The organism is Sphingomonas sp. TREG-RG-20F-R18-01, assembly GCF_022662475.1.
Lineage (GTDB): Bacteria > Pseudomonadota > Alphaproteobacteria > Sphingomonadales > Sphingomonadaceae > Sphingomonas.
Genome location: NZ_JAKNQQ010000007.1, coordinates 115,343 through 172,616 on the forward strand (window position 1 = coordinate 115,343; position 57,274 = coordinate 172,616).

At 67.7% G+C, this 57,274-nt stretch carries 50 protein-coding genes (2 of these 50 cut by a window edge); 25 read left to right on the top strand and 25 right to left on the bottom strand.

The genetic code is table 11. The annotated features are described in order from the left end of the window. The 4 genes from L8K25_RS17510 to rimP form a co-directional block, all read right to left on the bottom strand. Positions 1 to 636 carry the 5' portion of a DUF448 domain-containing protein gene (locus tag L8K25_RS17510; RefSeq protein ID WP_242140275.1) on the bottom strand. 111 nt of this gene lie to the left of the window's left edge, so the window shows 636 of its 747 coding nt (coding positions 1–636); the start codon lies at positions 634 to 636; its stop codon lies beyond the left edge, outside the window. 204 nt (positions 637 to 840) lie between these two features. Continuing rightward, entirely contained in the window at positions 841 to 1,071 is a 231-nt protein-coding gene (locus L8K25_RS17515) for a 4-oxalocrotonate tautomerase family protein (RefSeq protein ID WP_242140276.1), read from the bottom strand. Then, complete coding sequence (gene nusA / locus L8K25_RS17520; protein WP_242140277.1) at positions 1,071 to 2,717, bottom strand: transcription termination factor NusA; 1,647 nt, start codon at positions 2,715 to 2,717, stop codon at positions 1,071 to 1,073. The genes L8K25_RS17515 and nusA overlap by 1 nt, the downstream gene beginning before the upstream one ends. Continuing rightward, positions 2,717 to 3,310 carry a ribosome maturation protein RimP gene (gene rimP, locus L8K25_RS17525; protein ID WP_242140278.1) on the bottom strand — a complete coding sequence of 198 codons (594 nt, stop codon included), beginning with the start codon at positions 3,308 to 3,310 and terminating at the stop codon, positions 2,717 to 2,719. Before rimP ends, nusA begins: the two co-directional genes overlap by 1 nt. Before the next feature lie 298 nt (positions 3,311 to 3,608). On the opposite strand from rimP, the gene L8K25_RS17530 reads away from it, so the two are divergent. Beyond that, entirely contained in the window at positions 3,609 to 4,856 is a 1,248-nt protein-coding gene (locus L8K25_RS17530) for a PQQ-dependent sugar dehydrogenase (RefSeq protein ID WP_242140279.1), read from the top strand. Between the two features lie 4 nt (positions 4,857 to 4,860). Here L8K25_RS17530 and L8K25_RS17535 read toward each other — a convergent pair whose 3' ends face one another. From L8K25_RS17535 to L8K25_RS17545, 3 genes are all read right to left on the bottom strand, one after another. Then, positions 4,861 to 5,238, bottom strand: coding sequence for a PaaI family thioesterase (locus L8K25_RS17535; RefSeq protein ID WP_242140280.1), 378 nt, complete (start codon positions 5,236 to 5,238; stop codon positions 4,861 to 4,863). Further along, the gene (locus L8K25_RS17540; protein WP_242140281.1) at positions 5,238 to 5,675 is read right to left on the bottom strand and encodes a PaaI family thioesterase; all 438 of its coding nucleotides are present in this window, start codon (positions 5,673 to 5,675) and stop codon (positions 5,238 to 5,240) included. The genes L8K25_RS17535 and L8K25_RS17540 overlap by 1 nt, the downstream gene beginning before the upstream one ends. Before the next feature lie 250 nt (positions 5,676 to 5,925). Next, positions 5,926 to 6,591, bottom strand: a complete 666-nt coding sequence (locus L8K25_RS17545; protein ID WP_242140282.1) for a nitroreductase — start codon at positions 6,589 to 6,591, stop codon at positions 5,926 to 5,928. A 103-nt stretch (positions 6,592 to 6,694) separates the two neighbouring features. Between L8K25_RS17545 and L8K25_RS17550 the strand changes: the two genes are divergently transcribed. The 6 genes from L8K25_RS17550 to L8K25_RS17575 all read left to right on the top strand — a co-directional run bounded on the left by L8K25_RS17550 (position 6,695) and on the right by L8K25_RS17575 (position 13,811). Next, entirely contained in the window at positions 6,695 to 7,867 is a 1,173-nt protein-coding gene (locus L8K25_RS17550) for an acetyl-CoA C-acetyltransferase (RefSeq protein WP_242140283.1), read from the top strand. A 319-nt stretch (positions 7,868 to 8,186) separates the two neighbouring features. Next, positions 8,187 to 8,969, top strand: a complete 783-nt coding sequence (locus L8K25_RS17555; RefSeq protein WP_242140284.1) for an SDR family NAD(P)-dependent oxidoreductase — start codon at positions 8,187 to 8,189, stop codon at positions 8,967 to 8,969. Next, entirely contained in the window at positions 8,970 to 9,395 is a 426-nt protein-coding gene (locus L8K25_RS17560; RefSeq protein WP_242140285.1) for an acyl-CoA thioesterase, read from the top strand. Between the two features lie 330 nt (positions 9,396 to 9,725). Continuing rightward, complete coding sequence (locus L8K25_RS17565; protein WP_242140286.1) at positions 9,726 to 11,165, top strand: DEAD/DEAH box helicase; 1,440 nt, start codon at positions 9,726 to 9,728, stop codon at positions 11,163 to 11,165. A 310-nt stretch (positions 11,166 to 11,475) separates the two neighbouring features. Further along, the gene (locus tag L8K25_RS17570; protein WP_242140287.1) at positions 11,476 to 13,011 is read left to right on the top strand and encodes an acyl-CoA synthetase; all 1,536 of its coding nucleotides are present in this window, start codon (positions 11,476 to 11,478) and stop codon (positions 13,009 to 13,011) included. A gap of 11 nt (positions 13,012 to 13,022) precedes the next feature. Beyond that, positions 13,023 to 13,811, top strand: a complete 789-nt coding sequence (locus tag L8K25_RS17575) for a crotonase/enoyl-CoA hydratase family protein (RefSeq protein WP_242140288.1) — start codon at positions 13,023 to 13,025, stop codon at positions 13,809 to 13,811. A gap of 137 nt (positions 13,812 to 13,948) precedes the next feature. On the opposite strand, the gene L8K25_RS17580 is transcribed toward L8K25_RS17575, so the two are convergent. Continuing rightward, entirely contained in the window at positions 13,949 to 15,247 is a 1,299-nt protein-coding gene (locus L8K25_RS17580) for an amidohydrolase family protein (RefSeq protein WP_242140289.1), read from the bottom strand. Further along, a complete protein-coding gene (locus tag L8K25_RS17585) occupies positions 15,244 to 16,683 on the bottom strand; it encodes an amidohydrolase (protein ID WP_242140290.1) in 1,440 nt (479 codons plus the stop codon). The genes L8K25_RS17580 and L8K25_RS17585 overlap by 4 nt, the downstream gene beginning before the upstream one ends. Positions 16,684 to 16,981: 298 nt before the next feature. Here L8K25_RS17585 and L8K25_RS17590 point away from each other — a divergent pair, with 298 nt between their 5' ends. Beyond that, the gene (locus L8K25_RS17590) at positions 16,982 to 17,419 is read left to right on the top strand and encodes a c-type cytochrome (protein ID WP_242140327.1); all 438 of its coding nucleotides are present in this window, start codon (positions 16,982 to 16,984) and stop codon (positions 17,417 to 17,419) included. Between the two features lie 51 nt (positions 17,420 to 17,470). Here the strand turns inward: L8K25_RS17590 and L8K25_RS17595 are convergent, their stop codons facing one another. After that, positions 17,471 to 18,625, bottom strand: a complete 1,155-nt coding sequence (locus tag L8K25_RS17595; RefSeq protein ID WP_242140291.1) for an acyl-CoA dehydrogenase family protein — start codon at positions 18,623 to 18,625, stop codon at positions 17,471 to 17,473. A gap of 137 nt (positions 18,626 to 18,762) precedes the next feature. On the opposite strand from L8K25_RS17595, the gene L8K25_RS17600 reads away from it, so the two are divergent. The 4 genes from L8K25_RS17600 (at position 18,763) to L8K25_RS17615 (ending at position 23,924) form a co-directional block, all read left to right on the top strand. Next, on the top strand, positions 18,763 to 19,764 hold the full coding sequence (locus L8K25_RS17600) for a fumarylacetoacetate hydrolase family protein (RefSeq protein WP_242140292.1): 1,002 nt from the start codon (positions 18,763 to 18,765) through the stop codon (positions 19,762 to 19,764). Between the two features lie 305 nt (positions 19,765 to 20,069). After that, a complete protein-coding gene (locus L8K25_RS17605) occupies positions 20,070 to 21,368 on the top strand; it encodes a 3-methyl-2-oxobutanoate dehydrogenase (2-methylpropanoyl-transferring) subunit alpha (protein ID WP_242140293.1) in 1,299 nt (432 codons plus the stop codon). Between the two features lie 163 nt (positions 21,369 to 21,531). After that, a complete protein-coding gene (locus L8K25_RS17610) occupies positions 21,532 to 22,539 on the top strand; it encodes an alpha-ketoacid dehydrogenase subunit beta (RefSeq protein WP_242140328.1) in 1,008 nt (335 codons plus the stop codon). Beyond that, positions 22,539 to 23,924, top strand: coding sequence for a dihydrolipoamide acetyltransferase family protein (locus L8K25_RS17615; RefSeq protein WP_242140294.1), 1,386 nt, complete (start codon positions 22,539 to 22,541; stop codon positions 23,922 to 23,924). Before L8K25_RS17610 ends, L8K25_RS17615 begins: the two co-directional genes overlap by 1 nt. A 230-nt stretch (positions 23,925 to 24,154) precedes the next feature. On the opposite strand, the gene L8K25_RS17620 is transcribed toward L8K25_RS17615, so the two are convergent. Continuing rightward, positions 24,155 to 24,967 (bottom strand): SDR family oxidoreductase, encoded by an 813-nt coding sequence (locus L8K25_RS17620; protein WP_242140295.1) that lies wholly within the window; start codon positions 24,965 to 24,967, stop codon positions 24,155 to 24,157. 53 nt (positions 24,968 to 25,020) lie between these two features. Here L8K25_RS17620 and L8K25_RS22820 point away from each other — a divergent pair, with 53 nt between their 5' ends. After that, the gene (locus L8K25_RS22820; protein ID WP_347341159.1) at positions 25,021 to 25,701 is read left to right on the top strand and encodes an alpha/beta fold hydrolase; all 681 of its coding nucleotides are present in this window, start codon (positions 25,021 to 25,023) and stop codon (positions 25,699 to 25,701) included. After that, complete coding sequence (locus L8K25_RS22825; protein ID WP_347341160.1) at positions 25,620 to 26,219, top strand: OsmC family protein; 600 nt, start codon at positions 25,620 to 25,622, stop codon at positions 26,217 to 26,219. The genes L8K25_RS22820 and L8K25_RS22825 overlap by 82 nt, the downstream gene beginning before the upstream one ends. A 489-nt stretch (positions 26,220 to 26,708) precedes the next feature. Here L8K25_RS22825 and L8K25_RS17630 read toward each other — a convergent pair whose 3' ends face one another. After that, positions 26,709 to 27,905, bottom strand: coding sequence for an acetyl-CoA C-acyltransferase (locus tag L8K25_RS17630; protein WP_242140296.1), 1,197 nt, complete (start codon positions 27,903 to 27,905; stop codon positions 26,709 to 26,711). A gap of 299 nt (positions 27,906 to 28,204) precedes the next feature. Here L8K25_RS17630 and L8K25_RS17635 point away from each other — a divergent pair, with 299 nt between their 5' ends. The 6 genes from L8K25_RS17635 (at position 28,205) to L8K25_RS17660 (ending at position 33,938) form a co-directional block, all read left to right on the top strand. After that, entirely contained in the window at positions 28,205 to 29,401 is a 1,197-nt protein-coding gene (locus L8K25_RS17635) for an NAD(P)/FAD-dependent oxidoreductase (protein ID WP_242140297.1), read from the top strand. A gap of 73 nt (positions 29,402 to 29,474) precedes the next feature. Then, entirely contained in the window at positions 29,475 to 29,654 is a 180-nt protein-coding gene (locus tag L8K25_RS17640; protein WP_242140298.1) for a type II toxin-antitoxin system HicA family toxin, read from the top strand. Between the two features lie 10 nt (positions 29,655 to 29,664). Continuing rightward, positions 29,665 to 30,081 carry a type II toxin-antitoxin system HicB family antitoxin gene (locus tag L8K25_RS17645; protein WP_242140299.1) on the top strand — a complete coding sequence of 139 codons (417 nt, stop codon included), beginning with the start codon at positions 29,665 to 29,667 and terminating at the stop codon, positions 30,079 to 30,081. Positions 30,082 to 30,173: 92 nt separating this feature from the next. Further along, positions 30,174 to 31,913 carry a DEAD/DEAH box helicase gene (locus L8K25_RS17650; protein ID WP_242140300.1) on the top strand — a complete coding sequence of 580 codons (1,740 nt, stop codon included), beginning with the start codon at positions 30,174 to 30,176 and terminating at the stop codon, positions 31,911 to 31,913. Between the two features lie 217 nt (positions 31,914 to 32,130). Beyond that, positions 32,131 to 33,225, top strand: a complete 1,095-nt coding sequence (gene hisC / locus L8K25_RS17655; protein WP_242140301.1) for a histidinol-phosphate transaminase — start codon at positions 32,131 to 32,133, stop codon at positions 33,223 to 33,225. 23 nt (positions 33,226 to 33,248) lie between these two features. Further along, the gene (locus L8K25_RS17660) at positions 33,249 to 33,938 is read left to right on the top strand and encodes a haloacid dehalogenase type II (RefSeq protein ID WP_242140302.1); all 690 of its coding nucleotides are present in this window, start codon (positions 33,249 to 33,251) and stop codon (positions 33,936 to 33,938) included. A 155-nt stretch (positions 33,939 to 34,093) separates the two neighbouring features. Here the strand turns inward: L8K25_RS17660 and L8K25_RS17665 are convergent, their stop codons facing one another. The 8 genes from L8K25_RS17665 to L8K25_RS17700 all read right to left on the bottom strand — a co-directional run bounded on the left by L8K25_RS17665 (position 34,094) and on the right by L8K25_RS17700 (position 45,156). Further along, entirely contained in the window at positions 34,094 to 35,335 is a 1,242-nt protein-coding gene (locus L8K25_RS17665; RefSeq protein ID WP_242140303.1) for an FAD-dependent oxidoreductase, read from the bottom strand. Between the two features lie 74 nt (positions 35,336 to 35,409). After that, entirely contained in the window at positions 35,410 to 36,072 is a 663-nt protein-coding gene (locus L8K25_RS17670) for a PilZ domain-containing protein (protein ID WP_242140304.1), read from the bottom strand. Further along, positions 36,069 to 36,599 (bottom strand): hypothetical protein, encoded by a 531-nt coding sequence (locus L8K25_RS17675; protein WP_242140305.1) that lies wholly within the window; start codon positions 36,597 to 36,599, stop codon positions 36,069 to 36,071. The genes L8K25_RS17670 and L8K25_RS17675 overlap by 4 nt, the downstream gene beginning before the upstream one ends. Then, positions 36,599 to 41,611, bottom strand: a complete 5,013-nt coding sequence (locus L8K25_RS17680; protein ID WP_242140306.1) for a DUF11 domain-containing protein — start codon at positions 41,609 to 41,611, stop codon at positions 36,599 to 36,601. Before L8K25_RS17680 ends, L8K25_RS17675 begins: the two co-directional genes overlap by 1 nt. Before the next feature lie 75 nt (positions 41,612 to 41,686). Beyond that, the gene (locus L8K25_RS17685; RefSeq protein WP_242140307.1) at positions 41,687 to 42,775 is read right to left on the bottom strand and encodes a hypothetical protein; all 1,089 of its coding nucleotides are present in this window, start codon (positions 42,773 to 42,775) and stop codon (positions 41,687 to 41,689) included. Positions 42,776 to 42,812: 37 nt separating this feature from the next. Further along, positions 42,813 to 43,289 carry a hypothetical protein gene (locus tag L8K25_RS17690; RefSeq protein WP_242140308.1) on the bottom strand — a complete coding sequence of 159 codons (477 nt, stop codon included), beginning with the start codon at positions 43,287 to 43,289 and terminating at the stop codon, positions 42,813 to 42,815. Positions 43,290 to 43,300: 11 nt separating this feature from the next. Next, entirely contained in the window at positions 43,301 to 44,194 is an 894-nt protein-coding gene (locus L8K25_RS17695; RefSeq protein WP_242140309.1) for a hypothetical protein, read from the bottom strand. Between the two features lie 266 nt (positions 44,195 to 44,460). Continuing rightward, the gene (locus L8K25_RS17700; RefSeq protein WP_242140310.1) at positions 44,461 to 45,156 is read right to left on the bottom strand and encodes a response regulator; all 696 of its coding nucleotides are present in this window, start codon (positions 45,154 to 45,156) and stop codon (positions 44,461 to 44,463) included. Between the two features lie 121 nt (positions 45,157 to 45,277). Between L8K25_RS17700 and L8K25_RS17705 the strand changes: the two genes are divergently transcribed. From L8K25_RS17705 to L8K25_RS17715, 3 genes are read left to right on the top strand one after another with little or no spacing between them, the layout of a single operon-like run. Beyond that, entirely contained in the window at positions 45,278 to 45,913 is a 636-nt protein-coding gene (locus tag L8K25_RS17705) for a response regulator transcription factor (protein WP_242140311.1), read from the top strand. 32 nt (positions 45,914 to 45,945) lie between these two features. Further along, the gene (locus tag L8K25_RS17710; RefSeq protein ID WP_242140312.1) at positions 45,946 to 48,417 is read left to right on the top strand and encodes an ATP-binding protein; all 2,472 of its coding nucleotides are present in this window, start codon (positions 45,946 to 45,948) and stop codon (positions 48,415 to 48,417) included. Next, positions 48,414 to 48,827 (top strand): response regulator, encoded by a 414-nt coding sequence (locus L8K25_RS17715; RefSeq protein WP_242140313.1) that lies wholly within the window; start codon positions 48,414 to 48,416, stop codon positions 48,825 to 48,827. The genes L8K25_RS17710 and L8K25_RS17715 overlap by 4 nt, the downstream gene beginning before the upstream one ends. On the opposite strand, the gene pncB is transcribed toward L8K25_RS17715, so the two are convergent. The 5 genes from pncB to L8K25_RS17740 form a co-directional block, all read right to left on the bottom strand. Next, a complete protein-coding gene (gene pncB, locus L8K25_RS17720; RefSeq protein ID WP_242140314.1) occupies positions 48,824 to 50,128 on the bottom strand; it encodes a nicotinate phosphoribosyltransferase in 1,305 nt (434 codons plus the stop codon). The genes L8K25_RS17715 and pncB overlap by 4 nt on opposite strands. Positions 50,129 to 50,764: 636 nt before the next feature. After that, entirely contained in the window at positions 50,765 to 51,601 is an 837-nt protein-coding gene (locus L8K25_RS17725; protein ID WP_242140315.1) for an aldo/keto reductase, read from the bottom strand. Then, positions 51,598 to 52,578, bottom strand: coding sequence for an aldo/keto reductase (locus tag L8K25_RS17730; protein WP_242140316.1), 981 nt, complete (start codon positions 52,576 to 52,578; stop codon positions 51,598 to 51,600). The genes L8K25_RS17725 and L8K25_RS17730 overlap by 4 nt, the downstream gene beginning before the upstream one ends. Before the next feature lie 164 nt (positions 52,579 to 52,742). Continuing rightward, positions 52,743 to 54,491, bottom strand: coding sequence for a ubiquinone-dependent pyruvate dehydrogenase (gene poxB / locus L8K25_RS17735; protein WP_242140317.1), 1,749 nt, complete (start codon positions 54,489 to 54,491; stop codon positions 52,743 to 52,745). 31 nt (positions 54,492 to 54,522) lie between these two features. Beyond that, positions 54,523 to 55,041 carry a hemerythrin domain-containing protein gene (locus L8K25_RS17740; RefSeq protein WP_242140318.1) on the bottom strand — a complete coding sequence of 173 codons (519 nt, stop codon included), beginning with the start codon at positions 55,039 to 55,041 and terminating at the stop codon, positions 54,523 to 54,525. Between the two features lie 189 nt (positions 55,042 to 55,230). Between L8K25_RS17740 and L8K25_RS17745 the strand changes: the two genes are divergently transcribed. Continuing rightward, positions 55,231 to 56,694 carry a phospholipase D-like domain-containing protein gene (locus L8K25_RS17745; RefSeq protein ID WP_242140319.1) on the top strand — a complete coding sequence of 488 codons (1,464 nt, stop codon included), beginning with the start codon at positions 55,231 to 55,233 and terminating at the stop codon, positions 56,692 to 56,694. Positions 56,695 to 56,787: 93 nt separating this feature from the next. Continuing rightward, a protein-coding gene (locus tag L8K25_RS17750) for a universal stress protein (protein WP_242140320.1) crosses the window boundary here: on the top strand, positions 56,788 to 57,274 show its 5' portion. Its footprint extends 317 nt past the window's final position; 487 of the gene's 804 nt are visible here — the first part of the coding sequence; its start codon is at positions 56,788 to 56,790; its stop codon lies off the right edge, out of view.

A 57,274-nucleotide genomic window follows, 5' to 3' on the forward strand; every position in this document is an offset into this window, starting at 1 on the left:
GGGAGTTGGGTCAGGGCCGATGAAATGCAGCCAGCGGTGTAGCGAATCGCGTACGCGTCCGGCGGCATCGGGATCAGTCAGGCCTATATGTACCACATTCTGGCGGCCTAGTGCCACGGCCAATATGGTGCGCGGGACCGGCAGAACCAACCCCCTCAAATCACTTCCTTCTTCATCGTTGCCGATGCGCCAGGCCTGATCGAGTTTACGGTTGCCGTCCGCGCCCGCATCGCAGGCGTGGAGCAGCAGGTGAAGGTTGCCGCTGCGCGCGGCAGTCTCGATCTTTTCCGCGCCCGTCAACAGGTTGCCGGTGCGCGCTTCGAGTCCGAGGCGGTCGAGCACGGCGCGTTCGAGCGCAGTGGCGATCTTGCCGGACAGGTCGTCCGGGATCGCGATCGGGCCGGTCTTGAACGCACGCGCGAGCGCTGCCTTGAGTTTGCCCTTGGTAATCGCGGTGTCGAGCTCCGCGCGGGTCACGCCGATCCACGCGCCACGGCCGGGGGCCTTGGCGCGCACGTCGGGGTGGACCGCGCCGTCGGGGGACAGCGCGAGGCGGACCAGCGTTTCGCGCGGGGCGCGCTCGCCGAGGAGGATGCAGCGACGGATTGCGCCGGTTTCGTCGGGGGTGTCGTTCATTACTTAAGCCCCTCCCCTTCAGGAGCGGCGGGTGAACAGCGCCCCGCGCTGTTCAGGTCATGCTGGGAGCATGACCGACCCGACGCTGGGTTGGGGGTGGGGCGGGCCTCGCAGAGACCTGCGCCTGATACAGCCCCACCCCAACCCCTCCCCTGAAGGGGAGGGGCTAAGGTTGCACCCAGGACTGCGTGAGTCGCTAGCGAGTCATTGCGAGGATTCCGCATGTGCGTCCTCCTGCAACTTAGGGACATCCCGGTCGGCGATCAGAAGCCCGCCCGCGCCGTAATTCTCGGTCGACACTTCCTCGATCACGATCTGCACCGCAGCCGGGTTCTTGCCCAGCCGCTCGACCAGCGACCGGGTGACATCCGCGACGATCCCGGACTTCTGGTCCCTGGTCGCGGTGCCCGAAATGCGGATGCTGACGAACGGCATCAGGCGTCCTTTTCCTCCGAGGCGTCCGCAGCCGGTGCTTCTTCAGCCTCTACCTCGGCTTCCTCGTCCTCGAACCAGTGTGCGCGGGCGGCCATGATGATCTCATTGCCCTGCGCTTCGCTCAGGCCATATTCGCCGAGCACGCCACCCTTGTCCTCGACGCGCTTGGGCGCATCCTCGGCGCGGCGGCGCTGTTCCTGGCGCTTCTTCTGGATCAACTCGTCGGTCGCCAGATCAGCGAGGTCGTCAAGCGTCTTGATCCCGGCCTTGCCGAGCGTGACCAGCATCGCTTCGTTGAGGTGCGGCAGCGCGGCAAGCGCGTCATCGACACCCAGACCACGACGCTCGTCGCGGTTGGTCGATTCGCGGCGATCGAGCGCCTCGGTCGCACGGCTCTGCAGCTCGGCGGCGAGATCGTCGTCAAAGCCTTCGATCGATGCGATTTCGTCGACGCCGACATACGCGACTTCCTCGAGGCTGCCGAAGCCTTCGGCGACCAGCAGCTGCGCGAGCGTCTCGTCGACGTCGAGTTCCTTCTCGAACAGCGCCGAGCGCTCGACGAATTCCTTCTGGCGCTTCTCGGAGGCATCCGCCTCGGTCAGGATGTCGATCGCCTTGGCGGTCAGCTGCGACGCGAGCCGCACGTTCTGGCCACGACGACCGATCGCGAGCGACAGCTGATCGTCGGGAACGACGACCTCGATGCGATCCTCTTCCTCGTCGATCACCACGCGCGACACGGAGGCCGGCTGGAGCGCGTTGACGACGAAGGTCGCGGTGTCGGGCGACCACGGGATGATGTCGATCTTCTCGCCCTGCATTTCCTGGACGACCGCCTGGACGCGACTGCCCTTCATGCCGACGCACGCGCCGACCGGATCGATGCTCGAGTCATGCGAAATGACGCCGATCTTGGCGCGCGAGCCCGGGTCGCGCGCAGCGGCCTTGATCTCGATGATGCCGTCGTAGATTTCCGGCACTTCCTGCGCGAACAGCTTCTTCATGAAGTCGGGGTGCGCGCGGCTCAAGAAAATCTGCGGCCCGCGGTTTTCGCGGCGGACGTTGAGGATCAGCGAGCGGATCCGGTCGTTGACGCGGACGACTTCGCGCGGGATCTGCTGGTCGCGACGGATCACGCCCTCGGCGCGGCCGAGGTCGACGACGACGTGGCCGAACTCGACGCGCTTGACGACGCCGGTGATGATCTCGCCCATCCGGTCCTTGAATTCTTCATACTGGCGCTCGCGCTCGGCGTCGCGGACCTTCTGGAAGATGACCTGCTTGGCGGCCTGCGCGGCGATGCGGCCGAACTCGATCGGGGGGAGCGGATCGACGATATAGTCGCCGACGACCGCACCCTTCTGGAGCTTCTCGGCTTCCTTCAAATTGACCTGCTTGAAATAGTCATCGACCGCCTCGACCACTTCGACGACGCGCCATAGGCGGAGATCGCCGGTATTGGGGTCGAGTTTCGCACGGATGTCGTTCTCGGCACCGTAGCGTGCGCGGGCGGCGCGCTGGATCGCGTCTTCCATCGCCTCGATGACGATGCCCTTGTCGATCATCTTCTCGGTGGCGACCGCGTTCGCAATCGCGATCAGCTCGGCGCGGTTGGCGGTGACGCCGGAGGTTGCTGGGGTGGCCATCAGTTATGTCCTTCTTCGCGGTCGGCACCCTCGGGCGCATCTACAGCTTCGTCGTCGTGTTCGATTTCTTCTTCGTCCGCGCCGTCCATCGACAGCGGGCGAGTCGCGGCGATCAGCGCATCGGTCAGCACCAGCTTGGCGGTGTTGACCTGCGCGAACGGCACGTCGAGCTCGCCATGCTTGGCGAGGTAGATCGCGATGCGGTCGTCGGTCACGCCCTTGAGCGTGCCGGTCAGCACCTTGCGGCCCTCGAGCGGTGCGAGCAGCACGATGCGCGCCTCATGCCCTGCCCAGTCGCTGAAATCCTTGAGCCGGGTGAGCGGCCGGTCGATCCCGGGGGACGAAACCTCGAGGCGATATTCGTCCTCGATCGGATCCTTTCCCTCGAGCTCGAGCGCATCGAGCACGTCCGAGATGCGGCGCGACAGTTCGGCGCAATCGTCGATCGTCAGCTGGCGCGTGTCGGGGCGCTCCGCCATCACCTGGAGCGTGAGATCACCCTTGCCGCCGAACAGCTTGACGCGCACGAGATCGAATCCGAGCGCTTCGGCTTCGGGGGCGACGAGCGCGGTCAGGTCGGGCGTTTCGGTCAAGCGTGCGACTTCCTTGGCAATGGGCTTGGCAATGGTCAAAGCGGTTCGGCGCCGGAACCGGGGGGCTCCAGCCTCTTCATCCAATGATGTAGAGAATAGCGGCGATATAGTCGGATTGCGGGGGGCTGGCAAGCGGCTGTGATGCGCGATCGTGCGCGGAGCGGTTAGCGTTTCGGGGAGCCACGCACGGGATTTCGATCGACCCGTCCCGGCAGTCCCGTGTAGCAAGACCCTGTACAGGCGTGGAACCACTCCGCGGCGACGACAGTATGTGTCTAAGACCCCAGGAGAATCGCCGATGCTGACGTCCCGTGCACCGCTTGCCCTGCTGCTGGCGGCCACCGCCTGTTCGGGGTCGCCGCAGCAATCCACCGCCGCACCCGCCGCGACCCAGTCTTCGCCGACGTCGCCCGCATCGTCCGCACCGGCACCGGCATCGACCATGGCCCCCGTCACGAGCCTGCCCGACGACGCGCCCGACGCGACGGTCAAGAATGTCGCGGCCACGACAGGCCACGCCAATACCAAGGAAACCGCACCACCATTCGCGATGCAGACACTTGGCCAGTTCGAGGATCCGTTCGCGATCGCGTTCTTGCCCGACGGGTCGGCGTTCGTCACCGAGAAGGCGGGCAAGATCAAGCTGCGCCGCCCGGACGGATCGATCGTCGACATCACGGGGGCGCCCAAGGTGCTGTTCGACAATCAGGGCGGATTGCTCGACATCGCGCCCGCCCCTGATTTCGCGACGAGCAAGCTGGTCTATATCAGCTATTCCGAACCGCGCCCGGGCGGGAGTAGCCTGGCGCTCGCACGCGGGCTGTTTACCGGGACCGCGCTGGTCAACCTGCAGGTGCTGTGGCGCGCGGGGAGCGACGGGGTCGGTGGCCAGTTCGGTGCCAACATCCTGTTCGCGCCCGACGGCAAGTCGCTCTACCTTTCCTCGGGCGAGCGTCAGCGTTTCACGCCGGCGCAGGACCCGGACCAGGCGATCGGCAAGATCCTCCACCTGACGCTCGACGGCAAGCCGGCGCCCGGCAACCCGATGGCATCGGCGGGCGGGGTCCGTGCACAGACATGGAGCAGCGGGCATCGCAACCCGTACGGGATGGTCTTCGCGCAGGACGGTACGCTGTGGGAAGTCGAGATGGGGCCCCGCGGCGGCGACGAGCTCAACCTGATCCTGCCGGGGAAGAATTACGGCTGGCCGATCGTGTCGAACGGCGACAATTATTCGGGCAAGCCGATTCCCGATCACCCCAGCCGCCCCGATCTCGAGGCCCCCAAGCTGTGGTGGAACCCGTCGATCTCGCCGGGCGGGATGCTCTATTATACCGGCGCGATGTTCCCCGAGTTCCGCGGCAATTTGTTCATCGGCGCGCTGTCGGGCGAGGCGCTGATCCGCGTGACGCTGGCGGGCAATACCGCGAAGGTCGCGAACCAGTATAAGATCGGCGAGCGTGTCCGCGATGTCGCGCAGGCCCCCGATGGCGCAATCTGGCTGCTCGAGGATGGCGGCAAGCTGGTACGGCTGGCGAAGAAGTGAGGCGTCAGGCGCGCGCGATCAGATAGTTCATCCGAGCCGCGGCGATCGGCTTGGCGGGATCGTCCTGCCAGGCGGTCGCCTCGACATTGGCGACGCGTCCGCCGAGCCGAGTCACGACCCCGCGCGCATAGGTCGGCTTGTCGCGCCCGCCGCGCATGTAATCGACCGTCACGTTGATCGGCTTGATCTGCCCGCCGCCATCGTCGGCGAGCGCCTGGCGTACCGCGACGATCGCCGCCATCTCGAGCAACCCGCCGATCGCGCCACCGTGGAGCCAGCCGGGGCGTCCGGTCAGCGCCTGTCCGAATGGCATCGTCAGCAGGATCGCATCGTCGCCGGGCGCGATTTCGATTCCGAGCGTCTGGGCATAAGGCGGGAGCATCAGGCGGCGTCCGTGAACATGAAGGTGCCCGCGACATGCGCGAGCGGATCGGCCGGATCGCCGTCATGCGCCTGCCCGCGCACGAACGAGATCGAGCGCGTGATGCGATAGCATTCGCCGTGGCCGATCACGGTCTTGCCCGGGGTGGCGGGGCGCAGATAATCGATCCGGAGATCCAGCGTCGCGTGCGGGCGGAAGGTGCCGAGCCGGGTCCACACCGCGAGGCTGGTCGCCATGTCCATCATTGTCAGGATCGGGCCGGACGCGAGCACGCCGCTGTCGGGATCACCGATCAGGTCCGCGCGATACGGGAGCTGCAGCTCGCACCAGTCGGGACCGTGCGCAAGATAGCTGAGGCCCAGCAACCCGCCATGGCCGCCGACACCGAGGCGGCTGAAACGGGCGGGGTCGAAGGCGGGGAGGGGGTCGGGCGGCATGGGCGCGCGCTGTATCGCAATGCGGGACGGGTGCAAACCAACATCCGTCCTTCCCCGCGCGGGCGGGACCTCTGCGAAAGTCGGCTTACGCACCCGTCATTTGCCGCTTTTCCGCGAAGGCGGGAATCCAGAGCCAAGCAGAACAACGACTTACAGTTCTCGCGACGCTTGGACTCCCGCATTCGCGGGAGAACATCGACGGTTTCGCAGAGGCCATGCCTGAGGGGGGATGACGGACGCGGCGGGGACCTTAGCCATGCACCGTCAGCCATTCCGCCGGGTCCGCGCGCTGTGTACGCAGCGCATTCGCCGGATCGGCGATGTCCTCCACCCCGATCGCCATGCCGCAGAACAGCATCCGCTCCGGCGGCAGGTCGATCGCCGTGCCGACCGTCTCCGGAAACATCGCCCAGCATTCCTGCGCGCACGTCGCCAGTCCGGCCTCGACCGCGAGCAGCATGACATTCTGGAGGTACATGCCGAGGTCGGCCCATTGCGGCGGCCCCATCCGTCGATCGACGCTGCAGAAAAGCGCAGCAGGCGCGCCGAAGAACTGGAAGTTGCGCGCGAACCACAAGCGCCGCGCCGCCTTGTCCTCGCGCGGGATGCCGAGTTCGCCGTACAATGCCTCGCCGACCGCAAAACGCCGGTCGCGGTATGGCGCGACAAGGTCGGGCGGGTAGATGGCGTAGGCGGGCTCCTCGGTCTCGCCGCGCCACAGCTTCGCGGCGATCGTCTGCTTCAACGCGGCGAGCGGCGCGCCCGTCAGCAGGTCGACGTGCCAGGGCTGGAGATTGCCCCCGGTCGCCGCGCGCGCGGCCTTGGTGACGATGCCGGACAGCACCGCCGGATCGACCGGCGTCGGCAGGAACCCGCGCACCGATCGCCGCGCCGCGATCGCTTCGCTGAGCGTCATGGAATGTCCTTTCGAGCCTCGGGTATGCAACCGCACTCTTGCCCGTCGCCGCCATTCGGGGCAAGACAGTTGCAAAATACAACCTTCATTAGGGGAGTCGAGCATGGCCGAGGCCTATATCGTGGACGCGGTGCGCACCGCTGGCGGCAAGCGCGGCGGAAAGCTCGCCGGCTGGCATCCGGTCGACTTGGCAGCATCCGTACTCGACGCGATCGTCGCACGCACCGGGATCGACGGCGCGGCGGTCGACGACGTGATCATGGGCTGCGTGATGCAGGGCGGGCAGCAGGCGGGGCAGGTCGGGCGCAACGCGGTGCTCGCGGCGAAGAACCTGCCCGACAGCGTCCCCGCCGTCTCGATCGACCGGCAGTGCGGTTCCTCGCAACAGGCGATGCAGTTCGCCGCGCAGGCGGTGATGTCGGGAACGCAGGACATCGTCATCGCGGCAGGCGTCGAGAGCATGACGCGCGTGCCGATGGGCACCACCGCGACGCTGTTCATGAAAGAGGGGCTGGGCAACTACAAGTCGCCGCTCCTTGAAGAGAAATATCCCGGCGTCATGTTCAGCCAGTTCATGGGCGCGGAGATGATCGTCAAGAAGCACGGCTTCACCCGCGAGCAGCTCGACACTTTCGCGGTCGAAAGTCACCGCCGCGCCGCCGCCGCGACCGAGCGGGGCGCGTTCGACAAGGAGATCCTCGCGCTCGACGTCGAGACGCCCGACGGTGTGATTAGTCACCGCACCGACGAGGGCATCCGCGCGGATGCGACGCTGGAGAGCATCGGCGCGGTCAAATTGCTGCAGGAAGGCGGCAACATCAGCGCGGCCAACGCCAGCCAGATCTGCGATGGCGCGTCGGCGGTGATGATCGTCAGCGAGCGCGCGTTGAAGGAGCATGGGCTCACCCCGCTCGCGCGGATCGTCAACCTGACCGTGACCGGGGGCGACCCGGTGATCATGCTCGAGGAACCGCTGTTCGCGACCGACCGCGCGTTGCAGCGTTCGGGGATGAAGATCGAAGATATCGACCTGTACGAGGTCAACGAAGCGTTTGCGCCGGTGCCGCTCGCGTGGCTCAAGCATAGCGGCGCGGATCACGCGCGGTTGAACGTCAATGGCGGCGCGATTGCTTTGGGGCATCCGCTCGGCGCTTCGGGCACGAAGCTGATGGCGACCTTGGTTCACGCTTTGCACGCCTCGGGCGGCCGCTACGGGTTGCAGACGATGTGCGAGGGCGGCGGGATCGCCAACGTCACGATCATCGAACGGCTTTGATTATTCTTAGCCCCTCCCCTTCAGGGGAGGGGTTGGGGTGGGGCTGTACCGGGCGCAGGTCTCTGCGAGGCACACCCCACCCCCATCCCCTCCCCTGAAGGGGAGGGGCGTTCTCGTTGCAATGGAGGGACTTCGCGATGAACTTGGACCTTGCCAAAACCGCGATCACCAGGCGGCGCTGATCTCACTTAGCCCCTCCCCTTCAGGGGAGGGGTTGGGGTGGGGCAGTCCAGCAGAGCGCGTTCTCTGCGAGGCACACCCCACCCCCATCCCCTCCCCTGAAGGGGAGGGACGTGCTCATTCCAAGGGAGGAAACACCATGAACCTAGATTCCACCACCGCCGCCGTCGTCACCGGCGGCGCCTCCGGCCTCGGCGCCGCCACCGCCCGCGCGCTCGCCGCCAAGGGCGTCAAGGTCGCGATCTTCGACATGCAGACCGAGAAGGGCGAAGCGATCGCCGCGGAGATCGGCGGCACCTTCTGCGAAGTCAACGTCACGTCCGAGGACTCGGTCGACGCGGGCTTCGCCAAGGCGCGCGCGGCGCATGGGCAGGAAGCGATCCTCGTCTGCTGCGCAGGCACCGGCAATGCGATAAAGACCGCGAGCCGCTCCAAGGAAGACGGCAGCATCAAGCATTTCAGCCTCGCCGCGTTCGACTGGCTCATCCAGATCAACCTCGTCGGCACGTTCCGCTGCGTCGCCAAGTCGGCCGCAGGAATGCTGACGCGTTCGCCCGGCGAGGACGGCGAACGCGGCGCGATCGTAATGACCGCGAGCGTCGCCGCCGAGGACGGGCAGATCGGCCAGGCCGCCTATTCCGCGTCCAAGGGCGGGGTCGTCGGCATGACCCTCCCCATCGCGCGCGACCTGATGGGCGAAGGAATTCGCGTCAACACGATCCTCCCTGGCATTTTCGAGACCCCGTTGATGCAGGGCGCGCCACAGCAGGTGAAGGACAATCTCGCCGCTTCGGTCCCCTTTCCCAAGCGGCTGGGGAAACCCGAGGAATATGCCAAGCTCGCGCTTGCGATGGTCGAGAACAGCTATTTCAACGGCGAGGACGTGCGGCTCGACGGCGCGATCCGGATGGCGCCGCGCTGAATGGCGCGGCCCGATCCGGCGCGGCAGGACTCCGCGCACTATCCGCACACCACGACGATCCAGACGCGGTTCCAGGACCTCGATGTCCTCGGCCATATTAACAACGTCGCGATGGCGGCACTATTCGAGAGCGCGCGCGTGCGGTTCAACCGCGCCCTCGGGCTGGCGGGCTGGTCGGGGCATCGCTGGCTCGTCGCGCGCGTCGAGGTCAATTATCTCGCCGAGGCGTATTTCCCCGATGACGTCGCGGTCGCGACCGGGATCGGCGAGGTCGGCAATCGCAGCTGGCAGATCCTGTCGGCGGCGTTCCAGAACGGCACATGCGTCGCGACCTGCGACGTCGTGATCGTGATGAGTGCGAGTGGCGGGCTGACGACGCTGCCGGATGATTTCCGCGCGGGGCTGGAGGCGAACCGGGTCGGGTGATCGATACGCCGCTCGTGCTCCCGCGAAGGCGAGAGTCCAGGAGTCGCGAACGCAACGAGGCGTTGTTCTGCAAAACGCTGGATTCCCGCCTGCGCGGGAAAACGGATAGCGCCTGCGCGCCCGCGCCACGCCCAACCTTGACTTCCGCCCCCGCCTCGGCCATATGGCGGCCATCGAAGCGTCATGCAGCGTGATCGGACTTTATCGTCCCAGCTCCGCCTCGGTCGTTACCAAACGGACTTCCCTTTTCACGCGGGGTGTCAAATCCTCCCCCCGCCATCCGCGCGTCGAGAACGTGCGTCCATGGCATATGCAATGGAATACACTTTCATGTCTTTCGCACATCTCGGCCTTGCCGAGCCGCTCGTCCGCGCGCTCGAAGCAAAGGGCTATACCACCCCCACCCCGATCCAGGCGCAGTCGATCCCGATGCTGCTCGAAGGCCGCGATCTGCTCGGCATCGCGCAGACCGGCACCGGCAAGACCGCCGCGTTCGTGCTACCGTCGATCCAGCGCCTCGTCGCCGCCGACAAGCGCGTCCTGCCGACGCATTGCCGCATGCTGGTGCTCGCGCCGACGCGCGAACTTGCCAGCCAGATCGCCGATAGCGCGCGCGATTACGCCAAGTTCTCGAAGATGACCGTCGCGACGGTGTTCGGCGGGACCAGCATCAACAAGAACCGTCAGGACATGAGCCGCGGCGTCGACATCCTCGTCGCCACGCCGGGCCGTCTGCTCGACCTGATCGAGCAGCGCATGGTCAGCCTCGCGATGCTCGAGATCCTCGTGCTCGACGAAGCCGACCAGATGCTCGACCTCGGCTTCATCCACGCGCTGCGCAAGATCGTGAAGATGCTGCCGCGCGTGCGCCAGACGCTGTTCTTCTCGGCCACCATGCCGAACGCGATCCGCGAGCTCGCCGACCAGTTCCTCACCGATCCCGCGACCGTCAAGGTCGCGCCGGTGTCGAGCACGGCCGAGCGCGTCGAGCAGTATGTGTACTTCGTCAACCAAGGCGAGAAGCAGGCGCTGCTGACGATGCTGCTGGCCGACGGGTCGATCGAGCGTTGCCTCGTCTTCACGCGGACCAAGCATGGCGCGGACCGCGTCGTGAAGCTGCTCGGCGCGAATGGCATCCCGGCGAACGCGATCCACGGCAACAAGAGCCAGCCGCAGCGCGAGCGCGCGCTTGGCGAGTTCAAGACCGGCAAGGTCAAGGTGCTGGTCGCGACCGACATCGCGGCGCGCGGGATCGACGTCTCGGGCGTCAGCCACGTGTTCAACTTCGAGCTGCCCAACGTGGCGGAGCAGTACGTCCACCGCATCGGCCGCACCGCGCGCGCCGGCGCATCGGGCATCGCGATCAGCTTCTGCGCGGATGACGAGCGGAGCTACCTGCGCGACATCGAGAAGCTGACGCGCGTCAAGCCCGACATGGTCAAGCTCCCCGAGGGCTTCATGGCCGAAGCGGCGCGCATCAAGGCGGCGCGCCCGGCGGGTTCCGACGTCAGCGATCGTCCGCGCGACGAGAGCGGCCGTCACCGTGCGCCGCCGCGCGCAACCCACGCCGCGCGACCGACCGGCGAGCGTCCTGCCGGTGGCAGCCGTCCCTACAGCGCCGGTGGCGCGCGTCCGGCGGGGGGCGCTGGTCGTCCTGCGGGCGGTGGTCGCCCGGCCGGTGGTGGTCGTCCGGGTGGCAGCGGCCGTCCGGCGGGCGGTGGTCGCCCGGCTGGCGGCGGCGGTGGACGGCGGTCGCCTGCGGCTGGCTGAGGCTTTCCGGTTTCTGGCTAATGCACGAGCGGCCGGTCCTTCGGGATCGGCCGTTTGCGTGTGTGCAGAGATCTTTGCGGCCACGCCCAACCAAGCCACTTCCCCGGCGAAGGCCGGGGCCCAGTAGAGATGGCCGGGGTAACGAAGCGCAGCGCTCAAGGCTCTTCTGTCTCCCTACTGGGCCCCGGCCTTCGCCGGGGAAGCAATGAAGGGCCGGGCACCCCCGGAAAACGCCCCGTTGCCGCGCGCTTCGTCTCGCGCTAGCTTCCCGTTGCAAAAGAAAACGAATCTACAGGGGAGAGGCCGGCGAATGTCGCACCCATGCGTCCATGCGCGGAGCGATCCGGGCAAGCCCGCGCTGATCGTCGCCGAAACCGGCGAGACGATCAGCTTCGCCGAGCTCGACCAGCGCTCCAACCGCGCCGCGCGGCTCTTTCGAGCGCATGGCCTGGAAGCGGGCGACACGATCGCGCTGTTTTGCGAGAACACCCCCCAATTCTACGACATTGCCTGGGGCGCGCAGCGCAGCGGGCTGTTCTTCGTCTGCATATCGACCAAGCTGACCGCGCCCGAGGTCGGCTATATCCTCGCGGACTCGGGCGCGAAGCTGGTGGTCGCGTCGGCGGGGCTCGCGGCGGTTGCGGAACAGGTTGCGCCCGAGCTTCAGCGGTTCGCGGTCGGCGGCGTCATCCCCGGCTGGCAGGACTGGGACGCGGCAGTCGCCGCCATGCCCGCCGACCCGATCTCCGACGAACGCGCCGGGGTCGACATGCTCTACTCCTCGGGCACCACCGGCCGCCCCAAGGGGGTCCGCGTCGCACTTCCCGAAGACCCCGACATCGCCGCGACGACCGTGCTCGAAATGCTCGCGCGCGGGCTGTACGGGCTTGGCCCTGACAGCATCTATCTCAGCCCCGCGCCGCTTTATCATGCCGCGCCGTTGCGCTGGTCGATGACGGTCCAGCGGCTTGGCGGGACGGTCGTGATGATGGAGCATTTCGAGCCCGAAGCCGCGCTGGCGGCGATCGAACGCTATCGCATCACCGCGAGCCAATGGGTGCCGACGCATTTCGTCCGGCTGCTCAAGCTCGATCCCGCGGCGCGCGCGCGGCACGATCTGTCGAGCCTCAAGGTCGCGATCCATGCCGCCGCGCCGTGCCCGGTGCCGGTGAAGGAAGCGATGATCGACTGGTGGGGGCCGGTATTGTTCGAATATTACGCCGGGTCGGAGGGGAATGGCCTCACCACGATCGCCTCGACCGAATGGCTCGCGCATCGCGGGTCGGTCGGCAAGGCGGCGTATGGCGTGTTGCATGTCTGCGGCGAGGATGGCGCGGAGGTTGCGGCGGGCGAGGAGGGGCTGATCTATTTCGAGGGCGGCGGCGCGTTCGAATATCACAATGATCCCGAGAAGACCGCCGAGGCACGCAACGCGTTCGGCTGGTCGACGCTCGGCGATATCGGGCGGATCGATGCGGACGGCTATCTGTACCTCACCGACCGCAAGAGCTTCATGATCATCTCAGGGGGCGTCAACATCTACCCCCAGGAGATCGAGAACCGCTTGATCACGCATCCGCGCGTCGCCGACGTCGCGGTGATCGGCGCGCCCGATGCGGAGATGGGCGAGCGCGTCGTCGCGGTGGTCCAGCCGGTCGACATGGACGAAGCGGGGCCGGAGCTTGCCGCTGAGCTGATCGCCTGGTGCCGCGCCGAACTGTCGGGGGTGAAGACCCCGCGGCAGATCGATTTCACCGCGGAATTGCCACGCCATGCGACGGGCAAATTGTACAAACGGCTGCTGCGAGACCACTATTGGGGCGAGACGGGCAGCCGGATCGTCTGATGGAGAAGAGCATGAACGACCGGGTTTCGATCACCGTCACCGATCACGTCGCCGACGTGCGGCTGACGCGCGCGGACAAGATGAATGCGATCGACCCCGCGATGTTCGAGGGGATCGGCGCGGCGATCGACTCGCTCCACACGCGCAAGGACGTCCGCTGCGTCGTGCTGTCGGGCGAGGGCAAGGCGTTCTGCGCGGGGCTCGACATGACGAGCATGGCGGGGGGCGGATCGGGGCTGAGCACGGTCGACCGCAACGCGCAGGGCAGCATCCTGCCGCAGCATGTCACCTGGGGGTGGCGCAACCTGCCGATGCCGGTAATCGCGGCGGTGCACGGGGTCGCGTTCGGCGGCGGGTTCCAGATCATGTCGGGCGCGGACATCCGGATCGCCGCGCCGGGGACGCGTTTCGCGATCCGAGAGAGTTATTGGGGGCTGGTCCCCGACATGGCGGGCTTCCCGATCTGGCGCGGGCTGGTGCGCGACGACGTGCTGCGCGAGCTGGTCTATACGTCGCGCGAGTTCGATGCCGACGAGGCGCTCCACCACGGGTTCGTCACGCGGATCGCCCATGCGCCGCATGCGGCGGCGCTTGAGCTTGCGCATCTGATCGCGGCGAAAAGCCCCAATGCGATCCGCGGGGCGAAGCGGTTGTGCAACCTGGCGTTCGATGCGGATGCGCGGTCGTTGCTGGAGGCAGAGACCGCCGAGCAGGTCGCGGTGATCGGCAAGCCCGCGATGATGGAGCAGGTCGCCGCGAACATCCAGAAACGGCCTGCGGTGTTTCACGACGCGGATTGAACCGGTCGGCCTTCTTCCCCGGCGAAGGCCGGGGCCCAGTCGCGGGCCGCGGGTAGCTCCGTAGCTGCCCTCTCCATCGACCATCACGACTGGGCCCCGGCCTCCGCCGGGGAAGTGCCCGTGTTCGATCGGTCGCTCTACCGCTCATACGCCTTCGGCAAAGCACCCTCCTGCGGCACCATATACCGATCCCGCAGCGCATCCTGCCGCGTCCGAAGCGGCTGTTTCACCCCGTCGATATAGACCGCAGCCACCCCGGTCCCCAGTTCCAGCGGATCGCCATCCCACACCACGACATCGCCGCGCCGCCCCGCCTTGAGCGAGCCGATCTCGTCACCCATCCCGATCGCTTCCGCCGGCACCGAGGTGATCGCCGCGAACGCCGCATTCCAGTCGAGCCCGGTCGCGCCCGGCAGCTTGGTCAACGCGACCAGATTGCCCGCATATTGCTTTTCGAGCCGCGCCTGGCGCGCGTCATTGTCGTTGATCGTGCCCAGTCCGACGAGCACCCCCGCCGCCTTCATCCGCCCGACGTTCGACTGGGTCGAGCCCAGTTGATCGAACGAATTGGGCAGATCGGTCAGCGCCGACGCAATCACCGGGATGCGCGCCGCGACGAGTTGCGGCGCGACCATCCAGCCCTCCGCCGCGCCGACGAAGACCATCTTCACCGCGGGGAAATCCCGCTTGAGGTCGATCAGCGCGAGCATGTCCGACGCGCGCTCGACATGAACGAGCAGCGGCATCCTGCCGTTCGCCACAGGAACAAGAGCCTCGGCATCGGCGCGAGTCAGCAGCGCGCCCTTGCCCTGGTCGGCATAGTGATTGGGGTCGCGCGCGAAGTCCTTCGCCTGCGCCATCGCGTTGCGGAACATCGCGATCGCGGCGGGCCGGCTCCCCCCGGCGGCGCGCCCGCCGTCCACGCCATATTCCATGAACTGGAACGCGCGCGGCCGGGTGACCGGCGAACGGTCCGCCCCGAGATCAATCACCGCGCCCATCCCCGCGAAGATCGACCCGGCGTTGTCGGGCGCGACGATCGCGCGTGTCACCCCCTCGGCGCGGTTGAGCGGGATCGCGCTGGTGCTCGAATTGACCGCCGACGCGATGTCGATCGCGGCGTGGAACGGGCTGGTCTTCGCGCCAGCATCCGCGGTCTCGTCGACGCCGTCGACTTCGATGATCCCCATCCGTGTAAAGCCGGCGACGATCCCGGGGGTGACCCAGCGCCCGCCCGCATCGACCGTTTCGACCCCGCCGGGAACCGCGACCCCGCGCCCAGCCGCGACCACGCGACCGTCGCGCACGATCACGGTGCCACCCTCGATCGGCGCGGAGCCGTCACCGATGACGAGCTTGGCGTTGGTGATCGCGACGGTCTGCGCCGCCACGGGGGTTGCCAGCAGCGCGGCGGAGAGGAGGAGCAGGCGCTTCACTTCACATCTCCCGAGCCGGGCTGGCCAAGTTCGAAATCAGAAACCGGTCGGCGTTTCGGGTCGTTCGCGTCGTAAAGCAAAGCGCCGTCGATCCACACCTTCTCGGGCCGGGTATAGACGCTGAACGGGTTGCCGTTCCACAGCACGACGTCGGCCATCTTGCCGGGCTTGAGGCTGCCGGTCTTGTCGGCGATGTGGAGTGCCTTGGCGGGGTTGTAGGTCAGCCATTCCCACGCGACCGCGTCCGAGATCTGGATCCCCGCGCGCCGCCCGGCGGCGAGCGCCTTGGCGACTTCCTGGTTCAAGCGCTGGATTCCGTTCTCGTCATCCGAGTGGATCATCGCGCACGCGCCGTTCTTCTGGAGCAGCGCGAGATTCTCGCCGATCGCGTCGTACGACTCCATCTTGAAGCCCCACCAGTCCGCCCAGACCGCGGCGCAGGTCCCGTTCTGCTTCAACAAATCGGCGATCTTGTACGCCTCGACCGCGTGGTGGAACGCGCTGACGTGGTAGCCGAACTCCTTCGCCATATCCATGACGATGGCCATTTCGTCCGCGCGGTAGCAATGGTTCTGGACGAGGATCTCGCCCGACAGCACGCCTGCGAGCGTGTCCATCGCGATGTCGCGGCCGGGGACCTCGCCGCCGTCCTTCTCGTATTTGTCCCATTTGCGCTTATACTCGACCGCCTTCGCCCAGGTCTGGCGGTCGACCGCGATGTTGCCCATCCGGGTCGAGGGCTCGCGTCCCTTGCTGCCATAGACGCGCTTGGGGTTCTCGCCGCACGCCATCTTGAGACCGTAAGGCGCGCCGGGGAACTTCATCCCCTGCTCGGTGCGCGCATAGACGTTCTTGATGACGACCGAGCGGCCGCCCATCAGGTTCGCCGAACCGGGGAGGATCTGCAGCGTCGTCACCCCGCCATTGACGAGCGCACGGCTGAAGCCGGGGTCCTGCGGCCATACGCTGTGCTCGGCCCAGACTTCGGGGGTGGTCGGGCTGGTCGCCTCGTTACCGTCCGAATTGGCCTCGACCGCGGGCGTCGGATAGTCGCCGAGATGGCTGTGAATATCGATGATCCCGGGCGTGAGCGTCTTGCCGGTGCCGTCGATCACGGTCGCGCCGGCCGGCGCATCGATGCTCTGGCCGAGCGCGACGATCTTGCCGTCGGCGAACAGCACCGACCCATTGTCGATCCTGCCGCCTTCGCCGTCGAAGATGGTGACGTGCGTGACGAGCGTCGGGGTGCCCGGATAGCGCTTGTAGGTCGATGGGAAGGGATCATGGCTGAACCCCTTGCCGACGCCGGGACCCTTGCCCGAGCCCTTGGCGGCATCCGCCTTGGTCGAAACGCTTGCCGGATGGCCACCCCCATCGCTCGCGCAGCCCGCCAGCAGGGCGGCGAGCGCCACCGTGGCCAAACCGATATGCTTCATGCCCAACCCCCTTCGCGCGTTTCGCGCTGTATTGGTGGAGTAATCCGGCAGGATGGGGAGGCTGTCAACAGCCTTGCCGATCGCGTGTGGCGGTTCGATATCCCGTGCGCGCTACCGTCGGTCGGACTTGGAAGGTTAGGGGAAAGTTAGGCGAAAACGATCGCGAAGCGGCGCTTCTTTCCTGCCCCTTCCAGACTTTTACAGGCGGACGGTGGCATGCAATGCTGTCAAAGAGCGAAGCGGGATCCTAGCAGCAATCCGGTTTGTAGGACAGGATGCCGCCCTGTACGGTGGCATGATGGTGTCCCGATCGATGATCCTTGCGCTCGCCGCCGCGCTGGTGCTCGCCGCCTGTTCGCCCGACGACAGGGAAGCGCGCCGTCGTGCGGCGGGGCCGATGCCGTCGGTGGCGGCGCTCGCGCGGGTGGCCAGCGCCGCTGCGGGCGCCAGGCTCTTCACCCGGTGCTCCGCCTGCCATTCGATCGGCCGGGGCGCACCCGATCTCGGGGGACCCAACCTGTACGGGGTAATGGGACAGGAGATCGGCCAGAACAGTCCGCGCTTCGCCTATACGGCCGCATTGCAGGCGGTCGGCGGACGCTGGACGCGCGCGCGGATGGATGCCTGGCTCGCCAACCCCCGGCGCTTTGCGCCCGGCACGGCGATGGGGTTCGCGGGACTGGCCGATCCGCTCGATCGCGCGGATGTCATCGCCTATCTGGAGACGCAGCGGTGATGACGCCCTGGTGCGGCTAGGGGCGGCGCTCCCGCTCCGTCGCGTCGCGCGCTACAGCGAGCGCCCGATCAGCTCCTTCATGATCTCGTTCGTCCCCCCGAAGATCCGCGTCACCCGCGCAGCGCGCCACGCGCGCGCGATCGGATATTCGTTCATATAGCCAGCGCCGCCGTGGAGCTGGAGGCAGGCGTCCATTACCTCCCATTGCAGATCGGTGTGCCACAGCTTGGCGGCGGCGCCTTCCTCGTTGGTCAGTTCGCCCTTCAGATGCCGCGTGATCGCCCAGTCGAGATGCGCCCAGCCGACCTGCAGCTTGGCTTTCAGGTCCGCGAGCACGAAGCGCGTGTTCTGGAAATCGAACACCATCCCCGCAAAGGCCTTGCGCGTCTTGGTGAACTCGACCGTCTCGTCGAACGCCTTTTGCGCCGACGCGTGGACCGACACCGCGATCGACAGGCGTTCCTGCGGCAGCTGGCTCATCAGATAGATGAAACCCTTGCCCTCTTCGCCGAGGCAATTGGTCATCGGCACGCGGACATCCTCGAAGAACAGCTCGGACGTGTCGGCGGCGTCTTGCCCGATCTTGTCGAGCTTGCGGCCCTTGCTGAACCCCTCGCGGTCGCTTTCGACCAGGATGATCGACATGCCTTTCCACGCGGGCTTGGCATCGGGGTCGGTCTTGGCGACGACCAGGGTCAGGTCGGTGTTCTGGCCGTTGGTGATGTAAGTCTTGGACCCATTGATGACATAGTGATTGCCATCCTTTTTCGCGGTCGTGCGGATCGCCTGGAGATCGGATCCAGTGCCCGGCTCGGTCATCGCGATCGCGGTGATCACCTCGCCCGAGACGAGCTTGGGGAGCCACTGCCCCTTCTGCTCTTCCGACCCATAGGTTTCGAGATAACCGCAGACGATGTCGGACTGGAGCGAGAAGCCCGCGGGCACGCCATTATACGCCATCTCCTCGTCGACGATCGCATTATAGCCAAAGTCGAGCCCCAGCCCGCCGTAAGCCTCGGGCACGGTCGGGCAGAGCATCCCGATCTCGCCCGCCTTGCGCCAGAAATCCTTGGGGACGAGCCGGTCTTCCTCCCAGCGATTGACGTGCGGGACGCCTTCCTTCTGCAGGAAGCTCCGCACCGTCTGGCGGAATGCCTCGTGATCTTCGGTATACGCAAAGCGGCCGGCGACGGAGTCGAGCGTCATCAGATCAGTCCTCTCTTGCAACCTTCTTTTGTCGAGATGTGCGGGGGGATGACGCGAACGTCAATCACTATCGCGACAGCCCGCGCTCGACACGCCCGGGCAGGGGGGTATGCTAGGGGAAAATCGCAGGAGAGTTCATGAAACTGGCAAGCCTCAAGTCCGGCCGCGACGGTGCCCTCGTCGTCGTGTCGAACGATCTCGCCTGGTATGCCGACGCCAGCCACATCGCGCCGACGCTGCAGGCGGCGCTCGATGACTGGGACCGGCTCGCCCCCGATCTCGCGAATCTCAGCACCGATCTCGAGCATGAGATGATCCCGATGCGGCGGTTCCACGAACATGCCGCCGCCGCGCCGCTGCCGCGCGCGTATCAGTGGGCGGACGGCTCGGCCTATGTGAACCACGTCGCCCTGGTGCGGCAGGCGCGCGCGGCGGAGATGCCCGACAGCTTCTGGCACGATCCGCTGATGTATCAGGGCGGGTCCGACGGGTTCCTCGGCCCGCGCGATGCGATCCCGCTTGCGGACGAAAGCTGGGGCTGCGATTTCGAGGGCGAAGTCGTCGTCGTGACGGGCGACGTGCCGCAGGGCGCGAGCCGCGAGGACGCGCTGGCGGCGGTGCGGCTGGTCGGGCTGACCAACGACGTCTCGCTCCGCAATCTGATCCCGGGCGAGCTCGCCAAGGGCTTCGGTTTCTTCCAGTCCAAGCCAGCGAGCGCCTTCTCGCCGGTGTTCGTCACGCCCGACTCGCTCGGCGACTGGTGGCAGGACGGCAAGCTCCACCGCACGCTGATGATCGACCTCAACGGCCAGCCGTTCGGGCGAGTCGCGGCGGGCGAGGACATGACCTTCGATTTCGGCACGCTGATCGCGCATGCCGCCAAGACGCGCGCGCTGGGGGCAGGGACGATCGTCGGGTCGGGGACGGTCTCCAACCGCGATTCGGATGGCGGACCGGGCAAGCCGATCGCGGCGGGCGGCGTCGGCTATGCGTGCCTCGCCGAGGTGCGGACGGTGGAGACGATCCTCGAGGGGGGCGCGAAGACGCCGTTCCTCAAGGCGGGCGATACCGTGCGGATCTGGGCCGAGGACGACAAGCGGCACCCGATCTTCGGGGTGATCGAACAGACGGTGGGGTAAGGGGGCGAGGCGCTACCTTTTCTTCCCTCATCTCATCCCTCATTTCTTCCCCGGCGAAGGCCGGGGCCCAGTAGCGCAGGTTGCTGTAATCTTGCGCAGCGTCAGACAACAACGCGCCCTCGACTGGGCCCCGGCCTTCGCTGGGGAAGGAATAAAGAAGACCGGAAAAGCGACGGAACCCACGGAATTTGCGTCACCCGGCGCAGACCCCCTCGCCAAGCCCCGCGAAATTTTATAACAACGCCGCGCATAGAACGAATCTGCCCGCTGGCCATCGGCCGGAGAGGCGTCCGCTTGGAGAGTATATGGCACGCGACCCGGTCCCGGCCCATCTGAAGAAGAACCTGCCACCGCTGTCGCTCTATGTGCCCGAGCCCAAGTTCCGGCCCGGCGACGCGGTCGACTTCACGCAGGTTCCGATTCCCGCAGCGGGCGAAACCCGCCGCCCCGACATTGGCGATGCGGCGCAGAGCTTTACCGATCTGGCGTATCAACTCGTCCGCGTGCTCGACGAGGATGGCCAGGCGGTCGGCCCGTGGAACCCGCGGCTCTCCCCCGATACGCTGCGCGCGATGCTGCGCAGCATGGCGCAGGTCCGCGCGTTCGACGAACGCATGTTCCGCGCGCAGCGGCAGGGCAAGACGAGCTTCTACATGAAGTGCACCGGCGAAGAGGCGGTCGCGGTCGCGGCGGCCTATGCGCTCGATTACGAGGACATGTGCTTCCCGTCCTATCGCCAGCAGGGCCTGCTCATCGCGCGCAACTGGTCGATGGTCGACATGATGAACCAGATCTATTCGAACAGCGCGGATCGGTTGCAGGGCAAGCAGTTGCCGATCATGTATTCGGTCAAGGAAGCCGGCTTCTTCTCGATCTCGGGCAATCTCACCACGCAATACCCCCAAGCGGTCGGCTGGGCGATGGCGAGCGCGGCCAAGGGCGACACGCGGATCGCGGCGACCTGGTGCGGCGAGGGTTCGACCGCCGAGGGCGACTTCCACTCCGCCTGCACCTTCGCGAGTGTCTATCGCGCGCCGGTGATCTTCAACGTCGTCAACAACCAGTGGGCGATCTCGTCCTTCTCAGGCTTTGCGGGCGCCGAATCGACGACCTTCGCGGCACGTGCGGTCGGCTACGGGATCGCAGGGCTGCGGGTCGACGGCAATGACGCGCTCGCGGTCTATGCCGCGACCGCCTGGGCGGCGGAGCGCGCACGGACCAATCAGGGGCCGACGCTGATCGAGCATTTCACCTATCGCGCCGAAGGTCATTCGACCTCGGACGATCCGGGGCAATATCGCTCGGCGGGCGAGCCGACCGCATGGCCGCTCGGCGACCCGATCGCGCGGTTGAAGGCGCATCTGATCGCGCTCGGCGAATGGGACGAGGAGCGCCACGCGACGCAGGACAAGGAGTTGGCCGAAATGGTCAAGGCCGCGCAGAAGCAGGCCGAAGCCAACGGCGTGCTCGGCCACGGCCTGCACCAGCCGCTCGACTCGCTGTTCGACGGCGTGTTCGAGGAGATGCCGTGGCATCTCAAGGAACAGCAGGCGCAAATGATCGCCGAGGAAACCGCCAGCGGCCGCCCATGGGCGCGCAAGTGATGGGTGCCCGGCCCAGCGGCGCAGCCACCATGTCCTCCTTCTTTCTTCGTGGCTTAGTGTCTTCGTGCGAGTCAAAATTTCTCGCACAAAGCCACAAAGCCACGAAGAAGGTTTTCAGAGCCGCAGTCGCGGCGGGTGCAGCAGCATGACTGAATCGACTCGCATGAACATGATCCAGGCGATCAACTCCGCCATGGACGTGATGATGGACCGTGACCCCGACATCGTCGTGATGGGCGAGGACGTCGGCTACTTCGGCGGCGTGTTCCGCGCGACCGCTGGGCTCCAGAGCAAATACGGCAAGACCCGCGTGTTCGACACGCCGATCACCGAGTGCGGCATCATCGGCGTCGCGGTCGGCATGGGCGCGTACGGCCTGCGCCCGGTCCCCGAGATCCAGTTCGCGGATTACATCTACCCCGCGCTCGACCAGTTGGTCAGCGAAGCGGCACGGTTGCGTTATCGTTCGGCGGGGGAATTCACCGCGCCGATCACGGTGCGCTCGCCGTTCGGTGGCGGCATCTTCGGCGGGCAGACCCACAGCCAGAGCCCCGAGGGGATCTTCACGCATATCTCGGGCGTCAAGACGGTGATTCCCTCGACCCCCTATGACGCCAAGGGCCTGCTGATCGCGGCGATCGAGGACAATGATCCGACGATCTTCTTCGAACCCAAGCGGATCTACAACGGTCCATTCGACGGCCATTGGGACCGCCCGACGCAAAACTGGTCGCAGCATCCCGCGGGCGAGGTGCCGACCGGCTATTACAAGATCGAGCTCGGCAAGGCGAAGGTGGTCCGTCCCGGCGAGGCGCTGACGATCCTGGCGTACGGCACGATGGTCCACGTCGCGCTGGCGGTGATCGCGGAGGCCGGCGTCGACGCCGAGGTGATCGACCTGCGCACGCTGGTGCCGCTCGACATCGAGACGATCGCGGCATCGGTGGAGAAGACCGGGCGCTGCATGATCATCCACGAGGCGACGCGGACCAGCGGGTTCGGCGCGGAACTGTCTGCACAGGTGCAGGAGCGTTGCTTCTACCACCTCGAAGCCCCAATCGAGCGCGTCACCGGGTTCGACACGCCCTATCCGCACAGCCTTGAATGGGCGTATTTCCCGGGTCCGGTCCGGATCGGCGAGGCGCTCAAGAAGATTATGAAGGACGCATAATGGCACGCTTTACCTTCAAGCTCCCCGACATCGGCGAAGGCATTTCCGAGGCGGAGATCGTCGCCTGGCACGTAAAGGTCGGCGAACGCGTCGAGGAGGACCAGCAGGTCGCCGACATGATGACCGACAAGGCCACGGTCGAGATGGAATCGCCCGTCTCGGGCGTGGTGGTCGAACTCGCGGGCGAAGTCGGCGACCAGGTGTCGATCGGCGCGGCGCTGGTGGTGATCGAGACCGATGCCGACGTTTCCGCCGAGGAAGCGCCTGCGTTGCGGAGCGACGAACCGGCGGAGCTGAAGGCCGCACCGGCGAGCGCGGAGCAGGTCGAGGTCGCGCAGCAATATGAGGCGGAGAATCCGGGGGTGGAGGAGGTCACTTCTTCTCCCTCGTCCGCTTCCTCTTCTTCTTCCCCGGCGGAGGCCGGGGCCCAGTCGCGGCCGGCTGGTAACGAAGCGCCGTCCTCACCAACCTCGACCTCCGCGACTGGGCCCCGGCCTTCGCCGGGGAAGGAAGATCACGAGAAGAAGAGCGTTCTCGCGTCCCCCGCGGTCCGCGCGCGCGCGGCGGATCTCGGCGTCGACCTCTCGCAGATCAAGGCCGAGGGCGACCGCATCCGCCACAGCGATCTCGACGCGTTCCTCCGCTACGGCGGCGCGCAAGGCTATCACGCCCCGCACGCCTCCAATGCCCGCGCGGACGAGGCGATCAAGGTCATCGGCATGCGCCGCCGCATCGCCGAGAACATGGCCGCGTCGAAGCGTGCGATCCCGCACTTCACCTATGTCGACGAGATCGACGTCACCGCGCTGGAGGCAATGCGCGCGGACCTCAACGCTAACCGCGGCGGACGCCCCAAGCTGACGCTGCTCCCGCTGCTGATCGTCGCAATCTGCAAGACGATCCCGGCGTTCCCGATGCTCAACGCGCGCTATGACGACGAGGCGGGCGTGGTCACGCGGCACGGCAGCGTGCACCTGGGCATGGCGACGCAGACCGACGCGGGCCTCACCGTCCCCGTCATCCGCGACGCGCAGGACCGCAACGTCTGGCAGCTCGCGACCGAGATCGTGCGCCTCGCCGAAGCCGCCCGCGCGAACAAGCTCGCGCCCAGCGAGATGGGCGGCGGCACGCTCACCGTCACCTCGCTCGGCCCGCTCGGCGGGATCGCGACGACGCCGGTCATCAACCGCCCCGAAGTCGCGATCATCGGCCCGAACAAGATCGTCGAACGGCCCATATTTGTCGGCGACGAGATCGTGCGCGCGAAGCTGATGAACCTGTCGATCAGCTGCGACCACCGCGTGGTCGACGGCTGGGATGCCGCGAGCTTCGTCCAGGCGCTGCGCAAGTATCTGGAAACGCCGGTCCTGCTCTTCGCGAACTGAGGGGCGCGGGCGGGGCAGGGCGCAGGCGCGCCTTGCCCTCGCCAAATTCCGTCATCCCCGCGGAGGCACAAGTGTTCTCCCGCGAAGGCGGGAGCCCAGGAGTCTCGAGAGCTGTAAGATGGCGTTTTGCTTAGCCCTGGATTCCCGCCTTCGCGGGAAAACAGCAAGTGGGGGCATAAACTGACTTTCGCGGGGGTCTCGCCTGCGCGGGAGAGGTAGGGGAGGAACCCCTACTTCCCCCGCGTCTTCTGCAACGACCCCGCCATCGATCGCGCCACCCCGCGCGGCGTGAAGCGGATCGCGCCCGCCATCACGCTGTTAAGCAGCCCCGAAACCGCGACCGCGCGGTTCGCCGCCAGCGCGCGCAGCCCGTCGCGGACCACCACGTCGGGCTCGGTCGCGAACCGCTTGAACAGCTCGCTATCCCCCATGTCCGCCACCTCGGCGAATTCGGTCCGCGTCGGCCCGGGGCACAGGGCCGACACGCGCACGCCGCCCGCCTTCACTTCCTCGTGCAATCCTTCGGAAAAGCTCAGCACGAACGCCTTGGTCGCATAATAGACGCTCATCCACGGCCCCGGCTGAAAGGCCGCGGTCGAGGCGACGTTGAGGATTGCGCCGTCGCGCCGCTGGAGCATCCCCGGCAGCACCGCATGGCACAATTCCACCAGCGCGCGGCAGTTGAGGTCGATCATCCGCGCCTGCATCGCGCCATCCAGTTCGGCGAACGCGCCGCGCGCGCCATAGCCCGCGTTGTTGATCAGCGTGGTGACCGCAAGCCCGCGCCGCGCGACTTCGGCGATCAGCGCTTCGGGCGCGCCCGGCGCGGCGAGGTCGCTCGCGATGACGTCGGCGGCGACCTGATGGTCGACCCGGATCCGCTGCGCGAGCGCCTCGAGCCGGTCGGTGCGGCGCGCGACCAGAATGACGTTCTCCCCCGTCGCCGCGACCGCGAGCGCAAAGCGTTCGCCAAGGCCGGCGGACGCGCCGGTGATCAACGTCGTGCCGTGCGCCATGCGATTTCCCCCGATGTGTCCGCGCATGGTAGAGCGCGTGCCGGGTGCGGGCAATCGTCCCGCCGGCACGGAGACAGACGATGAAGCGCGAGGTTCGGTTCCCCAATGCGGAAGGCGTGATGCTGGCGGGATCGCTCGAGCGCCCGCCGGGCCGGGTGCGTGCGGTCGCGCTGTTCGCGCATTGCTTCACCTGCACCGCGCAGAGCCACGCTGCGCGCCGCGTCAGCCTCGCGCTCGCCGAACAGGGGATCGCGACGCTGCGGTTCGATTTCACCGGGCTGGGCGCGAGCGAGGGTACGTTCGCCGACAGCCACTTCAGCGCGAACGTCGCGGATCTGGTCGCGGCGGCGGATTTCCTCGCGGGCGACATCGGCGCACCCGACATCCTGATTGGCCATTCGCTCGGCGGCGCTGCGGTGATCGCGGCGGCGGAGCATATCCCGGCGGCGCGCGCGGTGGTGACGATCGCCGCACCGTTCGATCCGCGCCACGTGCTCCATCTCATCAAGGGGGCGGACGACCTCGCCGACGAACCGCGCGAGGTGTCGATCGGCGGCGGCCGTTCCGGATCGGGCGCGAGTTCCTCGCCTCGGTCGAGGGGCAGGACCAGGCGAACCGGCTCGCGCATCTCAAGCGCGCGCTGCTCGTGCTGCATTCGGCGACCGATGCGACCGTCGGGGTGGAGAATGCGCGCGCGATCTTCGAGGCGGCGAAACACCCCAAGAGCTTCGTCGCGCTGGATGGCGCGGACCATCTGCTGACCGATCCGGCGCAGGCGAGCTATGCCGCGCAGCTCATCGCCGCCTGGGTCCAGCCGTTCCTCGGCGCGGCGATGCCGGTGGGAGAGGTGCCCGAGGGCCATGTCCGCGTGACCTCGACCGAGGCGAAATTCGTCCAGATCGTCGAATCGGCGGGGCACAGCTTCCTTGCGGACGAGCCGCTCAGGATGGGCGGGAGCGATCTCGGGCCGACGCCGTACGACCTGCTGCTCGCCGCGCTGGGGACATGCACCGCGATGACGCTCCGGCTGGTCGCGGCGAACGAGGGGATCCCGCTCGACGGTGTCGCGGTGACGTTGCACCACCGCCGCCATCACGCCGATGATTGCGCCGCGGCGGCGGGCGGGCGGCCGCAGATCGAAGTGCTCGAGCGGGTGGTGACGCTGCAAGGCGCGCTGACCGACGCACAGCGCGCACGAATGCTGGCGATCGCGGACAAATGCCCGGTGCATCGCACGCTCGCAGGCGACCCGCGGATCGAGACGCGGCTGGCGGAGTGAGGGAGCCTGGGGTAGCTGAACGCGTTACCCCGGCGAAGGCAAGACCTTTGCGAAAGTCGCTCGATCCCACATCCGTTACCCCGGCGAAGGCCGGGGCCGTGTAATTATCCGGGCGCCGCGAGGCGGCTGGGTGCGGTATCGCCGGTTTTGCCCCCTGACATGGCGGCCCCAGCCTGCGCCGGGGTGACGGGAAGGGCCAACAAAGCGACTTTCGCAGAGGTCTCGCGAAGGCCGGGGCCGCCATGTCCGGCGCCCGCGACCGGCGATACGGCACTCCGTCGCGCCCGATAACCACACGGCCCCGGCCTTCGCGAGACCATAGGTGTTCTCCCGCGAAGGCGGGAGTCCAGGAGTCACGAGAACTGTAATCGTTGTTCTGCTTGGCTCTGGATTCCCGCCTTCGCGGGAAAACAGGAGATGACCGGTCGGTAACCCAAGTTTCGCAGACGTCCCGTCTTCGTCGGGGTGGTCGCGGGTCAGCCTGGCGCGCTACACGATCTCGAACAACCCCGCTGCGCCCATCCCGCCCGCGGTGCACATCGACACAACCACCCAGCGCACCCCGCGCTTGCGCCCCTCGATCAGCGCGTGGCCGACGAGGCGCGACCCGGTCATTCCGAATGGATGCCCGATCGCGATCGCGCCGCCGTTGACGTTATACTTCTCCGGATCGATCCCGAGCGTGTCGCGGCAATAGAGGCATTGCGATGCGAACGCCTCGTTGAGTTCCCACAAGCCGATATCCGCGACGCTCAGCCCCGCGCGCGCGAGCAATTTGGGGATCGCGAAGACCGGGCCGATCCCCATCTCGTCGGGCGCGCACCCCGCCGCCTGGAACCCGCGGTACAGCCCGAGCACGTCGCGGCCCTCGGCCTTGGCGGTGGCGTGATCCATCACGATCTGCGCCGATGCGCCGTCCGACAGCTGGCTCGCATTGCCCGCGGTGATCGTCTCGCCCGGACCGGTGAATGCGCCCCCCGGCCACACCGTCTTGAGCCCCGACAGCGCTTCCAGCGTCGTCCCCGGGCGAATGCCCTCGTCCTGCGCGAGCGTCACCGTCTCGCTGCCGGTGCGCGCGCCCGCCTTGTCGAACAGCGCCTTCTCGACCGTGATCGGCGCGATCTCCTCGACGAACGCGCCCGTCTCCAGCCCGCGCGCGGCGCGTTGCTGGCTCTGCGCCCCATAGGCGTCCTGCGCCGCGCGGGTGATCCCGTAGCGTTGCGCGACGATCTCGGCGGTCTCGATCATCGGGATGTAAGCGGCTGGCTCGCGGTCGGTGACCGAGCTGTTGACGAAACGCGGCGCATCCTTGGTGACGGTCAGGCTCACCGATTCCATCCCGCCCGCAAGCGCGACGTCGATCTCGTCGCACAGGATCGACCGCGCGGCGAGCGCGATCGCGGTCAGCCCCGAGCCGCATTTGCGATCGAGCGTGAAGGCGGGAACGGTCTGCGGCAGCCCCGCGGCGAAGGTCGCCATCCGCCCCGCGTTGCCGCCCTGGCTGCCCCATTGGTTGCCGACGCCCCAGAAGATCTCGTCGATCCGCGCGGGGTCGATCCCGGCGCGGGTCACAGCGGCGTTCATCACGTGCGCGGCGAGCACCGGCGCCTCGGTCACGTTGAACGCACCGCGATACGCCTTGCCGATCGGCGTCCGGGCGGTGGAAACGATCGCGGCTTCACGCATGATGGGGGACCTTTCGAGGATCGGGTATGGTGGGTTGTAGAGGGGGAGGCGTCGTGGCGTAAAGAGCTTCCGTTTGTTTGTGCGAGGGCGAGCGTATTTCCGAAGGGGCGGGAGGGCACTCCAAAGCCGGCGTCACCCTGAACTTGTTTCAGGGTCCACCGTGCCACAATGGCTGGCTGCCCGAGAGGAAAGGTGGATGCTGAAACAAGTTCAGCATGACGGCGTTGGTGGGTGGGGCTGGCGCACGTCCCAAATGCACCGGGTTCTGTTTCCAGCCCGCCGGCTCTATGGCAGCCCACATGACCTCTCCCCAAACCTATGATGCCATCATCCTCGGCGCCGGCGCGGCCGGGCTGATGACCGCCGCCATCGCGGGCCAGCGCGGGCGGCGCGTGCTGTTGATCGACCATGCCGACCAGATCGGCAAAAAGATCCTGATCTCGGGCGGCGGGCGGTGCAATTTCACGAACGTCAACACTGCGCCCGACCGCTACATCTCCGCCAACAAGCATTTCGCCAAGTCCGCGCTCGGGCGCTACACCGCCGCCGATTTCATCGCGCTGGTCGATCGCCACGGGATCGCGTGGCATGAGAAGACGCTCGGGCAATTGTTCTGTGATGGCTCGGCCAGGCAGATCGTCGCGATGCTCCAGGACGAATGCGATGCAGCCGCGCGGGGCGGGGGCGCGGTCGAGATCGCGCTTGGCGGCGCGGTGCGGGACGTCGAGCATGCCGATGGGCAGTATCGCGTCAGTGTCGGCGCACGCACGGCGACCGCGCCCGCGCTGGTGATCGCCACCGGCGGCCCGTCGATCCCGCAAATGGGCGCGACCGGCTTTGCCTATGATCTCGGCCGCCGCTTCGGGATGAAGATCGTCGAACCGCGCCCCGCGCTGGTGCCGCTCACGCTCGGCGGCGAGGAAACGCTGTTCCGCTCGCTCTCGGGAGTCGCCGCCGAAGTGGTCGCCAAGGTCGGCAAGACGCACTTCCGCGAGGCGGCCTTGTTCACGCACAAGGGGCTGAGCGGGCCGGCGATCCTGCAGGTGTCGTCCTATTGGCGGCACGGCGAGCCGGTCGGGATCGACTTCCTGCCTGCGCTCAAGCCGGGCTGGCTGGTCGCGGCGAAACATGCGCGCCCGCGCGTGTCGCTGGCGTCGGCCTTGTCGAACCATTTGCCCGGGCGGCTGGCGGAGACGCTCGCGGACCGGCTCGGGGTCGAGGGGGAGATGGGGGCGTCGACCGACAAGGCGATCGACGCGGCCGCGCGACAGCTCGCGGACTGGCGCTTCACGCCGAATGGCACCGAGGGGTTCGCCAAGGCCGAGGTGACGGCTGGCGGGATTTCCACGGCGGAGCTTTCCTCGCAGACGATGGAGTCGCGCAAGGTGCCGGGGTTGTATGCGATCGGCGAAGCGGTCGACGTGACCGGGTGGCTCGGCGGGTATAACTTCCAATGGGCGTGGGCGAGCGGCTGGGCGGCGGGGATGGCGGTCTAGGCCACGAACCGCCGCAGCTGGCGAGCCTGCCAAAACGTTTGCTCCAGACACCTCGATGTGTATGATGCGCACGATGAAAAGCGCCGATCTCATTCGTGAGTTGAAATCGGCGGGATGGATGCTCGATCGCGTGCGCGGATCGCACCACGTGTTCACCCATCCGGATCGCGGCGGCCATATCGTCGTGCCGCACCCCAAGAAGGATCTGGGGGCGGGACTGGTCGCGGCGATCCGCAAGCAGGCGAAGATCTGAGGAGGCTCCTGTGCGCTACCCCATCGCGATCGAACCCGGCACCGAAACCACCGCATTCGGCGTGGTGGTGCCAGACCTCCCCGGCTGTTTCTCCGCCGGGGATACGTTGGACGAGGCGCTGCGTGGCGCCGAAGAAGCCGCTGCCGCCTGGATCGACGCGGCCCTCGATTCCGGCAACGGCGTACCCCTGGCGCGAAGCCTGGATACGGTGCGGCTCGACCCGGCCTTTGCGGGATGGGGTTTCGGCGTGATCACGCTCGACCCGGCGCTGTTCGAGGACACGATCGAGCGCGTCAACGTGACCCTGCCGCGACGCGTGCTGAAGCGGCTCGATGCGATGGCGCGGGCGGCGGGAATCAGCCGGTCGAGCTACATCGCGCAGATGACGCTCGACCCGTCGCAATCGGATGCGGAACGCGCGGCTTAGTCGTTTTCCACACCCCCCCGTGCATTTTCCGCACGCCCGTGCTAGAGGCATGATTTGGCGCGCGCCCCCGCCGCCCCCATATTCGGAATACCATGCCCTTTACACATCTCCCCACGCTTCTTGCCGAAGCGCTCTCCGCCCGTGGCTATGCCGCCCCCACCCCCGTCCAGGCGTCGGTCATCGAACCGCAGGCCGAGGGCCGCGATCTGATCGTGTCCGCGCAGACCGGGTCGGGCAAGACCGTCGCCTTCGGCCTCGCGATCGCCCCGCAATTGCTGACCGAAGACGAAGGTCGCTTGCCCCCGCCGCGCGCGCCGCTTGCGCTCGCGATCGCACCGACGCGCGAGCTTGCGCTCCAGGTCAGCCGCGAGCTCGAATGGCTCTACGCCAAGGCGGGCGCCCGCATCTCGACCTGCGTCGGCGGGATGGACGCCAGCCGCGAGCGCCGGTCGCTCAGCCACGGCGCGCATATCGTCGTCGGCACGCCGGGCCGTCTGCGCGATCACATCGAGCGCGGCGCGCTCGACCTGTCCAACATCAAGGCGGTCATCCTCGACGAAGCCGACGAGATGCTCGACATGGGCTTCCGCGAGGATCTCGAGCTGATCCTCGACGCCTCGCCCGAGGGACGGCGCACGCTGCTCTTCTCGGCGACGATGCCCAAGTCGATCGTCGCGCTGGCGAAACGCTACCAGAAGGATGCATTGCGCATCTCGACCGTCGGCGAAGACCGTGGACACGGCGACATCAGCTATCAGGCGGTCACCGTCGCGCCCGCGGATATCGAGAACGCGGTCGTCAATTTGCTCCGTCTCCACGAAGCCGAGACCGCGATCCTGTTCTGCGCGACGCGCGACAATGTCCGCCATCTCCATGCCGGGCTGATCGAGCGCGGGTTCGCCGCGGTCGCTTTGTCGGGCGAGCATAGCCAGAACGAGCGCAACAGCGCGATGCAGGCGCTGCGGGACAAGCGCGCGCGTGTCTGCGTCGCGACCGACGTCGCCGCACGCGGGCTCGATCTGCCGTCGCTCAGCCTCGTCATTCACGTCGAGCTGCCGCGCGACGCCGAGACGCTCCAGCATCGCTCGGGCCGGACCGGTCGTGCGGGCAAGAAGGGCACCGCGATCCTGATCGTACCGTATCAGCGCAAGCGCCGCGTCGAGATGATGCTGCGCGGCGCGCGGATCGCGGTCGAATGGATGAACGCGCCGACCGTCGACGACATCCGCCAGGCCGACAAGTCGCGCTTGATGACGATGCTGATGGAAGACGTCGAGATCGACGAGGACGATCGCGCGCTGGGTGCACAGCTGCTCGAGAAGAAGACCCCCGAGGAGATCGCCGCCGCGCTCGTTCGCAGCTATCGCGCGCGGATGCCCGCGCCCGAGGAAATGATCGAGGCGAGCGGCTCGGGTGCCGGTGCCGGTGGCGTGTCGCGGGAAGCGGGCAAGGAGCATCACCGCGACGGCTTCGACGACGTCGTCTGGTTCCGCATGGACATCGGCCGCCGCCAGAACGCCGATCCGCGCTGGATCCTGCCGCTGATTTGCCGTCGCGGGCACATCACCAAGAACGAGGTCGGTGCAATCCGCATCGCCGCGAACGAGACGATGTTCCAGGTGCCGAGCGCGATCGCGAGCAAGTTCATGTCCGCGGTCAAGCGCACCGAAGGCCAGGAAGCCGAAGGCGCGGTCCAGTTCGAGGCGGTCCAGGGGGGCCCCGAACAGGCCGAACGCGCCCCACGTCGCGCGAACGGCCCCGCGCCGGTCCGCCATGCACCACGCCCGACGCTGCGTCCGGCGGGGGGCGCGACGCGGCGTCCGCGGTCGTAAGGTCGGTTCGCTCCAAAAGCACTTCCCCGGCGGAGGCCGGGGCCCAGTCGCGAAGATCGCCGTAACGAAGCGCAGCATGCGCCGATCGACGGCCCGCGACGGGGCCCCGGCCTTCGCCGGGGCGCCACCTGTTTCGGTAAGGGCGATCTAACGTATCCGTCTCCGTGCGACCGCCCAACCCTTCCCATCCCGCGCGCCAAACGCTAACGCGCTTCCCATGAACGCACCGCTCCCCAAGGCCTGGGTCATGGCCATCGCTCCCTATGTCCCGGGTCGCTCGACCACGGATGGCGATGCCCCCGTGATCAAGCTATCGTCGAACGAGAACCCGCTCGGCACCAGCGCGCAGGCGGTTGCCGCCTTCTCGCGCCACGCGGGCGACCTCGCGCGCTATCCCGATGCGGGCGCGATCGCGCTGCGCGAGGCGATTGCGGCGCATCACGATCTCGACCCCGCGCGCGTCATCTACGGCACCGGGTCGGACGAAGTGCTCCACCTGATCGCGGGCGCCTATGCTGGCCCCGGCGACGAGGTGATCCAGGTCCGCTACGGTTTCGCGGTCTATGAGATCGCGACCCGCCGCGTCGGCGCGACGCTCGTCACCGCCGACGACGGGGACCACGCGACCGACGTCGATGCGATCCTCGCCTGCGTCACCGACCGGACGCGCGTCGTTTTCGTCGCCAACCCCAACAACCCGACCGGCACCTTCGCGCGCAAGGAAGAGATCGCGCGGCTGCATGCGGCGCTCCCGAGCCACGTGATGCTGGTGCTCGACCAGGCCTATGCCGAATATCTCGCGCCCGAGGACGACGATGGCGGGCTCGAGCTCGCGCGCACTCAGCCGAACGTGATCGTCACGCGCACCTTCTCCAAGATCCACGGCCTCGCCGCCGAGCGGATCGGCTGGGGTTATGGCTCGGAAGAGGCGATCGCCGCGATGCATCGCATCCGCGCGCCGTTCTGCTGCACCACCGCAGGGCAGGAGGCGGCGATCGCCGCACTCGGCGCGGCGGACTTCATCGCCCAGTCGCGCGAGCATAATCGCGTGTGGCGTGCGTGGTTCACCGACGAGATGGCGAAGCTCGGCAACGCCGGCCTGCGCTCCGTTCCGAGCGAGGCGAATTTCGTGCTCGTCCTGTTCGAGGGCAGCGTCACCGCCGAGACCGCCTACAAGGCGTTGCTGGAGCGCGGCTATATCGTGCGCTGGTTGCCGGGGCAGGGGCTCGCCAACGGGCTCCGCATGACGATCGGCACCGAGACCGAGACGCGCGGGCTTGCCGCCGCGTTGCGTGAGATCGTCGCGGGGTGATCCGCGCGCCCCGGATACGGGCCTTGGCCTTCGACGTGTTCGGGACCGTCGTCGACTGGCGGACGAGTATCGCGCGCGAGGCGAGCGCGTTCTTCGCGGCGGCGGGGGTTGCGGGGATCGACCCGCACGCCTTCGCCGACCAGTGGCGCGGGCTGTATCAACCCGCGATGGAGGCATGCCGCTCGGGTGGGCGACCCTATACCCGGCTCGACGTGCTCAACCGCGAGACGCTCGAGACGCTGCTCACGGATCACGGGATCGTCGCCGATCCCGAACGCGTCGCCGACTTCGCGCTGGCGTGGCGGCGACTAGATCCGTGGCCGGATTCGGTCGCGGGGCTGACGCGGCTGAAGGCGCGCTTTCCGATCGTCACGCTGTCGAACGGCAATGTCGCGCTGATGCTCCACCTCGCGCGTTTCGGCGGCTTGCCGTGGGATGCGATCCTCGGCGCGGAGGCGACCGGGGTCTACAAGCCGTTGCCGCAGGCGTATCTCGGCACCGCCGACATCCTCGGCATCGCACCGGAGGACCTTTGCCTGGTCGCGGCGCATCACAGCGATCTCGCGGCGGCGCGCGGGTGCGGATTGCGGACCGCTTACGTCGACCGGCCGCTTGAACTGGGCGGCACGCCCAAGCCGGATCGTCGGGCGGCGCAGGACTGGGACTTTGCGGCCGACTCATTGACCGAACTGGCGGACAAGCTCGAGAGCTGACGCCCGTCACCCCGGCGGAGGCCGGGGCCGGCACGTTGGTCGCGGAACCGCCGATACGCAGAATACGATCGCGGCCCCGGCCTGCGCCGGGGTGACGGGAGGGGGGGTATAGCGACTCTCGCAGAAGCCCCGGCCTGCGCTGGGGTGACGGGCGTTCACGCCGCCAGCATCTCCTTCAACGGCACACCCGCATCCGCCAGCAGCGCAGGATCCACCACCGCGCGTGCCACCACCAGGGCGCGGCCCTGGACGTAATCGCGCGTCGCATTGACGCAATCGAGCGCGATCACCGCGCAGTCGCGCAGATACACCACCGATAAGCTCCGCGTCGCCGGATCGCCGCGCACGACGGTCGCGTCATAGCCGGTCGACAGCCCGACGGTCTGGAGCTTCAGATCATATTGGTTCGACCAGAACCAGGGCACGGCATCATAGGGCGCCGCCTCGCCGCTCAGCAGTCGCGCGACCGTGGTCGCCTGGTCGTTGGCGTTCTGGACCGATTCCACCCGGATCACCGCACCGTCGGCGAACCCGTTCGCATGCGCGGCGCAATCGCCGATCGCGAACACGTCGGGGAGCGAACTGCGGCAGAACGCATCGACCGTGACCCCGTTGCCGCCCTCCGCGCCCGCCGCAAGCAGCGGCGCGACCGCGGGAACGATCCCGATCCCGACCACGACCATCTCGCCCGGCACGACCGTCCCGTCGTCGAGCCGAACCCCGGTCGCCGCGCCATCCCGCCCTTCGATCGCGGTCACCGTCACACCCGTCCGCAGGTCGACGCCGTGGGCACGATGCTCGGCCTCGTAAAAGGCCGACAGCGGTTCACCCGCGACGCGCGCCAGCACGCGCGGGGCCGCCTCCAGCACGGTGACCTGCTTGCCGAGCTTGGTCAGCACCGCCGCCGCCTCCAGCCCGATATAGCCGCCGCCGACCACGACCACCCGCGACACGGAGGGAAGCTCCGCGATCATCCGGTCGACGTCGGCGCGCGTGCGGACGCCGTGGACACCGCGCAGATCGTGCCCGGCACAGCTCAACCGGCGGGGCGCGCCGCCCGTCGCCCAGATCAGCGAGCGATATCCGATCGTCGCGCCGTCCGCGGTCGTGACACAGTGCGCCGCCGGATCGACCGCGACCACCGTGCGCCCCGGCAACAGCGTGATCGCGCGATCGGCCCAGAAGGCGGCGGGCCGGATCAGGATCCGCTCGAACGGCTTGTCCCCGGCGAGATAGTCCTTCGACAGCGGCGGGCGTTCATAGGGCAGCTCGGGCTCGTCGCCGAGCAGCGCGATCGTCCCGTCGACCTTGCGCTGGCGCAGCGCGATCGCCGCCTGCGCGCCACCATGGCCCGCGCCCACGATCAGCACGTCGAACGGGGCGGTGGCTTCGGTCATGCTACGGCTCTCCTCGGGACAGGGTTCGCCACCGCATGCCCCGCTCCGCGCCATCGATCAATCCGCGCCGCGCATCAGGTCAGGATCTGCATCAAGGTCGGCAGGTCGAGGATCGGCGTGAACTTGAACCCGACATCGCCGTCCCGCGCCCAGCGGATATAGCCGGCGCGGGGCGCGATGCCGTCGAGGATCAGGCAGGCCGCCGTATCGACCTTCAACACGCCCGCGCCCCGCAACCGCGCGCCGCCCGCGCTGAGGTCGATCAGCTCGATCGCGACGGTCGCCCCAGCGACCCGCAATTGCGCGAGACGGTTGGTCGCGAAGCGGGGCGCGCGCGCGCAATAGCCCTGCCGTGTTCCCCGGTCGGCGACTTTCGCCAGATCCTGCGGCTCATCGAACGCGAGCCCAACCAGAAACCCGCGGTTCCACACGACGCGCGCGAAACAGGGACCGAGCCCGCGCATCTCGAACGTCAGGCGTTGGCCGATCATGGGAACGGTCAGCGTCTCGATCTTGGCACCGCCGACCGACAGGTCGCGGACGAAACAGAACATCTCGCAATCGTCGAGCATCAGCTTGCCGGTCGCCAGCACGCGGCGATACCGCTCGTCCTCGCGCCGTTCGGTGACGACGCGGGGGGCGGCGGGGGCGGCGACGGGGGGCGAGACGGGGGAAGCGGCGAGGGGCGTGGTGAAAGAGGTAGGGAGAGGGGTGGAGACAGGCGCCAGATAGGTCATCGGATCTTTACCCTGTAGCGGATCTGGAACGAGCCGCTGGTTGCGAAAGTGGTGGTCGGCTTGAGGCGGATCGCGCGGACCCGCGAGTCGAAGCCGTCCGCGTCGGGAGTCGGCACGTAGCCCCAGCTCGTCCCGTCGAAGAAATCGACGCAATCGGTGGCGCTGGCGAGCGACGTGAAGGTGCAGCTGAGGTTGCTGCTCCCGAGGCCCAGGCCGAGCAGGCTGCCGTCGAGGAATTCGACCGGTCCCTTGCCCGTCCCCGCGAGATCCGCGACGCGCAGGATGACGCGGGCGGGGAGCACGTCGTCCACCGTGATGTTGCGGACCGGGAGCAGCGCGTTGGTCGCCGGGTTGGTGAACAGCAAGCGGTAATCGACGATCGCGCCGGGAATCGCCTTGGGTGCGATCGTGTTGACCGGGTCGGACACGACGCTCGCGGTCTTGGTCACGCTGAGCTGGTCGGCCGCCGCCATGCCGGGAAGCAGCATCGCCGCGAGGCCGGCGAGCAGGATGGTCGCGCGCCGCATCACTTCGCCCCTCCGAAGATCGCGCGGCCGGCGCGGCCGAGCGACCATTGGTCGAACTTGAGCCGCGCGGTGACATAGAAGCCCGAGCGGGTGTAGCGATCCGCCTCGAAATCGCGGTCGCGGTAGCCGGCGATGTTGTAGCCGACCGAGATCCACACGTTCTGCGCGGGCGACACCCCCGCCGCCGGCCCGCCGCTGAACGCGATGCTGCCGCGGTCCCACGCGTGCTGGACCGAACCCTGCACCCCGACGTCGAAGCGGCGGCCGAGATCACGGCGCAGGTCGAACCCGAGCACGTCGATATAGCCGGTATAGTCGTCGGTGCCGAAGCTGCCGCGGACCCACTTCGCGCCGTAATAGACCGTCGCCTCGAACCCGTGGCCAGCGCCTTCCGGCCCGCTGCGGTAATTGACCGCGAGATTGTTGATCAGCCGCAGCGTCGCCTGGAAGCCAGCGCCATATGCGGGGACGCCGATGACGTTGCCGTCGGTAATCCCGGCATCGGCGTGTTCGTTCCGCGCCCGGAGCCGCTCGAGCAGCGACCAGTGGCTGTCCTGCGGGCGGAGCGCGAGCGCCAGGTCGGCGGTGCCGAACGATGCCCGCGCGCCCTTCTTGTCGGTCAGGTCGGAATAACGGACGCTGGCGGCGAGCGTGCGGCCCGCGCCGAGCGCGCGAAGCACGTCGCTGTTGATCGTCCAGCGGTTGCTCTGGTCCGACCGGCGATATTCGAGGCGGCCGTTCCACGACCAGCGCTCGGCGCGGTATCCGCCGCCGACGGTTGCCGCGACATAATCCCCGTCATTGCCATATTGCCCGGCGATCGGCGTGTTTGCGGTGCTGGCGAAGGCGTTGACCAGCGCGCCGCTCGGCACCTTGCCACGAAGCGTCGAATTGGCGTCGAGCGTCAGGTCGAGGTTCCAGCGCTTGCTCAGCTGAAGCGACTGGTTGAGGCCATATTGCGCATAGGTGCGCTGGCCGTTCTCGCCGCCGGTGGTCGCGGTGTTGCCGATCTGGTTCGCCGCCTGCTGGTTGATCGTGCTCATCAGCTTGGCACCCGACCAGGGGGCGACGTCGAAGCCGACGCGCGCGGTGTTGGCGGTGAAGGCCTTGCCCTGCGAGATCTCGTAGCCCGCGAGCAGCCGCACGCTCTTGCTGATGCGGAGTGCGGCGGTGACCTGTTGGCGCAGCGGGAAGTCGACGCTTTCCTTGTCGCCGCCGGGCGCGACCTGCGCCTGCGCGCCGATCGTGAGCTTGCCGCCGAGCAGGTCCTGCGTGCCGCCGAGCGTGAGCAACCGCGAGTGGCGCGCCTTGCCGTCGATCCCTGTGTCATCGGCATAGGTGCCGCCGACGAACAGCGTGCCGCGCACGCGGCGATATTCGAGCCGCGTCTCGGCCGCGTTGCGCGATCCGGGCGCGTCGAGCTGGGTCGCGTTCCAGGCGGTGAGCGTCAGCGCGAGCCGGTCGGCGAGTGCGACGCGCCCGTCGATCCCCACCTTGCGCGTGCCCGCGTCGACCACATTCTGCTGGCCGAGCCCGAAGCTGCGATCCTGGCTGCGCGCATAGACGAGGAGGTCGGCGCGGCGGGTGTGGATCTCGCCCTCGCCGAGCCATGCCTTGCCGGTGCCGATCCCGAGCTTGCCGCCGGTGGCATATTCCGCGCGGATCTCGGTGTTGCCGGTCGGCTTGGCCTTGAGGTCGAGCCCGGCGACCGTCGCGCGGCCGATCGTCTCGTCGCGCAGCAGGCTCGCGCCGAGCTGCGCACGGCCACGGGCGAGGCGGACGGCGGCGCGGCCACCCGCGGCGAGCTTGCGCGTGGCGCCCTCGGTCTCATAATCGACGACAATGAACACCGGGTTGTTGCTCGCATCGCGCCCGAGCACGGGTTCGCGGAAGCGGATCGTGCCCGCGCTGGTGTCGATGTCGTAATCGATGTGGCGGGTCAGCTGCCGGGTCGACAGGATCAGCTCGGGCCGCAGGCGGTCGCGCGTCTCGATCCGGAGCTTGTCACTGTTCGGCACGATGTCGCGGCCCGACAGGCGATACGGGCCGGACAGGCCGTTGCCCTGGATCTCGTCGCGGCCATACAGCTGGTCGGTATCCGCCGCGAACGCGCTGAACAGGATGCGATTGCCCTGATACTCCGCCTTCACCCCGTTGAGCGTGCGGCTGTAGCGGGTGAGCTGCGTGTCGGTCAGCCCGGTCTCGAAATCACCGAGCAGCGCATACAGGTTGCGGCGCTCCAGCCGCAGATACAGCTTGCGCTGGGTGGCGGCATCATAGGCCTGCTGCGACCCGTCGCCGTACACGGTGTAATAGCGGTCGGGATCGATCGTGCCGAGCAACCCGCGGGTGCGGTCGATCGTGCGGGCGCTGTCATAGGCGATCGTGGCCAGCCACGAGCCCTTGATCCGCCCCTTGGCATAGAAGGCGATCTGCCCGTCCTGGACCATCCCGCCGCGCATCCCGCGGGGCAGGGTGCTGGTGTGGGTCCTGAGCGTATCGTAGCCGAGCGTGCCCGCGCCGAAGCCGACGATCATCCAGTCGCGTGCCGCCCCCGACAGCCAGGCGCGAATGTCGCTGGTGCGCATCTGCTTGTCCTCGGCGAGCGCGACCGAGAGGTGCACCGCGCCCGCCTGCGTCGTCGGTTCGAGCGCGATGAACGCGAGGCCGTCGTCACCGGTGACACGCGCGGTGGCCGAGGCGCGGCCCCGCCCTTCGAGCGGGCGGCGCTGCGCGAGTTCGGCATCGACCGCGGCGGTATAGGGCTGGTCGACCGTGAACGGGATGACCGTCCCGTCGCGCACCGGGCGACCGGCGGCATCGGTGACGCGCACCGCGATCAGCGGGCGGGTCAGGCCGTCGGCGGTGAGGCGGCTCTTGTCGGCGGCATAGGTCGCGCGGACCGCTGCGGTCGAGGAATGGACGATCCGCTCCAGCGTGGTGACGACCGCGCCATTGGCGTCGAGCACGCGCGCGACGATCCGGTTGTCGCCGTCCTTGAGTCCGATCCCCGACCAGCGCGACAGCGCGATCGTCCTGGCGGGGTTGGTCTCGGTGGTGTCGAAGGCGAGCGCTTCCGCGAGCTGCCCGTTGACGCTGAGCGCGACGCGCTGACCGGGGGCATGCTTGACGACGACGCGGGTGACGGGCGCGCGCGGGTTGGTGTCGGCGGCGGGGAACAGGATCTCGGTGCCCGCGGTCTGCCCGGCGAACCAGTCGCGGTCGCCCGCCGCGATGCTGTCGCTCGCGACCGCGATCGGCAGCGCGTCGGCGGCGGCGGCCTTGACCCCCGTCGGGCGGAGCTGGAAGTCGACGCGCTTGAGCAGCCCGCCCTGCGCCTCGACGAAGCGCGAGATCGCGCTGCCCGCGGTCCGCGTATCGCTGTCGCAGGCGACCGGCTGGTGCGAGGCGGGAAGGCTGTTGGTGTCGAGCTGGACGACGTGGCGACCCGGGCGAATGCCCTCGACGTGATAATAGCCGTCCTTGTCGGTGACGACGAAGGTGCCGTCCTCGAGCATCAGGCGGATGCCGCGGAGGCCGATGCGTCCGCTGTCGGGATCGCCGCACCCGCCCTCGGTCACGCGGCCGATCAGGGTGAAGCCGCTGGTGAACAGCAGCGGGGTGATTCGCACCGAAGCCGCCGCCTCGTTGCTCGTCGCACCTGCGCTGCCCGCCGCGAGCACGCGGTTGAGCGCCTCCCCGGTCGGCGCGCCGGGCGCGACCGAGACGACGTAGCGGATGTCGACACGCTGGCCGACCGGGATCGCCGGCACCGCGAAATCGAGGTTGCGGCCGTCCGCCGAGGGTACCGCCTCGCTCGCGCCGCGCGTCGATCCGCGTTCGTAGCGCAGGCCGTTGGGGAGGATGTCGGTGAGGTGGACGTTGCGCGCGGTATCGCTGCCGCGGTTGGTGACGCTCACCAGATATTGCACGAAATCCCCCGGCGACGCCTCGCGCACCGAGGCGGTCTTGGCGATCAGCAGCGCGCTCTGGCCCGCGCGATCGAGCGGAATGTCCGAGAAAAACGGCTTGGGCGTGTCGATCGTGAAGCGTTTGCCAAAGGACGCGTCGTTGAGGATGAACGGCAGCCCGGTCGGGTCGCGCAGCGCGGTCAGGTCCGCCAGCGACCGCGTGCTCGGCGCGGTATAGGCGCCGGGCGGGGTGATGCGCAGGTGGTAATTCCCCTGCGCGACGAACGGGAAGCGATAATTGCCCTGCGTGAACGTGTAATTCCGTCCGCTCGCGTCGGTCGCCTGCGTCCCGCTGACGACGGTCGAGGGGTAGCGGCTGGTGCCGTCGTCGCCGTACACGACCGCGGGCTGGTCGGCGTCGTCGAGCAGCGCGACGGTCGCGCCGTCGACCAGCGCGCCGGTGCCCGAATCGAACACATAGCCGGCCGGATCGACCAGGACCGACGCGCTCGACGCCAGGCTGAAGTCGTCTTCCTGGAACGACAGCGTGAAATTGGCGCCGCGCCCGCGCGTCACGTCGCAGGGGGCGATCTCCGGGCTGCCGCCGCCCTTTTCCGGAACGCCGCCGGCGAACACGCCGGTGTCTGGCCCCGTTTCGAGCAGCTCGATCGTTCCGGTCGTGGTCGGCGTCGTCACCGTGATGTGCGACAGCTCGCGGACGTTGGGATCGTGATTGCCGCCGGCATTGTCGAGCACGAGGATCAACGGCTCGCTGGTATCGAGCGCGGCGAGCCTGGGGGCGGTGGCCAGTGCCGCGGCGTCGATCGGCGCCGGCGTGAACTTCTGCGGCGACGTCTCGCACTTCAGTCCCGTCAACTGATACCCGACGGGCAGCAGGCGGAAACTGAGCGTCGTCGGGCGCTTGGTCCGGTTGACGTCGAGCGTCACCGTATTGGAGGATATCGATTGCCGGCCGCTCGAGGCATCGAAGCCGAGCGTCGCCGTATTGGCAATGCGCGTCACATCGGCCGCCATTCCGGGAATGGCGGCGGCAAGCCCGAGGAGGGCGCCAAAGTGCGCGAGGTGCCTGAATCTGGACATGGCGGGGCGTTCCCCGGCGCGCGGGTTTCGCGCGCCGGAGGGACACTTCTCCTGTAATGTTGGGCGGTACGGCGGCTAGTTGATCGTCACCTTGAACGCGACCGCGGTCGACGCGCCGCCGGCGACCGTGCCGACGGTGACGCTCACATTCTTGGTCGTGCTGTTGAAGCCGGTCGAATCGCTGACCGGCGCCCCGGACAGCGCGCAGGTTCCGCCCGGCAGCCCGACGACGATCGATCCCGGGACGTAGGTGGTGTTGGCGGGGATCGTATCGTTCAGGATGACGCCATTCGCCGCGGTCGATAGCGTGGCGTTGCGGACGAGCAGGCAATATTGCACCGTCGCGCCGGGCAGGGCCTTGGGATTGAGCGTATTCACGCCGTCCGACAGGACGAGCGCCGATTTCGTCACGGTCAGCGCGACGTTGCGCGTGCCGATCTCGAACGACGCATAGGCGCGGCCCTGGCCGTTGCGCAGGATATCGACGCCGATGCCGTCGTCGTCGTCGTCGGCGAACACGATGTCGACGGTATTGTCGGCGTTGGCGAGGTTGAGGTCGGTCGCGACCAGCGCGGTGCCCTGCAAGCCGGTCTGGCCACCGGCGGCGACCGTCACGTGCAGGTCGACGTTCGCCTGGCTGATCGTCCCCGCCGCCGGCACGTTGCCGACGATGAACACCTCGACCGAGGCATCCGGCGCTAGCTCGTCGATGAAGGTCGCGGTATCGACGCCGGGATCATACACGCCGTTGTTGTTTGAATCGACATAGGCCTTGACGTTCAGCATGTCGAAATCGTCGATCCCGGCGACCAGTCCGTTGGCGATCTGCGACTGGTCCGGATCGAGCAGGAAGTCCTGCGTCCCGTTGGTCGTGTTGGTCACCTTGAACTTGGTATAGACCTGCGTGTCGCCCAGATTGACCTGGGTCTTGGTCGTCTGGTCGACGACCACGGTGAAATTGACCTTGCGATCGACGACGAAGGTCGCGGTCGTCGAATTGGTCGTCTGCGCGGTGCCGTTCACCGTATAGGCGACCGATGCGGTGTTGCTGATGCTGGTGCCGGCGGCCGTGCTTTGCGAGGCGGTCTGCGCCTGCGCCGTTCCGATGCTGGCGACCGCTGCCGATCCGGACAGCAGCAGGGTTCTTACGCGATTACTCAACATTACTGGTCACTCCCTGTTGTACACGATGCTTGGTGGGTCACTTGAGAATGGCGTTGAAGGCGAGCTGCCCTTGCCCGCCCGGGCTGATCGGACGGGCGAGCCGCCACCGGACGTGGGTGACATCGTCGGGCGTCGCGGCGCGCAGCGTCCCGATCGGGTTCATCACGCTCAGCGCCGCGAGCGAGGCGCCGTAGGTCTTGCCGTCGATCGACAGTTCGGGCGCGGCGGAGGCGGCGGCAGGGCCGCGGTACGCCATCCCCTTGGGCACCGGATTATCCAGCACGATGTTGGCGATCGGCTGGGTGCCCGTGTTGCGATAGGCAAGCACGAAGGTGACGCGGTCGCCCGGCACGACCTTGCGCGGCGGACCGAGCACGACCCGCACGGTGCCGTCCGCGGCGCGGATCTTCTGTTCGACCAGGACCTTGGATTCGACTTGCAACGGTCCTGCCGCAAGGGCTGGCGTCGCCATCGCCGCGGCCAGCACGACCGCAGCGCAGACAGGTTTGAACATCGACTTGCTCCTCATTGGATCTTCACGCTGAACTGGATGGTGCGACTGCCCGCGCCCGGCATGTCGCCGAGCGCGACGCGGATCGCGGCGGCGGTCGCGGTGCCGGCGTCGCCGTCGCTGGCGTCGGACAGCGTCGCCTCGTCGAGCCGCAGGCTGCCGGGGACATACAGGGTGCCCGCAGGGATCGGATCGTCGATCACCACGCCGCGCGTCGCGCCGACGAAGCCGGCGACCAGGCGATAGGTGACGATCGCACCGGGGATCGCACGCTGGCTGCCGTCGGGGGCGAACACGCTCTGCGTCTTGACGAGCGACGGCAGCCCGCCGGTCGGGACGAGCTGCGTCGTGGCGCTGGCGGTTGCTCCGGTCGCGCCGACGATCGCGTCGCTGCCGCCGTCGCCGGCCCCGGGGAATGCGGTGGCGGGGGCGCCGCTGCCGGTGCGGGCGGTGACGCCGCCACGGACTTCGAGCGCCGTGCCGACCTGGCTGCCGTCCACCAGGACGAAGACGCGAACCGTCTCGCCGGGGGCGAGCGCCAGCGCTGCGCCAGGCGCGAGCGGCGTGTCGACCGCGGCGGAATAGGCACCGTCCCGGTCACGGTCGATCGCGAGCCGATCGACCGTGACCGGGGCTGTGCCGCTGGTGACCGCCAGCGCATAGTCTTCCTGGCCATTGCCGGTATTGGTCACGACGAAGCCGACCGCGACCGTTTCGGTGCCGCGCGTGGCGATCGTCGGGCGATCGGCGGTGATCGTGACGTTGAGCAGTTCCGCGGCCTTGAGCGTGACCGTATTCGACGGAATCGCCTGTGCGGCCCCGCTTCCGTCCCCGGCAACGGTCAGCGTGGCGGTGTTGACGATTGCGGTTCCGGCCTGGGTCGACGCCAGCGCCGGCGCGGTCGCCACCAGCGAACAGGCCGCCAGAACGCACCGCGATGCGCCCCGCCCGATCCTCCCGTTGCTGTTACGCTCACCTTGCACGTCGAATGCCCGCCCGTTGCTGTGGGAGCACTCAAGCCGGCTGCGGTTAACGCGATCCTACTTCTGGATGTGGCGGATATCCAACTGCGACCAAAGTCTAACAGGCGGGATCGATTTGATATTTTTATCATCCAGCGCAGCGGCGCGCGGTGTAATAAAACTGCCGGCGCGCGCGGCGACAGGGTTAAGCGTCAGGGATGGCGCCGGACGTGCCCGGCCCGGTCGATCGCATGCAGCGCCACCCGGGCATCCCGCCGCACGGCATCGCGTACCGTTTCCTGACCTTCCGACAGGGCCAGCCAGCTGGCGCCGACCCGCTCGAAGCCGAGCGTGCCGGCAAGGCCGGCGATGCGATGCGCGACGTCCCGGTCGGTCGCGATGTCCAACCCCTGCACCGCCTCGGCGAGCTGCGACCGGAACCGCGCCACCAGCGCGGTCATGTCCGGGGCGCCGAAGATCGCGGTCAGTCGCTCGACCCCCGCGAGGGTGTCCACAGGGTTCCACGGTGCGATCGTCGCCAGCACCAGCGCACTATCGTCCGCCAACGGCAGATCGCCGTCGAACCCGGCGGCGTACAGCGCCTCTGCCCCGTGGCGCTGCGCGGCGCAGGCGAGCACCGGGACCCGCCCGGCGGGGGGCGGTAGCGCGCGCAGCTGTCGTATCGCGTCCCCGCCGCCGCGCACGGATGCGTCCGCGGCCAGGATGATCAGGTCGGGCAGATCGTCCCGCGCGTGGATCAGTGCATCCGCGACCCCGGTGGACCAGCATATCCGATACTCTTCCGCCGCGAGCTGACGGCCGATCGCCGTGCAGTTCGCAGAACCGTCCGAGACGACCAGAATAGTAAAGCCCGGAGCCTGAATTTTGTCACCTTTCGACATGAACATGTTGATCGCGATGTGAAATCTTCATACGCTGAAAAGAGCGTAAGTTAAAGGCACACAGGCGCGAGACCTGGCCGCGGGAGCAACAGTTCACATGGTGTCGGGACAAATGGTATCGGGCCACGTGTTGATCACGGACGACCATCCGCTGACACGCGAAGGACTGGGTCTGGCAATAAAGAGCGCGATCCCCGGGGTTGCGATCGATGTTGCTGGATCGATCGGCGAGGCCGAGCAGGCCATTTCACTGCGGAAAAAAGACTATCGGCTGGTTCTGCTCGACTTTGTTTTGCCGGATTCCCGCGGATTTTCGGGATTGTTGCGGTTGCAGCACCTGTTGGGGGCGACCCCGATCGCCTTTGTCTCGTCCAATCGCGATCCCGCGGTGATCGAGGCGGCGCAGGTGCTCGGCGCCGTCGCCTTTCTGTCGAAGAGCCTGCCGCTGGATGATCTCGCGGCGGCGTTGCGAGAGGTCGTTGCCGGTCGATCGGTCTTTCCGCCGCTTGACGGTGCGGTGCGGTCTGCGCAATCGGCGCGCGTGCTGATCGGGACGCTGTCGGGTGCGCAGCTCAAGGTCATGCTCGCCTTGGCCGACGGACGGCTGAACAAGCAGATCGCGGGCGATCTCGGGATCACCGAGGCGACCGTCAAGGCGCATATGTCCGCGATCTTCCGCAAACTGGGCGTGACCAACCGGGCGCAGGCGTTGCTCGCGATGCAACCGTTGCTGGGTCAGACCGACCCGATCGCGCAGTCGTGAGCCCGTCCCGTACGGCGCGACCGGATCCCGCGATGCCGGTGCGTCCGGACCCGCTGCGCTACCTCGGGCTGGCGTTGCCCGGTCCGCTGCTGCTGGCGATCATGGCGGCGGGGTTGCAGCATCAATATGCGCTGAGCGAGACCTTGCGGCACGAAGCGCGCGCGTCGTTCGAACGCCGCGCGATCGCCACCACGTTGATTCCGCGGATGGCGGATGCCGAATCGGGGCAGCGCGGCTTCATCATCACGGGTGACGACCGTTTCCTCCAGGGGTACGCCCCCGCCCGTGCCGCCGTGTTCGCGGGCTTCGCGGCGCTGGAACGCGATCTCGCGGCGGACCCGCGCCAGTTCGCGCGGCTGCGCACGATGCGCGTCCTGGCGGTCCGCAAGTTTGCCGAGATGGACGCCGTGATCGCGGCACGCCGCCGGAACGGGCTGCGCGGGGCGGCGCCGCTGGTCGAACGCGGCGACGGGGCCGCGGTGATGCAGCGTATGCGCGCGCTCTCGGCGGAGATCGTGCAGGCGGCGGGAGTCGCCCGCGACAACAGCGTCGCCGCGTTCCAGCGCCGCACGAATGCGAACCTGCGCAGCATCTGGGTCGGTATCGCGACGATGGGGCTGATCGTCCTGGCGATCGCGGCCGCCTTCTGGCGCCAGAGCATGGCGCGCTACAACGCGCGATGCGAGGCGTTCGAGAATGCCGAGCGCAATCGCACGATCCTGGACAGCACGATCGACGCGATCGCGATCATCGATCCCGTCGGCACGATCGAGACGATCAATCGCGCCGCGTCCGAACTGCTCGGCTATCCGCCGCACGAACTGGTTGGCCGGAATGTCACGACGGTGCTGCGGATCGACGATACCAGCCTCCCGCTGCACGAGCGCGTCCGCATGGTCGGGGGGCGGCTGGAACAGCCTTACCGGCCCGACCGGACGCTGCTCCACCGCGATGGGCATGAAGTGTCGGTCGATGTCGCGCTCGGCGTGATCCATCTTCCCGACGGACCCCATATCGTCGTGTCGGCGCGCGACGTTTCCGAGCGCAGGCGTGTCGAGCGGCTGAAGGATGCGCTGATGTCGACCGTCAGCCACGAACTGCGCACGCCGCTCACCTCGGTCGTCGGGGCGCTGGGGTTGTTGCGGGCGGGGTCGGCGGGGCCGTTGCCGGACCAGGCCACCCGGCTGATCGAGATCGCCGAGAACAATTCGCGCCGCCTGATCCGGCTGATCAACGACATGCTCGATATCGACCGGATCCAGTCGGGCATGCTCCATCTCGCGCGGATGCCGATCGACCTGGCCGACGTGGTGGATCGCGCGGCGGTCGGCAGCCAGGGGCTGGGGGTGGCGGAGTCGGTGCACATCGCCTCTACCTTGCCGAACGGGGAGGTTCCCGTGCTCGGCGATCCGGACCGGTTGCTCCAGGTGATCACCAATCTCGTCTCCAATGCGGTGCGCGCGTCGCCGACCGGCGGGGTCGTGCGGATCGGGCTGACCCGCTCCGAGGCGGGGGGCAAGGCGATCGTGACGGTCGACGACGAAGGCCCGGGTGTCCCGAGCGCCTTCCGCACGCGCATCTTCGGGCGATTCGAGCGGGCCGACGGGGAGCAGGGCGTCGGCACGGGTCTCGGCCTGGCGATCTCGCGCGAGATCATCGCGCGGCACGACGGCCGGATCTGGTTCGAGGATCGGCCGGGCGGTGGATCGCGCTTCGCCTTCGCGCTGGATCTTCAGCGAAAGGCCGTACCTTTGGTGGAGCCGTCCCCCGCGCCGTGCGTTCTGATCTGCGAGGATGATGTCGACATGGCATGCGCGCTCGAAACGATGGTCGCAGACCTTGGCTACCGGGCCGAACGGGTCGGGACGGTTGAGGCCGCCCGGGCGGCGCTGGCCCGGCGCGGCTTTGCCGCGCTGCTGCTCGATGTCGAGCGCGCGGACGAGAGCGGATGGGCGCTGGTCGAGGGATTGCGCGCGGCGGACGGCGCGGCCGTCCCGCCGATCATCGTGGTTGCCGCGCGTGATCCGGAGGCGCTTGCCGATCCGATTGCGGACGAACTGCTCGACTGGCTGGTCAAGCCAGTCGATCCGCAGCGGCTTGGACGGGCGATCGAGACCGCGACCCGCCGGTCGGGCGGCACCCGCGCCACGATCCTGCACGTCGACGATGACCCGGACGTGCTGTCCGTCGCCGAAACCGCGCTGCACCGCGACGCCCGCATCCTGAAGGCAACCGATCTCGCCACCGCGCGCGCATTGCTGGAAACCGAGCGGCCGGACATCGCGATCCTCGACCTGCATCTGCCCGAGGGATCCGGGTTGCAATTGCTGCCGATGCTGATCGACGCCGACGGGCTTGCCATCCCGACGATCATCTTCTCGGCGCACGAGATCGCGCCCGATGCGGCGGGGATGGTCGATGCCGTTCTGGTCAAGTCACGGGAATCGCTGCCCGACCTGACGGCAACGGTCCGCAGGATCCTAGCGGCGAGAGGACGGCAATGACCGATCCGGTGCGGATCCTGTACGTCGACGACGATGCCGACATCCGCACGATCGTCGAAATGGCGCTGTCGCTGGACCCGGCGCTGCAGGTGCGCTCGGCCGGTTCGGGCGCGGCGGCGCTGCAACTGCTGGCGGACGACCCGTGGCGGCCGGATGCGATCATCCTGGACGTCATGATGCCCGGGATGGACGGCATCGCGCTGCTGGGCGCCTTGCGCACGCAACCCGATCTGGCGGCGATCCCGGCTGTGTTCCTGACCGCGCGCGGGCATGATTCCGCTGCGATCCACGCGGGCGTACACGGCGTGGCGGGGGTGATCCTCAAGCCGTTCGACCCGATCGATCTGGTCGGCACCGTCCGCAAGCTGATCGCGCGCGCGCGGGGTGACGGGGCGGGCGCTGGTGCCTAGACGCTGACGGTCGTCGGAACATGGCCCGCGGTGCCGAACACGCGCAGATAGCGCGCGATCTCGGCGGGGTCGCCGGTCGCCTTGGCGGGATTGTCCGACAGCTTGACCGCCGGACGCCCGTTCGCCTGCGTCACCTTGCAAACCAGCGAGATCGGCTCGAGCGCAGCGCCGCCGCGCGGGTCGCAGCCGCGGAAATCGTTGGTCAGGTTGGTCCCCCAGCCAAAGCTCATCCGCACCCGTCCATGGAAATGGCGGTACACCTGCTCGATCGAGTCCACGTCCATCCCGTCCGAAAAGATCAGCAGTTTTTCGCGCGGATCGACGCCGTGGCTCTGCCACCAGGCGATGATCTGCTCGCCCGCCGAGATCGGCGGCGCGCTGTCGGGGCGGAATCCGCTCCACTCGGACAGCCAGTGCGGCGCGTTGGCGAGGAACGCGGTGGTGCCGAACGCATCGGGCAGCGCGATCAGCAGATTGCCCGCATAATGCCGCCGCCAGTCCTCGAGCACCTGATAGGGCGCGGCGGCAAGCTCGGCATCGTCGCGCGCGAGCGCTGCCGCGACCATCGGGAGTTCGTGCGCATTGGTGCCGATCGCCTCGAGGTCGGTGTCCATCGCAAGCAGCACGTTGGATGTCCCGATGAAGCGGCTGCCGAGCCCTTCCTTGAGCGCCTCGACGCACCAGCGCTGCCACAGGAACCCGTGCCGCCGCCGCGTCCCGAAGTCCGACAGGACGAGGCCGGGCAATTGCTTGAGCCGCTCGACCTTGTCCCACAGCCGCGCCTTCGCGCGCGAATAGGTGATGTCGAGCTCGAACCGCCCGTGCCCGCGAAGCGCTGCGCGCGACCGGAGTTCATTGAGGATCGCGAGCGCGGGGACTTCCCACATGGTGGTGTGCGTCCAGGGGCCATCGAAATGCAGCTCATATTGCCCGTCGACCACCCGCAGGTCGTAGGGCGGGAGCTGGAACTCGGCGAGCCAGCCGAGGAAATCCGACGCGAACATCCGCTCCTTGCCGTAGAAACTGTTGCCCGCGAGCCAGATCAGCTCCTTCTTCCCGAACCGCACCGTGCGCGCATGATCGAGCTGTGCGCGAAGCTCGGCCTCGTCGATCACCTCGGCGAGACGGACCGACTTGGTGCGGTTGATGACCGAGAAGGTGGCTTCGACGTCCGGGTGGAGGTGCCGGATCATCTGCAGCATCAGCAGCTTGTAGAAATCGGTATCGAGCAGGCTGCGCACGATCGGGTCGAGCCGCCAGCCATGGTTATAGGTGCGCGTCGCGATATCGGTGAGGATCATGCGGGCGCTTGTTCCGGGATTGTGGGGGAATGTCCATCGTCGGCTTCTGCCTCCTACGCGGTTCGCCAGTAACACCGGGTTCGAAGGGCGAACCTTAGAACACGAAAGCCCCTCCCCTTCAGGGGAGGGGTTGGGGTGGGGCAGTCCAGCACCCCGTCCGTCGGAAGCAGGCACGGCCCCACCCCCAACCCCTCCCCTGAAGGGGAGGGGAGGCGCCCGGCCTCCAGCCGGCCGAGCAACATCCCATCCAGCACCAGATCGCGCTCGAACGCCAAAGCCCCTCCCCTTCAGGGGAGGGGTTGGGGTGGGGCAGTCCAGCACTCTGGCCGTCGGAAGCAGGCACGGCCCCACCCCCAACCCCTCCCCTGAAGGGGGGGGGAGGCGCCCGGTTTCGCCGGGGAAGCGCGCGTAGGGCGGTGCAACAAACCGTGGCGGCAAGGAAGATCCGCCCCCCGATCACTTCCCCGGCGAAGGCCGGGGCCCAGGAGCGAAGGTCGGCGTCATCGAAGCGCAGCGCCCGCCACTCCCCGCCCTCGACTGGACCCCGGCCTTCGCCGGGGAAGCGAGTGGGGGGAGGAGGGTGTTGGAAAGCGCATGTAGGGAGGAAACCCGTACGGACGCCGCAGCACCCCGCCATCACAGCATCTCGAGCGCCCGGGGTTTCTTCGGCCGCGGAAACGCCGCCTCCAGCCGATCGAGCAACACCCCATCCAGCGCCAGATCGAGCGCCGCATGATTGTCCCGCACATGCGCGACCGATCCCGCCTTCGGAATCGCGATCACCGAAGGATCGCGCAGCACCCACGCCAGCGCCACCTGCGCGGGCGTCGCATCGAACTCCGCGGCAATCGACCGCAAGGTGGCATTCCCGAGCAGCCGCCCCTGTTCAACCGGGCTATACGCCATCACCGGAATCCCATGCGCTCCAAGCCACGGCAGCAGATCAAGCTCCGGCCCGCGCCGCGTCAGATTGTAGAGGATCTGGTCGGTCGCACACGCCGCACCCCCCGCAGCGACCAGCTCCGCCATGTCGTCGGCATCGAGGTTGCTTACCCCCCAGCGCGCGATCAGCCCGTCCGCGACCAGCCGCTCCATCGCCTCGACCGTCTCCGCCAGCGGCACCGGACCCCGCCAGTGGAGCAGATACAGGTCGAGCCGGTCCACCCCGAGCCGCGCAAGGCTCGCCTCGCACGCGCCGCGCAACCGTGCGCGCGACGCATTTTGCGGCAATGCCTTGCTGACGAGGAAGACCTGCTCGCGCACCTTCGCGATCGCTTCGCCGACGAGTTCCTCCGACCGGCCATCGCCATACATTTCGGCGGTGTCGATCAGCGTCATCCCGCGCTCGATCCCCTCGCGCAGCGCGGCGATCTCGGCTGCGCGCGTGCTTGCGGAATCGCCCATGTTCCACGTGCCCTGCCCGAGCGCGGGGACCAGCGTGCCATCGGGCAGCGCGACCGTCTTCGCGCTCATGCGAAGCCGACCACCGCATGCGGCACATAGGGTTCCTCGAGCCGCGCGATCTCGTCCTCGGTCAACCCGATCTCAAGCGCCGCGATCGCATCGTCGAGATGGCCGGGCTTGGACGAGCCGATGATTGGCGCGGTGACTTCGGGCTTGGCGAGCACCCACGCCAGCGCAATCTGCGCGCGCGGGACGCCGCGTTCGGACGCGATCTCGGCGACCCGCTCGACCACGCGGCGGTCCGCATCGGCGGTGTGGCTGTAGAGCGTCGCGCCGAACTGGTCGGTCTCGGAGCGGTTGGTCGCCTCGTCCCAGTCGCGCGTCAGCCGCCCGCGTGCGAGCGGGCTCCACGGGATCACGCCGATCCCTTCGGCTTCGCACAGCGGCAGCATCTCGCGTTCTTCCTCGCGGTACAGCAGGTTGAGATAATTCTGCATCGTCGAGAAGCGCGTCCAGCCGTTCGCGTCCGACACGTGGAGCATCGTCGCGAACTGCCAAGCATACATCGACGACGCACCGATGTAGCGCGCCTTGCCCGCCTTCACGACGTCATGCAGCGCCTCGAGCGTTTCCTCGATCGGCACCTCGGGATCGAAGCGATGGATCTGGTACAAATCGACATAATCGGTGCCGAGCCGCGTCAGACTGGCGTCGATCTCGGTCATGATCGCCTTGCGGCTGAGCCCCGCGCCATTGGGTCCGGGGCGCATCCGACCGTGGACCTTGGTCGCGATCACGACTTCCTCGCGCCGCGTGAAATCTTTCAGCGCGCGGCCGACGATCTCCTCCGACGTGCCGTCCGAATAGACGTTGGCGGTGTCGAAGAAATTGATCCCCGCCTCGACCGCTTTTTGCAGGATCGGGCGGCTGGTTTCCTCGTCGAGCGTCCAGGCGTGGTTGCCGCGATCGGGGATGCCATAGGTCATGCACCCGAGGCACAGCCGCGAGACGTCGAGGCCGGTCATGCCGAGCTTCAGATAATCCATTGCTTTTTCCTTCAGAATGAGACGGTCGTAAGGATATTCGGCACGCGGGACGGGGCAGCCCGTCCGAGAAACGTTCTCCCGCGAAAGCGGGAGCCCAGGAGTCGCACGCACCAACCAGTGTCGTTCTCCGCAACCCTGGATTCCCGCTTTCGCGGGAAAACGGTTCAGAACAGGGTCTTCAACAGCCCGACGTTGGTCTTCCCCAGTTCGATCACCGAGTCGCCACGCCCGCTGAGGATCGCCTTCGCCATATACAGCGTGAACCCCTTCATTTGCTCGAGCGTGATCTTCGGTGGCATCGACAGCTCGTCGCGCGCGGTCACGGCATCGAGCAAGGCGGGTCCCGGATGATCAAGCACCTCGCGCACGCCGCGCGCGAGATCGCCCGGGTCGGTGACGCGGACTGCGTGCATCCCCATCGCGCGCGCCATCGCCGCGAAATCGGGGTTGTCGAGCGTGACGCCGGTTTCGACCAGCCCAGCCGCCTTCATCTCCATCTCGACGAACCCGAGCGTCCCGTTGTTGAAGACGACGATCTTGACCGGCAGCCCGAGCTGGCGAACCGTCAGCAACTCGCCCATCAGCATCGCGAGACCACCGTCGCCCGACAGCGACACGACCTGCCGCCCGGGTGAGGCCGCCTGCACGCCGATCGCCTGCGGCAACGCGTTCGCCATCGACCCATGGTTCCACGACCCGATCAGCCGCCGCCGCCCGTTCATCTTCAGGTAGCGCGCGGCCCACACCGTCGGCGTACCGACATCGGCAGTAAACACCGCATCCTCGCTCGCCATCTCGCTCACCAGCCGCGCGACATGCTGCGGATGGAGCACCCCGCTGCCGGGCGTGCCATCCGCCAGCTCGTCGAGATCCTCCCGCGCTTTAGCGTAGTTTTTCAGTGACTTATCGAGAAAGTCCCGATCCCGCCCATCACGCAATTGCGGCAACACCGCCTCGATCGTCGCGGCAACATCGCCGACCAGCCCCAGGTCGATCGCGGTCCGCCGCCCGAGGTTCTCGGGCCGGAGGTCGATCTGTGCAACCTTCGCCTCGTTCGGCAGGAACTGGCGATAGGGGAAATCGGTGCCGAGCATCAGCAGCGTGTCGCACGCCATCATCGCATCATAGCCCGAAGCGAAGCCGATCAGCCCGGTCATCCCGACGTCATAGGGGTTGTCATATTCGACCCATTCCTTGCCGCCGAGGGCATGGACCACCGGCGCCTGCAATGCAGCCGCCAGCCGGATCAGCTGCGGATGCGCGTCGCGGCAGCCGCGCCCGGCCAGGATCGTGACCTTGCCCGCATCATTGAGCAGCGCCGCCAGCTTGGCGATCTCGCCCGCGGCCGGGGTAATGACGGGGGTGGCAGGCAGCAACGCATCCGCCGATCGGGCAAGCGTCCCCGTCGTCGTTCGCAAGGCAACGTCGCCCGGAATCGCGACGACCGAAACCCCGCGATGCCCCACCGCCGCGCGGATCGCGGTGTCGAGCGTCCGCGGCATCTGGTCCGCATCGCTGATCGTCTCGCAATAGACGCTGCACTCGCGGAACAACGCCTCGGGCCGCGTCTCCTGGAAGTAGTTGGAGCCGATCTCGCCGCTCGGCACCTGCGCCGCGATCGCGAGCACCGGCACGCGCGTCCGGTTGCAGTCATACAGCCCGTTGATCAAGTGCATGTTCCCCGGCCCGCACGATCCCGCGCACGCCGCGAGCTTGCCCGTCAGCTGCGCCTCCGCCCCCGCCGCAAACGCTGCCGCTTCCTCGTTGCGGACGTGGATCCACTCGATCTTGCCCTGCGCGCGGATCGCCTCGGTCAGTCCGTTGAGGCTGTCGCCGACCACGCCGTAGATCCGTTCGACCCCCGCAAGATGGAGCGTCTGGGCGAACAAATCTGCGATCGTGGTCTTCGACATCGGGTTTCTCCTGGGGAGGGAGGGCAGGGGGTTACTTCTTGGCGTGGTCCGCGAGCCACTGGTCCGGGTCCTTGTCGACCGGCTTGACCCCGGTGATGTGCGCCGCGCTGAACGCCGCGAACTTGACTGCGAGATCGTGCCGCTCCTCGAGCGTCGCATGTTCGCGGAAGTCGGTCAGGCCCTGGCGTTCCTCCTCGGCGAGGTGGTCGCCATTTTCCTCGTTCGCCTTGCCGATCGCCTCGAACCAGGCGTCCGACCCGACCTCTTCCTTGTTGACCGCAGCGGCGGCGTCGCGAATCTCGTTATGATCCTCGATCGCGTCCTCGGTCTCCTCTTCGGCGCTGTCCGCGTCGTTGCCGCCGGTGCCGATCTGCATCAGCTGCGGATAGAAGAACCGCTCCTCCGCCTCGGCATGGGTATCGAGCAGCGCGTTGAGCCGCCCCCAGATCGCGCCGAGCGACCCGGTGTCCGTGCGGTCGATCTGTTCGATCTGCGCGAACAGCTTGCGCATCTGGGCATGGTCGTCGAGAATCAGGTCGGTGATGTCCATGGGAAATCCTTGGGGAAGGGTAACGGGTCGAGCGCACAAACCCGCGACGGCCCGATCCGGTCCCTGCATGAAACGGTTATTGTGGCGTGCGTGGCGGGGATTGCGGGAATGCCTTGACTTGCGAACGCGCCTTTCGCGTAAGGGCGTGATGCACCTGCAGCCTCGTCTCGCTCCGGCCGTGCGCCGCTCATGACCGACGGCGGGCACGATTCACTGCGTCCGGGGGACACGTGCTGGCGCGTCGAGTCGGCGACGGCAGCATCGGTGATCGTCGATGCGGCCGATTATTTCCGCCACGCCCGTTCGGCGATGCTTAAGGCGCGCAAGCGGATCATGCTGATCGGCTGGGACTTCGACGCTCGGATAGACCTCGGCACCAGCGAAGAGGCGCGCGACGCCCCTTCGCGCGTCGGTGATTTCATTCTCTGGCTGGTCGAGAACAACCCCGATCTGGAGGTGTTCCTGTTGCGCTGGGATCTCGGCGCGCTCAAGACGCTATTCCGCGGGTCGACTCTCTTCACCGTGCTCAAATGGATGCGGCACCCGCGGATTCATACCAAGCTCGATGCCAGGCATCCCCCCGCCGCATCGCATCATCAGAAGATCGTCGTGATCGACGACTGTTTTGCCTTTTGCGGCGGCATCGACATGACCGGCGATCGCTGGGACACGCGCGCACACCATGACGACGAACCCGGCCGCCGCCAACCGAACGGCAAACCGTACAAGCCCTGGCACGATGCAACGACCGCGCTGACCGGGCCGGTCGCGGCGGCGCTCGGCGACCACGCGCGGATGCGATGGGAGCGTGCCGGCGGTCATTCGCTCCAGCCGGTCGGCGGGGTGAGCGATTGCTGGCCGGAGGCCCTGGAGCGCCACTTCGATGCCGTCACGGTCGCGATCGCGCGGAGCGCGCCGGAAATGCCGGACTGTGCACCGGTGATCGAGATCGAACGCCTGTATCTTGACCAGATCGCACGCGCGGAACGGTTCATCTACGCCGAGAGCCAGTATTTCGCCTCGCGCAAGATCGCCGAGGCGATCGCCCGCCGGCTCGACGAGGCCGATGGGCCCGAGATCGTGCTGATCAACCCGGTTGCCGCGCAAGGCTGGCTGGAGCCGCTCGCGATGGATACCGCGCGGGCGCGATTGTACGAGACGCTGCACCGGCGCGACCCGCATCATCGGTTTCGCATCTACCATCCGCATACCGCGGGAGGCGCGCCGATCTACGTCCATGCCAAGATCATGATCGTCGACGATCGCACGCTGCGCGTGGGATCATCGAACATGAACAATCGCTCGATGCGGCTCGATACCGAATGCGACGTGACCATCTCGACCGCGAGTGCGGGCAACGGGGACTATGGCCCGGTGATCACCGGCATCCGTGACGGATTGATCGCCGAGCATCTCGGGCTGGAGGTCGCGGCGGTGACCGCGCATCTTTCCGAAACGGGGTCGTTGATTGGAACGATCGAGGCATTGCGGGGAACGGGGAAGACATTGGTGCCCTATGAGACGCCCGACCTGAACGAGGTCGAGGCATGGCTTGCCGATAATGAGGTACTCGATTCCGAGGGCCCCGGTGCAACCCTGGAAGGCATTGCCAAGGGCGGCCTGTTCCGCCGGCTACGGCGGCACAAGCGCTGACCGGCGCGGGGGACGCTTGCTCCGTACTATTCCCGATTCTCCGTCCTGACCCTTCCTCATAGCATGCGTCACGAGCAACGCTGGAGACGATCGATGAAGAATGTCCTGGTTCTGGTGCATGACGACGAGGGGCAGGAAGCCCGGCTTCAGGCTGCGTTCGATCTTGTCCGTGGCGTGCGGGGGCATCTGACCTGCGTGGACGTCGTCGCGGTCCCCGTCTTCATCGGCGACTATCTGGGGGCAGGGGGCGACGCCCTGTTGCTCACGGACGAAAAAGCCCGCGAGTCGCGCAACGCCGCTGTGATTAAGGCGCGCTTGGCGCACGAAGACGTTCCGTACGACTGGGTGGATGCGACCGGCGATCCTGCGGCGTGCGTCCGCGATGCGGCGAAGCTCGCCGATCTGATCGTCGTGAACCGTAAGCTGGGCGGGGAATGGTATCCCGACATGACGGAGATCGCAGGCGAGCTCGTCCTCAAGAGCCGTAAACCGGTCTTGGCCGTTCCCGAGGGGGCAAGACGGCTCGACCTGACGGGCAATGTCGTCATCGCATGGGACGGTTCCGACAGCGCCGAGGCTG

Bases quoted from the DNA above. Each gene is read 5' to 3' on its own strand.
- L8K25_RS17730 (WP_242140316.1), bottom strand. From the start codon at position 52,578: ATGGATTATCTGAAGCTCGGCATGACCGGCCTCGACGTCTCGCGGCTG.
- L8K25_RS17595 (WP_242140291.1), bottom strand. From the start codon at position 18,625: ATGACGCTCGACTCCGTCGCCGGCCGCTTTGCGTATACCGAAGATCAC.
- nusA (WP_242140277.1), bottom strand. From the start codon at position 2,717: ATGGCCACCCCAGCAACCTCCGGCGTCACCGCCAACCGCGCCGAGCTG.
- L8K25_RS17690 (WP_242140308.1), bottom strand. From the start codon at position 43,289: ATGTTCAAACCTGTCTGCGCTGCGGTCGTGCTGGCCGCGGCGATGGCG.
- L8K25_RS17605 (WP_242140293.1), top strand. From the start codon at position 20,070: ATGGCACGCGACCCGGTCCCGGCCCATCTGAAGAAGAACCTGCCACCG.
- L8K25_RS17630 (WP_242140296.1), bottom strand. From the start codon at position 27,905: ATGCGTGAAGCCGCGATCGTTTCCACCGCCCGGACGCCGATCGGCAAG.
- L8K25_RS17650 (WP_242140300.1), top strand. From the start codon at position 30,174: ATGCCCTTTACACATCTCCCCACGCTTCTTGCCGAAGCGCTCTCCGCC.
- L8K25_RS17615 (WP_242140294.1), top strand. From the start codon at position 22,539: ATGGCACGCTTTACCTTCAAGCTCCCCGACATCGGCGAAGGCATTTCC.
- L8K25_RS17550 (WP_242140283.1), top strand. From the start codon at position 6,695: ATGGCCGAGGCCTATATCGTGGACGCGGTGCGCACCGCTGGCGGCAAG.
- L8K25_RS17585 (WP_242140290.1), bottom strand. From the start codon at position 16,683: ATGAAGCATATCGGTTTGGCCACGGTGGCGCTCGCCGCCCTGCTGGCG.
- L8K25_RS17670 (WP_242140304.1), bottom strand. From the start codon at position 36,072: ATGACCTATCTGGCGCCTGTCTCCACCCCTCTCCCTACCTCTTTCACC.
- L8K25_RS17710 (WP_242140312.1), top strand. From the start codon at position 45,946: ATGCCGGTGCGTCCGGACCCGCTGCGCTACCTCGGGCTGGCGTTGCCC.
- L8K25_RS17590 (WP_242140327.1), top strand. From the start codon at position 16,982: ATGGTGTCCCGATCGATGATCCTTGCGCTCGCCGCCGCGCTGGTGCTC.
- L8K25_RS17555 (WP_242140284.1), top strand. From the start codon at position 8,187: ATGAACCTAGATTCCACCACCGCCGCCGTCGTCACCGGCGGCGCCTCC.
- L8K25_RS17535 (WP_242140280.1), bottom strand. From the start codon at position 5,238: ATGCTCCCGCCTTATGCCCAGACGCTCGGAATCGAAATCGCGCCCGGC.
- L8K25_RS17560 (WP_242140285.1), top strand. From the start codon at position 8,970: ATGGCGCGGCCCGATCCGGCGCGGCAGGACTCCGCGCACTATCCGCAC.
- L8K25_RS17545 (WP_242140282.1), bottom strand. From the start codon at position 6,591: ATGACGCTCAGCGAAGCGATCGCGGCGCGGCGATCGGTGCGCGGGTTC.
- L8K25_RS17570 (WP_242140287.1), top strand. From the start codon at position 11,476: ATGTCGCACCCATGCGTCCATGCGCGGAGCGATCCGGGCAAGCCCGCG.
- L8K25_RS17675 (WP_242140305.1), bottom strand. From the start codon at position 36,599: ATGCGGCGCGCGACCATCCTGCTCGCCGGCCTCGCGGCGATGCTGCTT.
- pncB (WP_242140314.1), bottom strand. From the start codon at position 50,128: ATGATCCTCACCGATATCGCGACGCGCACCTATAACCATGGCTGGCGG.
- L8K25_RS17540 (WP_242140281.1), bottom strand. From the start codon at position 5,675: ATGCCGCCCGACCCCCTCCCCGCCTTCGACCCCGCCCGTTTCAGCCGC.
- L8K25_RS17575 (WP_242140288.1), top strand. From the start codon at position 13,023: ATGAACGACCGGGTTTCGATCACCGTCACCGATCACGTCGCCGACGTG.
- L8K25_RS17565 (WP_242140286.1), top strand. From the start codon at position 9,726: ATGTCTTTCGCACATCTCGGCCTTGCCGAGCCGCTCGTCCGCGCGCTC.
- L8K25_RS17635 (WP_242140297.1), top strand. From the start codon at position 28,205: ATGACCTCTCCCCAAACCTATGATGCCATCATCCTCGGCGCCGGCGCG.
- L8K25_RS17665 (WP_242140303.1), bottom strand. From the start codon at position 35,335: ATGACCGAAGCCACCGCCCCGTTCGACGTGCTGATCGTGGGCGCGGGC.
- L8K25_RS17600 (WP_242140292.1), top strand. From the start codon at position 18,763: ATGAAACTGGCAAGCCTCAAGTCCGGCCGCGACGGTGCCCTCGTCGTC.
- L8K25_RS17685 (WP_242140307.1), bottom strand. From the start codon at position 42,775: ATGTTGAGTAATCGCGTAAGAACCCTGCTGCTGTCCGGATCGGCAGCG.
- L8K25_RS17515 (WP_242140276.1), bottom strand. From the start codon at position 1,071: ATGCCGTTCGTCAGCATCCGCATTTCGGGCACCGCGACCAGGGACCAG.
- L8K25_RS22820 (WP_347341159.1), top strand. From the start codon at position 25,021: ATGAAGCGCGAGGTTCGGTTCCCCAATGCGGAAGGCGTGATGCTGGCG.
- L8K25_RS17640 (WP_242140298.1), top strand. From the start codon at position 29,475: ATGAAAAGCGCCGATCTCATTCGTGAGTTGAAATCGGCGGGATGGATG.
- L8K25_RS17680 (WP_242140306.1), bottom strand. From the start codon at position 41,611: ATGTCCAGATTCAGGCACCTCGCGCACTTTGGCGCCCTCCTCGGGCTT.
- L8K25_RS17700 (WP_242140310.1), bottom strand. From the start codon at position 45,156: ATGTTCATGTCGAAAGGTGACAAAATTCAGGCTCCGGGCTTTACTATT.
- L8K25_RS17725 (WP_242140315.1), bottom strand. From the start codon at position 51,601: ATGAGCGCGAAGACGGTCGCGCTGCCCGATGGCACGCTGGTCCCCGCG.
- L8K25_RS17530 (WP_242140279.1), top strand. From the start codon at position 3,609: ATGCTGACGTCCCGTGCACCGCTTGCCCTGCTGCTGGCGGCCACCGCC.
- L8K25_RS17620 (WP_242140295.1), bottom strand. From the start codon at position 24,967: ATGCGCGGACACATCGGGGGAAATCGCATGGCGCACGGCACGACGTTG.
- L8K25_RS17715 (WP_242140313.1), top strand. From the start codon at position 48,414: ATGACCGATCCGGTGCGGATCCTGTACGTCGACGACGATGCCGACATC.
- L8K25_RS17740 (WP_242140318.1), bottom strand. From the start codon at position 55,041: ATGGACATCACCGACCTGATTCTCGACGACCATGCCCAGATGCGCAAG.
- poxB (WP_242140317.1), bottom strand. From the start codon at position 54,491: ATGTCGAAGACCACGATCGCAGATTTGTTCGCCCAGACGCTCCATCTT.
- L8K25_RS17610 (WP_242140328.1), top strand. From the start codon at position 21,532: ATGAACATGATCCAGGCGATCAACTCCGCCATGGACGTGATGATGGAC.
- L8K25_RS17745 (WP_242140319.1), top strand. From the start codon at position 55,231: ATGACCGACGGCGGGCACGATTCACTGCGTCCGGGGGACACGTGCTGG.
- hisC (WP_242140301.1), top strand. From the start codon at position 32,131: ATGAACGCACCGCTCCCCAAGGCCTGGGTCATGGCCATCGCTCCCTAT.